Source organism: Janthinobacterium sp. SUN128, assembly GCF_030587275.1.
GTDB lineage: Bacteria > Pseudomonadota > Gammaproteobacteria > Burkholderiales > Burkholderiaceae_D > Janthinobacterium > Janthinobacterium lividum.
Genome location: NZ_JAPWHY010000006.1, coordinates 56,171 through 113,841, shown reverse-complemented (window position 1 = coordinate 113,841; position 57,671 = coordinate 56,171). Strand labels below are relative to the sequence as shown.

The 57,671-nt window shown below is 61.4% G+C and carries 44 protein-coding genes (2 of these 44 running past the window's edge); 26 read left to right on the top strand and 18 right to left on the bottom strand.

Annotation, left to right across the window (positions count from 1 at the left end; all coding sequences use genetic code 11):
• The 3 genes from O3297_RS26605 to O3297_RS26595 all read right to left on the bottom strand — a co-directional run.
• Window positions 1–1,111, bottom strand: partial view of an NAD+ synthase gene (locus tag O3297_RS26605; protein ID WP_305050913.1) — the 5' portion only. It extends 605 nt beyond the left edge of the window; the window shows 1,111 of its 1,716 coding nt (coding positions 1–1,111); its start codon is at window positions 1,109–1,111; its stop codon lies beyond the left edge, outside the window.
• A gap of 94 nt (window positions 1,112–1,205) precedes the next feature.
• Window positions 1,206–1,718, bottom strand: a complete 513-nt coding sequence (locus O3297_RS26600; protein WP_305050912.1) for a ClbS/DfsB family four-helix bundle protein — start codon at window positions 1,716–1,718, stop codon at window positions 1,206–1,208.
• A complete protein-coding gene (locus O3297_RS26595; protein ID WP_305050911.1) occupies window positions 1,718–2,362 on the bottom strand; it encodes a metalloregulator ArsR/SmtB family transcription factor in 645 nt (214 codons plus the stop codon). The genes O3297_RS26600 and O3297_RS26595 overlap by 1 nt, the downstream gene beginning before the upstream one ends.
• Before the next feature lie 59 nt (window positions 2,363–2,421).
• On the opposite strand from O3297_RS26595, the gene O3297_RS26590 reads away from it, so the two are divergent.
• Complete coding sequence (locus O3297_RS26590; protein ID WP_305050910.1) at window positions 2,422–2,910, top strand: DUF2938 domain-containing protein; 489 nt, start codon at window positions 2,422–2,424, stop codon at window positions 2,908–2,910.
• Here O3297_RS26590 and O3297_RS26585 read toward each other — a convergent pair.
• Window positions 2,907–5,336, bottom strand: a complete 2,430-nt coding sequence (locus O3297_RS26585; RefSeq protein ID WP_305050909.1) for a DUF3772 domain-containing protein — start codon at window positions 5,334–5,336, stop codon at window positions 2,907–2,909. The two genes, O3297_RS26590 and O3297_RS26585, sit on opposite strands and share 4 nt — an antisense overlap.
• Before the next feature lie 268 nt (window positions 5,337–5,604).
• On the opposite strand from O3297_RS26585, the gene O3297_RS26580 reads away from it, so the two are divergent.
• Together O3297_RS26580 and O3297_RS26575 are read left to right on the top strand one after the other, a co-directional pair.
• Window positions 5,605–7,284 (top strand): methyl-accepting chemotaxis protein, encoded by a 1,680-nt coding sequence (locus tag O3297_RS26580; RefSeq protein ID WP_305050908.1) that lies wholly within the window; start codon window positions 5,605–5,607, stop codon window positions 7,282–7,284.
• A 243-nt stretch (window positions 7,285–7,527) separates the two neighbouring features.
• Window positions 7,528–8,607, top strand: coding sequence for a hypothetical protein (locus tag O3297_RS26575; protein WP_305050907.1), 1,080 nt, complete (start codon window positions 7,528–7,530; stop codon window positions 8,605–8,607).
• 307 nt (window positions 8,608–8,914) lie between these two features.
• Here O3297_RS26575 and O3297_RS26570 read toward each other — a convergent pair whose 3' ends face one another.
• The 3 genes from O3297_RS26570 to msuE all read right to left on the bottom strand — a co-directional run bounded on the left by O3297_RS26570 (window position 8,915) and on the right by msuE (window position 11,591).
• Entirely contained in the window at window positions 8,915–9,940 is a 1,026-nt protein-coding gene (locus O3297_RS26570) for a methionine synthase (RefSeq protein WP_305050906.1), read from the bottom strand.
• A 25-nt stretch (window positions 9,941–9,965) separates the two neighbouring features.
• Window positions 9,966–10,943, bottom strand: coding sequence for a DUF1852 domain-containing protein (locus tag O3297_RS26565; protein WP_070283014.1), 978 nt, complete (start codon window positions 10,941–10,943; stop codon window positions 9,966–9,968).
• Between the two features lie 66 nt (window positions 10,944–11,009).
• Window positions 11,010–11,591: an FMN reductase gene (msuE, locus tag O3297_RS26560; RefSeq protein ID WP_099395539.1), complete on the bottom strand. Its 582-nt coding sequence runs from the start codon at window positions 11,589–11,591 to the stop codon at window positions 11,010–11,012.
• A 129-nt stretch (window positions 11,592–11,720) separates the two neighbouring features.
• Between msuE and O3297_RS26555 the strand changes: the two genes are divergently transcribed.
• Entirely contained in the window at window positions 11,721–12,620 is a 900-nt protein-coding gene (locus O3297_RS26555; protein WP_305050903.1) for a LysR family transcriptional regulator, read from the top strand.
• Between the two features lie 13 nt (window positions 12,621–12,633).
• The gene (locus tag O3297_RS26550) at window positions 12,634–13,515 is read left to right on the top strand and encodes a methylenetetrahydrofolate reductase (protein WP_305050902.1); all 882 of its coding nucleotides are present in this window, start codon (window positions 12,634–12,636) and stop codon (window positions 13,513–13,515) included.
• A gap of 66 nt (window positions 13,516–13,581) precedes the next feature.
• On the opposite strand, the gene glmS is transcribed toward O3297_RS26550, so the two are convergent.
• On the bottom strand, window positions 13,582–15,411 hold the full coding sequence (gene glmS, locus O3297_RS26545) for a glutamine--fructose-6-phosphate transaminase (isomerizing) (RefSeq protein WP_034782627.1): 1,830 nt from the start codon (window positions 15,409–15,411) through the stop codon (window positions 13,582–13,584).
• 161 nt (window positions 15,412–15,572) lie between these two features.
• Between glmS and O3297_RS26540 the strand changes: the two genes are divergently transcribed.
• Window positions 15,573–16,046 (top strand): Lrp/AsnC family transcriptional regulator, encoded by a 474-nt coding sequence (locus O3297_RS26540; RefSeq protein ID WP_092609646.1) that lies wholly within the window; start codon window positions 15,573–15,575, stop codon window positions 16,044–16,046.
• Window positions 16,047–16,360: 314 nt separating this feature from the next.
• On the opposite strand, the gene O3297_RS26535 is transcribed toward O3297_RS26540, so the two are convergent.
• On the bottom strand, window positions 16,361–17,062 hold the full coding sequence (locus O3297_RS26535) for a response regulator transcription factor (protein WP_099395537.1): 702 nt from the start codon (window positions 17,060–17,062) through the stop codon (window positions 16,361–16,363).
• Window positions 17,063–17,142: 80 nt separating this feature from the next.
• On the opposite strand from O3297_RS26535, the gene O3297_RS26530 reads away from it, so the two are divergent.
• From O3297_RS26530 to O3297_RS26520, 3 genes are all read left to right on the top strand, one after another.
• Complete coding sequence (locus O3297_RS26530) at window positions 17,143–19,149, top strand: sensor histidine kinase (protein WP_305050901.1); 2,007 nt, start codon at window positions 17,143–17,145, stop codon at window positions 19,147–19,149.
• Window positions 19,150–19,482: 333 nt separating this feature from the next.
• Window positions 19,483–25,458, top strand: a complete 5,976-nt coding sequence (locus tag O3297_RS26525; RefSeq protein ID WP_305050900.1) for a YDG domain-containing protein — start codon at window positions 19,483–19,485, stop codon at window positions 25,456–25,458.
• A 4-nt stretch (window positions 25,459–25,462) separates the two neighbouring features.
• Window positions 25,463–27,163, top strand: a complete 1,701-nt coding sequence (locus O3297_RS26520; protein WP_305050899.1) for a ShlB/FhaC/HecB family hemolysin secretion/activation protein — start codon at window positions 25,463–25,465, stop codon at window positions 27,161–27,163.
• 433 nt (window positions 27,164–27,596) lie between these two features.
• On the opposite strand, the gene glmU is transcribed toward O3297_RS26520, so the two are convergent.
• Window positions 27,597–28,973, bottom strand: coding sequence for a bifunctional UDP-N-acetylglucosamine diphosphorylase/glucosamine-1-phosphate N-acetyltransferase GlmU (glmU, locus tag O3297_RS26515; RefSeq protein ID WP_305050898.1), 1,377 nt, complete (start codon window positions 28,971–28,973; stop codon window positions 27,597–27,599).
• A 25-nt stretch (window positions 28,974–28,998) separates the two neighbouring features.
• Here glmU and O3297_RS26510 point away from each other — a divergent pair, with 25 nt between their 5' ends.
• From O3297_RS26510 to O3297_RS26490, 5 genes are all read left to right on the top strand, one after another.
• Window positions 28,999–29,904 carry a DUF6279 family lipoprotein gene (locus O3297_RS26510; protein WP_305050897.1) on the top strand — a complete coding sequence of 302 codons (906 nt, stop codon included), beginning with the start codon at window positions 28,999–29,001 and terminating at the stop codon, window positions 29,902–29,904.
• A gap of 197 nt (window positions 29,905–30,101) precedes the next feature.
• The gene (gene rsmD / locus O3297_RS26505) at window positions 30,102–30,761 is read left to right on the top strand and encodes a 16S rRNA (guanine(966)-N(2))-methyltransferase RsmD (protein WP_230522898.1); all 660 of its coding nucleotides are present in this window, start codon (window positions 30,102–30,104) and stop codon (window positions 30,759–30,761) included.
• A gap of 112 nt (window positions 30,762–30,873) precedes the next feature.
• The gene (gene coaD / locus O3297_RS26500; protein ID WP_034752633.1) at window positions 30,874–31,371 is read left to right on the top strand and encodes a pantetheine-phosphate adenylyltransferase; all 498 of its coding nucleotides are present in this window, start codon (window positions 30,874–30,876) and stop codon (window positions 31,369–31,371) included.
• 14 nt (window positions 31,372–31,385) lie between these two features.
• On the top strand, window positions 31,386–31,652 hold the full coding sequence (locus O3297_RS26495; protein WP_034752637.1) for a YfhL family 4Fe-4S dicluster ferredoxin: 267 nt from the start codon (window positions 31,386–31,388) through the stop codon (window positions 31,650–31,652).
• A gap of 112 nt (window positions 31,653–31,764) precedes the next feature.
• Window positions 31,765–32,361, top strand: a complete 597-nt coding sequence (locus O3297_RS26490; RefSeq protein ID WP_034783861.1) for a chalcone isomerase family protein — start codon at window positions 31,765–31,767, stop codon at window positions 32,359–32,361.
• A gap of 72 nt (window positions 32,362–32,433) precedes the next feature.
• On the opposite strand, the gene O3297_RS26485 is transcribed toward O3297_RS26490, so the two are convergent.
• Entirely contained in the window at window positions 32,434–32,739 is a 306-nt protein-coding gene (locus tag O3297_RS26485; RefSeq protein WP_034783860.1) for a hypothetical protein, read from the bottom strand.
• A gap of 192 nt (window positions 32,740–32,931) precedes the next feature.
• Here O3297_RS26485 and O3297_RS26480 point away from each other — a divergent pair, with 192 nt between their 5' ends.
• Window positions 32,932–33,912: a LysR family transcriptional regulator gene (locus tag O3297_RS26480; protein ID WP_034752642.1), complete on the top strand. Its 981-nt coding sequence runs from the start codon at window positions 32,932–32,934 to the stop codon at window positions 33,910–33,912.
• A 48-nt stretch (window positions 33,913–33,960) separates the two neighbouring features.
• On the opposite strand, the gene O3297_RS26475 is transcribed toward O3297_RS26480, so the two are convergent.
• Entirely contained in the window at window positions 33,961–35,520 is a 1,560-nt protein-coding gene (locus tag O3297_RS26475) for a methyl-accepting chemotaxis protein (RefSeq protein WP_092609623.1), read from the bottom strand.
• A gap of 204 nt (window positions 35,521–35,724) precedes the next feature.
• A complete protein-coding gene (locus O3297_RS26470) occupies window positions 35,725–36,180 on the bottom strand; it encodes an Lrp/AsnC ligand binding domain-containing protein (RefSeq protein WP_010393827.1) in 456 nt (151 codons plus the stop codon).
• 206 nt (window positions 36,181–36,386) lie between these two features.
• Here O3297_RS26470 and putA point away from each other — a divergent pair, with 206 nt between their 5' ends.
• Complete coding sequence (putA, locus tag O3297_RS26465) at window positions 36,387–40,040, top strand: trifunctional transcriptional regulator/proline dehydrogenase/L-glutamate gamma-semialdehyde dehydrogenase (RefSeq protein WP_305050889.1); 3,654 nt, start codon at window positions 36,387–36,389, stop codon at window positions 40,038–40,040.
• Between the two features lie 164 nt (window positions 40,041–40,204).
• Here putA and O3297_RS26460 read toward each other — a convergent pair whose 3' ends face one another.
• Complete coding sequence (locus tag O3297_RS26460; protein ID WP_170846417.1) at window positions 40,205–40,963, bottom strand: 5'-methylthioadenosine/adenosylhomocysteine nucleosidase; 759 nt, start codon at window positions 40,961–40,963, stop codon at window positions 40,205–40,207.
• Window positions 40,964–42,437: 1,474 nt separating this feature from the next.
• Here O3297_RS26460 and O3297_RS26455 point away from each other — a divergent pair.
• The 7 genes from O3297_RS26455 to O3297_RS26425 all read left to right on the top strand — a co-directional run bounded on the left by O3297_RS26455 (window position 42,438) and on the right by O3297_RS26425 (window position 51,191).
• The gene (locus tag O3297_RS26455) at window positions 42,438–44,063 is read left to right on the top strand and encodes a GMC family oxidoreductase (RefSeq protein WP_305050888.1); all 1,626 of its coding nucleotides are present in this window, start codon (window positions 42,438–42,440) and stop codon (window positions 44,061–44,063) included.
• Window positions 44,064–44,206: 143 nt separating this feature from the next.
• The gene (locus O3297_RS26450) at window positions 44,207–44,977 is read left to right on the top strand and encodes an ABC transporter ATP-binding protein (protein ID WP_034783853.1); all 771 of its coding nucleotides are present in this window, start codon (window positions 44,207–44,209) and stop codon (window positions 44,975–44,977) included.
• Window positions 44,977–45,705, top strand: coding sequence for an ABC transporter ATP-binding protein (locus tag O3297_RS26445; protein WP_034783852.1), 729 nt, complete (start codon window positions 44,977–44,979; stop codon window positions 45,703–45,705). The genes O3297_RS26450 and O3297_RS26445 overlap by 1 nt, the downstream gene beginning before the upstream one ends.
• Window positions 45,706–45,789: 84 nt before the next feature.
• The gene (locus O3297_RS26440) at window positions 45,790–46,998 is read left to right on the top strand and encodes an ABC transporter substrate-binding protein (RefSeq protein WP_092609614.1); all 1,209 of its coding nucleotides are present in this window, start codon (window positions 45,790–45,792) and stop codon (window positions 46,996–46,998) included.
• Window positions 46,999–47,157: 159 nt separating this feature from the next.
• Window positions 47,158–48,042, top strand: coding sequence for a branched-chain amino acid ABC transporter permease (locus O3297_RS26435; RefSeq protein WP_034783850.1), 885 nt, complete (start codon window positions 47,158–47,160; stop codon window positions 48,040–48,042).
• Between the two features lie 31 nt (window positions 48,043–48,073).
• A complete protein-coding gene (locus O3297_RS26430; protein WP_151091985.1) occupies window positions 48,074–49,054 on the top strand; it encodes a branched-chain amino acid ABC transporter permease in 981 nt (326 codons plus the stop codon).
• A 76-nt stretch (window positions 49,055–49,130) separates the two neighbouring features.
• Window positions 49,131–51,191, top strand: coding sequence for a 3-hydroxybutyrate oligomer hydrolase family protein (locus tag O3297_RS26425; protein ID WP_305050883.1), 2,061 nt, complete (start codon window positions 49,131–49,133; stop codon window positions 51,189–51,191).
• A gap of 46 nt (window positions 51,192–51,237) precedes the next feature.
• Here O3297_RS26425 and O3297_RS26420 read toward each other — a convergent pair whose 3' ends face one another.
• From O3297_RS26420 to sugE, 4 genes are all read right to left on the bottom strand, one after another.
• Entirely contained in the window at window positions 51,238–52,029 is a 792-nt protein-coding gene (locus tag O3297_RS26420) for an EAL domain-containing protein (protein WP_305050881.1), read from the bottom strand.
• Window positions 52,030–52,073: 44 nt separating this feature from the next.
• Complete coding sequence (locus O3297_RS26415; RefSeq protein WP_305050879.1) at window positions 52,074–53,231, bottom strand: iron-containing alcohol dehydrogenase; 1,158 nt, start codon at window positions 53,229–53,231, stop codon at window positions 52,074–52,076.
• Between the two features lie 85 nt (window positions 53,232–53,316).
• Window positions 53,317–53,676 (bottom strand): NADH-quinone oxidoreductase subunit A, encoded by a 360-nt coding sequence (locus O3297_RS26410; RefSeq protein WP_034783844.1) that lies wholly within the window; start codon window positions 53,674–53,676, stop codon window positions 53,317–53,319.
• A gap of 11 nt (window positions 53,677–53,687) precedes the next feature.
• Window positions 53,688–54,008, bottom strand: a complete 321-nt coding sequence (gene sugE, locus O3297_RS26405; RefSeq protein WP_305050877.1) for a quaternary ammonium compound efflux SMR transporter SugE — start codon at window positions 54,006–54,008, stop codon at window positions 53,688–53,690.
• Between the two features lie 317 nt (window positions 54,009–54,325).
• On the opposite strand from sugE, the gene mnmG reads away from it, so the two are divergent.
• The 3 genes from mnmG to O3297_RS26390 form a co-directional block, all read left to right on the top strand.
• Window positions 54,326–56,263, top strand: coding sequence for a tRNA uridine-5-carboxymethylaminomethyl(34) synthesis enzyme MnmG (gene mnmG, locus O3297_RS26400; RefSeq protein ID WP_099389712.1), 1,938 nt, complete (start codon window positions 54,326–54,328; stop codon window positions 56,261–56,263).
• Window positions 56,260–56,904 carry a 16S rRNA (guanine(527)-N(7))-methyltransferase RsmG gene (gene rsmG / locus O3297_RS26395; protein WP_070257826.1) on the top strand — a complete coding sequence of 215 codons (645 nt, stop codon included), beginning with the start codon at window positions 56,260–56,262 and terminating at the stop codon, window positions 56,902–56,904. The genes mnmG and rsmG overlap by 4 nt, the downstream gene beginning before the upstream one ends.
• Before the next feature lie 328 nt (window positions 56,905–57,232).
• Window positions 57,233–57,671: the 5' portion of a ParA family protein gene (locus O3297_RS26390; RefSeq protein WP_034752687.1), read on the top strand. Its footprint extends 332 nt past the window's final position; the window shows 439 of its 771 coding nt (coding positions 1–439); the start codon lies at window positions 57,233–57,235; its stop codon lies off the right edge, out of view.

The window sequence follows — 57,671 nt, the reverse complement described above, 5'->3', positions numbered from 1 at the left end:
AGCCGGCTTCGTATTGCGCCACGATGTCGCGTATCGGGTGCGTGTGCAGGACGATACCGAGGTTGGCGCACAGGGCGACGGAATCGGTGACGGAGCCGGCGCTGGAAAACACGGACGGCATGGTGATGCCCACGACGTTGTCGGCGCCCAGGGCTTCGACGGCCAGGGCCAGGGTCAGCGCCGAATCGATGCCGCCCGAACAGCCGACGACGACTTTCGTAAAGCGGCAGCGGCGCGCATAGTCGCGCAAACCGAGCACGATCTGGCGCCGCGCAAATTCCACGGCGGGGATGCCGTCCGGGTCCGGCACGGGAAACGCCGATCCATCGGGCCGCATAAAACGGCCATCGGCAAAGCGCAGCAAGGGAAAATCTTCGACGAAGCGGGCCGCCTCGAATTGCACGCCGTCGCTCGGCGACATGGCGAACGAGGCGCCGTCGAACACCAGTTGGTCCTGGCCGCCCACCTGGTTGACGAACAGCAAGGGCAGCTTGACGCGCGCGCAGGCGGCGCCAAACACGGCGTGGCGCTGCGCGCGCTTGCCGATGTCGGACGGGCTGGCGTTGATGCTGACGACGAGGTCGGGTCCCGCCGCGTGCAAGGCCTCGAACGGGTTGACGGCGTAGGCGCGGCCATCGTCGTTCCAGCCATCCTCGCAAATCATGAAGCCGACCTTGCGGCCGGCGATATCGAGGGTGCAGGCGCCGGGCGGGCCCGGCTCGAAATGCCGCCCCTCGTCGAAGATGCCGTAGGTGGGCAGCAGCTGCTTGTAGTATTCGGCGACGATGCGCCCGTCGCGCAGCGCCAGCAAGGCGTTGTACAGGGGCTTGCCGACGCCGGGATTGGGCCGCGCCGTGCCGATGACGGTAACCAGCGCCGGCCAGCGCGTGGATGACTGCAGCAGCGTATCGAGCGCCTGCTGCATGCCGCGCAGGAAGGCGGCATCCTCGAACAGGTCGCCCGGGTAATACGCACACAGCGACAGTTCCGGGCACACGAGCAGGTCGGCGCCATCGTCGCTGGCACGCTGCATGCGCGCGATGATGGCGCCGACATTGGCGTCGAAATCGCCCACGGTGGGATTCATCTGCGCGAGGGCGATGGTCAGCATGGTGATCCTTCATTGGTTACGCGTGAAACCACTATCCTGCCTGAAATTTTCCTGAGCGTACTGATGCAATCGTGCAAGCCTGCCGGTCGGCTTGCTACAAGGTCTTCAACCAGGCCCGCAAGCGCGTGCGCGCATTCGCATACGGCGACGCCGTGTTGAACTGGATCATGCGCCCCATCGTGTAATGCGTGTACCAGGGCTGGCCATACAATTGCGCGTCGTCGTGCGCCTCGACCAGCGCCAGCAGCTGGTTCTTCGCCTGTTCCAGGCGCTGCAGCAAGTCATCCATGCCCAGTTCAGCATAGTCCGCATAGAAGCGCTGCGCCAATTTTCCCAGAGCGTTCCACGTGAAACCTTCTGCCGGGAAGGCGATGTCCTCGATGCGTTTGCCGTCACGCAGCTGCGCGTGCCAGTGCAAGACCAGCTCGTTCCAACCCACCAGATAGGCGAGCAGGTCACACACGCTCATGCGCGTGCCCGCCACTTGTCCTTCCAGCACGGGCTCCCGCGCCAGCGCGGGCGGCACGCGTGCCAGCTCCTGCATCAATTTTGCATACGTGCTGTTGATGGCCTCGATGAGTTCCTGCTTGCTGTCGGGGATCGCCATCACGCCGCCCGGCTCACCGGCAAACCAGCCGCCTGCCAGTCATCGTAGCCGCTGCCGAGACGGCGCGCATGCAAGCCGTGCTGGCGCAGGGCCGCCACGGCCTGCACGGACAGCACGCAATACGGGCCGCGGCAATACGCGGCGATCTCTGCGTTCGCGGGCAATTCGCCAAGGCGGCGCTGCAAGTCATCAAAAGGAATATTGATCGCACCGGGCAAGTGGCCGGCAGCGAATTCCTGCGCGGGCCGCACGTCGAGCACGGTGATGCTGGCTTCGTGCATGCGTTCCAGCAACTCGTCACCCGTGAGCGCTTCCACGTGGTCGCCCCGGCTCAGCGCCTGCAGTTCGCTGCGCTGATGCTGCGCGTACACGTCCAGCGCGGCCAGCAGCTGCACGATGGGACCGCTGCCGAGCCGGTACAGCACGCGCTTGCCGTCGCGCCGCGCCTGCACGAAACCGGCGCGCCGCAACTGCTGCAAATGCTGGGACGTATTCGCCACGGACAAGCCCGTCAACTCCACCAGCTGCTCCACCGCATATTCGCCATGTGCGATCTGCTCGAGCAGGCGCAATCGCGGCGCGCTGCCTAAAATATGGGCAAACCCGGCGGAACCGGTGAGAAATTCGATATCGGCATTTTTCATTGACACGATGCTAGCACCCTTATAACATTCAAGCAATTAATTGAATGTTAGGAGCGGCAATGCAAATACTCTGGCTCGATGCGCTGGCCATCGGCGTGGGCGCGACGGCGGTGATGGATGTGTGGGCGGTGGCGTTAAAACGCTACTGGTGCATTCCTTCGCTGAACTTTGCGATGGTGGGGCGCTGGCTGGGCCATCTGCCGCGCGGCACGATCACGCACACCAACATCGCCCAGGCGGCGCCCGTGCCCGATGAAGCCATCCTGGGCTGGACGTTTCATTATGTGATCGGCGTGCTGTTTGCGGCCGTGCTGCTGGCGCTGGTGGGAGAGGAATGGGTGCAAGGGCCGACGTTCGCGCCGGCCCTGCTGGCGGGTGTGCTGAGCGTGGCCGCGCCGTTTTGCATCTTGCAGCCGGGCATGGGCGCCGGCCTGGCCGCCAGCAAGACGCCGCATCCGACGGCCGCCCGCCTGCGCAGCCTGATGGCCCACACGGTGTTCGGCATCGGTCTGTACCTGACGGCGCTGCTGTGGTCGACGGTCCGCTAGGAGGTCAGCGGCGGCACGGGAGCCGGTGCCGGTGCGGCTGCCACCGCCGACATGGCCGGTGCCTCCGGCTGGGCCGGCACCGTGCTCAGCACCATCGTGCTGGGCTTGGCGATCGCGATATGCGCCTCGTCCAGGCGCTTGAGCAGTTCGAACAGCAGCGCGCTGCGGATGCCCGACGTCAAGCGCGGCGACGAGGCAAAGCCGGTGGCGTTGAACAGCAACAGGCCATTGTCGATGCCATCGAGCTGCACGCTGGGCGCCGGCGTGTCGAGCACGTCGGGATTGTCGACAAAGACGGACAGGATCAGCGCGCGCGCCGCCTGCGCATCCGTGCCCAGCGGCAGCGGCAGCTTGACCTGCACCAGGCCCAGCGGATTGGCCAGGGTCACGTTGCGCACCGTCTTGGTAATGAATTCCGAGTTCGGCACGATCACCGTGGAACGGTCGCCCAGTTGAATTTCCGTGGCGCGCACGTTGATGCGGCGAATGTCGCCCTCCACGCCACCCAGCGACACCCAGTCGCCCACTTTCACAGGACGTTCGGCCAATAAAATCAGGCCGGAAACGAAGTTCTGCACCACCGCCTGCAAGCCAAAACCGATACCCACCGACAAGGCTGACGCCACCCACGCGATGCGTTCCAGGCCGATGCCGGCCGCCGACAGGGCCAGCGCCACGGCCAGCACGCCGCCGATATAGCCGAACAAGGTGATGAACGACACTTGCATGCCCGTATCGAGATTAGTGGTCGGCAAATAACTGTTTTGCAGCCAGCGCTTGAACAGCCCCAGCGCAACAAAACCAACGAGCAGCACCAGCAGGGCCTGGATCAGCGCGGCAGGGCGGATCGCCACCTCGCCGATGGCCAGGCCATCCTGCAGCTTGCCGACCCGCTGGAACAGCTCGCCCGGACCTTCACCGAACGGCGCCAGCAGCAGCATCAGGGCCAGCAGCACGACGATGGCGCGGCCGATACCCGACAGCAGCACGGCCGCCTGGTCGCGCGCCTTGGGCGTGGCCAGTACAGGATGGGCCGCGTCCGGCGGCGGTGGCGTGGAGGCCAGCAGCATGCAGATATCGTCCACCAGTACCATCAGCAGATAGGTGCTGCACACCACCACGATGACCCAGGCGATTTGCTTGGCGACAAAGCTGCCGAACGCCACATAGCCGATCAACAAGCTGATGACGCTTGACGCCAGCGCCAGCCACAACAGCACCGTGACGCAGCGCAGCCACAGGGGCGTGACCAGGGTAGCGGGATCGGCCTCGCGCAACTGGCGCCAGCAGCGCTCGGCGCGCATCAAGCCATAGGCGATGGTCGTGCTCATCACTAGGGCGACGATGCAGTTGACGGCCACAGCCGTCGACAGGCCCGCATTGATGACGATGGTGACCCGTTCCGTCGCCCACACGAGCACGACGATGAAGGAAAACATCGACGGGAAGTTGCGCATGCGGTGCGCCAGCGCATCGGGCAGGGGCAGCAGACGCCACGACACGCGGCGCGGCGACAGCAGCGCGTGGCCGAGTCCCGCCGTAAAACCGGCAAAGCAGATGATGCCGATCAAGCTGCTGAGGAAAGTCGAGGTTTTTTCGGACAGGCCGCCCTCCCAGCGCAGCCCCATGGCCAGCAATTCCGCCACCAGGCCCGGCGTGGCCAGCGCCAGCACCAGCACGGCCAGCGCATGCAGGGAACGGCGCAAGCGGCCGTGCGGCACGCGCGTGGACGTCACCACCAGCAAGTAGCGCGAAGCCCAGACGCTGGCGCCGATCACGGCCACGATGGCAGCCAGCAAGCCGCCCCAGGCCGACCACGGCGTGGCGCCTGCCGCATTCGCCAATTCCAGCTCCAGCGCACGCAAGCGCTGCAGGTTCTGCGGCAATTCCGCATGCAACTGTTTCCAGAACGAACCGGCGAGTATCGAAGCCGTGCGCTCGCCCAGGCGCGCCTGCAACTGGGCGCGGCGCACCGTCGACACCTGTTCCGAGGCCTGCGTCGCTTCCACGGCCAGCAGGCGCGCCAGTTTGACTTGCGCATCGAGCGCGCTGCTGGTGCGGTCCAGCTGGCTGCGCTGCGCCGCCACGTCGGGCGCATCTTTCGTACCCGCCGCCGGCTTGCCCAGCTCGGCCAGCCGCGCCTGCACGCTGGAGAGCGTGGGCGCGAGCGCATCGGCCACCTTGTCCGCCTCGGCGCTGGCCGCCAGCGCATCAGCCCGCATCTGCGACAGGGTCGCATCATCGAGCTCAGCCTCGCCATCGAGCGCCTTCTGGATACCGGTGATCTGCTTGCGCAAGCCATCGAGACGCTGGTCGGCCGTGGCGGCGTCATCGACAGGCTGCGACCAGGCGGGCGGCGGGGCCAGCGAGCACGCCAGCAGCAAGGCCAACAGGAAGGGGAAGAAACGGAGACGGAAAGAAGTCATGCGGACCTATGGCTGGAAATGAGAAAAACGGCCGGATTGGCAGCAGCGCCAGTCATGGCGTGCTGCCCGGCAGGTGCCTGCCAATATAGCTGAAAACGCGGGCAAGCCGCAGGACAGGCGGAACTGGCGTGTGCCCCGGGGAGAAACTAGGCATATTGCCCTATGGAAATATCATTCAAAAAGGTCTAGGATCGTCGTCCGCTTGGCGGCGCGGCAGCCATCTGCACGCCGCCGACCTTTTCACCACTCCCTCCGTATTGAGACAGCCATGAAGTTTTTATCCCACCTGACCATCGGCACACGCCTCGCCACAGGCTTTGGCACCATCGGCGCCATGCTGATCATCATCTCTTGCCTGGGCATCGCCATGCTGGGCAAGATCAACGAGGGCACCGGCCATATCGTGCATGACAGCATGCCCAAGATCGAGCTCGCCAACAGCGTGTCGGCCAACATCAACGATATCGCCATTGCGCTGCGCAACATGATGCTCAGCGCCGATCCGGCCGACCAGCGCAAACAAACGGACGCCATCCTGGCTGCGCGCCAGGCGGCGGCCGGCAATCTCGGCAAGCTCGCGAACATGCTCGATTCCGACCGAGAGCGCGCGTTGCTGGCCAAGATGAACGACGCCAACACCCGCTACGCGCAGGGGCAGGAAGCCTTGCTTGAACTGATCCGTAGCGGCACGCCGGACGACAGCAGCGCCTACCTGTACGGCCAGCTGCGTCCCGTATTGCTCGTCTATAAACAGTTGATTGCTGAACAGATCAGCTTGCAAAATACCCTGGCCAACACGGCGGGCGACAACGCCAATGCCACTTATGCCAATACGCGCACCTTGCTGATCGGCATGTCGCTGGCGGCACTGGCCATCGCCGCGGCGTTGGCGTATGGCATCACGCGCTCGATCACCGGCCCCGTCACCACGGCGCTGCAGGTGGCCAACACGGTGGCCGCAGGCGATTTGCGCAGCCAGATCACCGTGCATTCGCGCGATGAAATGGGACAACTGTTGCAGGCACTCAAGCGCATGAACGACAACCTGGCGCAAACGGTGGGCACGGTGCGCGCCGGCACGGAAACGATCGCCTCGGCCTCGTCCGAAGTGGCGGCGGGCAGCCTGGACCTGTCTGCGCGCACGGAGCAGCAAGCCAGTTCGCTGGAAGAGACAGCGTCATCGATGGAAGAGCTGACCTCGACCGTCAAGCAGAATGCCGACAATGCGCGCCAGGCGCACGTGCTGGCCGACACGGCTTCCGGCGTGGCGCAGCGCGGCGGCGCCGTCATCGCGCAAGTGGTGGCGACCATGCGGCAAATCGATGCTTCGTCGAACAAGATTGCCGACATCATCGGCGTCATCGATGGCATCGCCTTCCAGACCAACATTCTGGCCTTGAACGCGGCCGTGGAAGCGGCGCGCGCGGGCGAGCAGGGCCGCGGCTTTGCCGTCGTGGCCACGGAAGTGCGCAGCCTGGCGCACCGCTCCGCTGCCGCGGCCAAGGAAATCAAGACCCTGATCGACGACTCGACCCAGACCGTGGCGGCGGGCAGCGAGCTCGTGCATCAAGCCGGCAACACCATGAGCGACCTGGTCGACAGCGTGCGCCGCGTTACCGACATCATGGAAGAAATCACCTCGGCCAGCGCGGAACAGACGGCCGGCATCGAGCAAATCAACCAGGCCATCAGCGAGATGGACAACGTCACCCAGCAAAACGCGGCCCTGGTGGAAGAATCGGCGGCCGCCGCCGCTGCCATGCAGGAGCAGGCGGCTACGTTGGCGCAGGTGGTGAGCGCCTTCAAGCTGGAAGCCGGCGCACCGGCAAGCAAGCCGGCAATCGCCGCGACAACCGTACCGCGCCAGCAAGCCGTCGCCCTGCGCGTGCCGGCCGCCAGGAAAGCTGCCCGCGTTGATCCTGCGCCGTCGGACTGGGAAGAATTCTGACCAGGAGAGTCACGCGAGATTGCTAACCAGCTCCGCCGCAAAATGCCAGTCTGACCTAGGCTAAGGCGCGGTGGACATGCCAGGAAAAATCTGAACTGCGTCACTCGCCAAATTCACGCCCTAGGTACTGCGCCACCGGACAAGACACACAGCTGAGGCACAAAACTTTTTGTGAGATTCGGTGAGGTTTAAACGTGCGCTGAACTGAGAAAATGCTTCTTTCCCATACTGGAGTGACTCGCTTTGAAGATATTGAATAATTGGCTGACTACTCCCCGTAGCCGCTTGCTGTTTCTTGTTGCAATCATGATCGGTATCCTCATAGCCTTGAAGCTTGCGCAAGGAACTGTCTGGCAAGCGCGCATTGCTGGCCTGCTTGTAGGTGCTATCAGTGCTTACTTGTTTTGGAGGTTCTGGGGCCATTGGAAGACGTTAAGGTTCCAATTAATGCGTAAGGAGATGCATGTCATCAAAGCGTGGCGCAAATTTTTTCATATTAGTCCCATCGTAAAGGCTTTCCATTTACTCGCGTTCGCGTTCTGTTTCCTGAGTGTCGCGGTGGGCATTGTCATAGGCATCAATGAGTCCAAGCCTGTTCTGTGGGTCGTCGGGTTCATTTTAGCGTTGGCCGGCATCTGCGAGATGACGACGCAGGCCACAAGACTGCTGAAGAAAGCGTGGAGCCCTATCCTCGGCAAAGTGCTGGCGATCTCCGTTGGCGTGGCGATTACCGTCATCGCCCTTTCACGAGCAAAACAGCTTATGCACTCCTTGTCACCAATTGACGCAAAGTACATGGTCGAATTTGCAACATTAGTCACTGCCTTTTACTTGCCCATGGTGTTTATCACAGCCGTGGGTGTTGGGATGGCAATATATGCTTCATGCCAATTGCTAGTCTTGACGATTTTTACTGTTTATAGCAATCTGATGATGCAATCAAGCGCAGTGTTAGGTGAAAATTTTATTAAAAGACAGCAAATGTTTTGGTACAGAATAAAGGAGGGAAAACGCCCACCTGGAAAGATACTTCCACCCCGAAAATTCTTATCCCAGCTTGAGATTTCGATGCTGATGTCACCGCTGTCAAAGATCGTCCTCGCATGGATGCTAGTGCAAGGTGTTGATGCTTCCACTACATCGTTTCCCTCGATGGCATCATGGTTGAAGACCCAAATAGTGGCTATTGAGTATCGATCGGGCAGTGCTTGCAAGAATATCGATAAGGGGCTAGGAGTCGTCTACATGGATGACGGAAATGTTTCTGTTGCTCGACCTGGTAAGGATGGATACACCTTTAATGTCGAAGCGTGTCAGTTTTGATCGAAAGTGGAAAGCCGATGGCGTAAGGCTGGCGGCGACGCTGGCAGCCAGCCTATCAATGGATGAGTCTTTTAAAGAAAAGGACTCCAACTCATGTGAAAGTTTAAGTCCCCCTACGCCCGCCTACCTTGCAGTAGGCTGGATTCAGAGGAAGTTCTCCCCTTGAGCATAACGCGATCAATGCACAGCAATAAAACGCCTCTGTTTGCAGCCTGCACGGCACATCTGTCAATAAACAATACAGTGGCACACAATGCCGCTCAATACGGCAAGGCAAACCTCGGCTGTTCGGTATTTCCCCCGCCGCCTAGGAGATTTCTCTGCGGATGATGTCTGCGCCTGCACTGAGCGCATTGAGTTTGCCTCTGGCTACGTGACGAGACAAGGGCGCCATGCCGCAGTTGGTGCTCGGGTAGAGTTTGTCGGCATCGACAAAGCGCAGCGCCTTGCGCAGGGTGTTGGCCACTTCCTCCGGCGTTTCAATGGTGTTACTTGCCACGTCGATGGCCCCGACCATCACTTTTTTGCCGCGTATGAGTTCAATCAGGTCGATGGGAACACGCGAGTTGTGGCATTCCAGCGAGATGATGTCGATATTCGATTTCTGCAGCTTGGGGAAAGATTCCTCGTATTGACGCCATTCGGACCCCAGCGTATTTTTCCAGTCCGTATTGGCCTTGATGCCGTAACCATAGCAAATATGCACGGCCGTTTCGCACTTGAGCCCTTCGATCGCCCGCTCCAGGGTGGCAATCCCCCAGTCATTCACCTCATCAAAAAAGACGTTGAACGCGGGTTCGTCAAACTGGATGATGTCGACGCCGGCCGCCTCCAATTCCCGGGCTTCCTGGTTGAGGATCTTGGCAAATTCCCAGGCCAGCTTTTCGCGGCTCTTGTAGTGACTGTCATACAGCGTATCGATCATCGTCATCGGACCTGGCAGGGCCCATTTGATCGGCTGCGTGGTTTGCTGGCGTAAAAACTTGGCGTCTTCAACAAACACCGGCTGCGGGCGGCTTACCGCGCCAACGACGGTCGGCACACTCGCATCATAGCGGTCGCGGATTCTGACGGTCTCGCGTTTGTCAAAATCGACGCCGCTCAGATGCTCGATGAACGTGGTGACAAAATGCTGACGGGTCTGCTCGCCATCGCTGACAATATCGATCCCTGCCTGCTGCTGTTCCTGCAGTGACAAACGCAAGGCATCCTGTTTGCCCTCGATTAATTCCTCGTCCTGCAATTTCCACGGCGACCAGAGTTTTTCAGGTTGGGCAAGCCAGGAAGGTTTCGGCAAGCTGCCGGCGGTCGAGGTAGGCAATAATTTTTTCATGGTGGTGATTTCGTGTGTTGGTTGGTCAGAGAGCGTAGCTGGCAGTCCACTGTTCAAGGACATTTTTGTATGGCTTGATGAAATGCTCTTCCGTATATTTGCCCTGCTTGACTGCCAGCTGGCTGCGCTCTTCCCGGTCATAGACAATCTGCGTCAATGAATAGTCCTGGTTCTTCAGGCTCGGCTGATACGACTTGCCTGCCGCCGAATTGGCGTTGTAAATCTCGGGGCGGTAAATCTTCTGGAACGTCTCCATCGTGCTGATGGTGGCGATCAGCTCAAGATTGGTGTAGTCGCCAAGCAGGTCGCCGATGAAATAAAACGCCAAGGGGGCGGCGCTATCTGGCGGCATGAAGTAGCGAACCTGCATGCCCATTTTTTCAAAATATTGATCCGTCGAGGAAAATTCATTTTGTTGATACTCGACGCCCAATACGGGATGCTGATTCCCCGTCCGGTGATAGACCTTGCTGCTCGAGGCGCTGATGCAAATGACAGGCGGCTTGCTGAAGCGCTCTTTGTACGTATGTGATTTGACAAAGTGCCGGAACAGCTTGCCATGAAAATCGCCGAAATCGTCGGGAGCGGTGAAGGTGGATTGATTGTTGTTATGCTCAGGCAGCAGCACGCTGAAGTCGTAATCGCGCACGTAGGAGGAGAAATTATTCCCCGCGATCCCATCGATGCGCTCACCGGTTTTTTTGTCGATAACGGTCGGTTTCAATATCTCGATCAACGGGATATTACTGCCTTCGACATCAATATTCAGCTCCACCGAGATGATTTCAAGCTCTACCGAATAGCGGTCGCCATTCGGGTTGTCCCAATGCGCCAGGTTGTTGAAGCGGTTGTCTATCATCCTCAGGGTATTGCGCAGGTTTTCCTGGCGACTGTTTCCCCGGGCCAGATTGGCAAAATTGGTCGTCAGGCGCGTATTGTCCGATGGATGATAGTTTTCATCGAAAACAATGCTCTTGATACTGAATATAAAATCTTTGCTCATGGTGATCTGGTGTCCTGATTTTTTGCGAATAATGTATGTGTTGATGGCTGAGCGTCGTGATGCGTATCAGGCTGCGACCAGCTCTTCAGCAGTGGCAGATCTCGCATGGCGCGTCAAGTCGAGCAACGGCAATGCCCGTTGCACCGCCAGTGTGGCCCGCTGGATCAGGGCTTCGTCCTGCAGGCGGTAGTCGAGGAAATCCTTGTCGGTCGCATACACACCCAGCGGTAATGTGCGTGCCTGGAAAAAGCTGAACAGCGGCCGCAACTGGTGGTCGATCATCAGGGCATGGCGCTCGCTGCCGCCGGTGGCCGCCAGCAGGACCGGCTTGTCGATCAAGGCGTCCTGGTCAATGAAATCGAAGAAGTGCTTGAACAGTCCCGTGTACGCGCCACGGTAGACCGGTGTTGCCACCACCAGGATGTCGGCTTGCTCGACCGCTGCAAGTTCCCGCTCCACAGTCTCGGGCAGGTGGGAGCGCCAGACCGCACCGGCAAGCTGCGGTGCGAGCTGGCCCAGTTCGACCAGGCGTTGTTCGCACAGCACTTCATCGGCGATCAGGTCCATCAGGTGCTCGGCCAGGGCTGCTGCCTTGGAAGGGCGTTGCAGCCCGCCGGAAACCGCGACTAAACGAAGTGGACGTGTCATGTTTGCTTTCATGTAGATGGATGCGCCAGGGCCGTAAAAGTGCAGGCAACAAGGGAATCGATGATAGCGGCGGGAATCGATGAAGTATAATGGTCTTATTTCATACATCCATGAACATGGCTCATCTCAATGCTTGAACGCATCCACCTCAGCATCGTCCAGCAGGTCGAGAAACAAGGGTCGCTGACGGCCGCCGCAGGCGTGCTGCACCTGACCCAGTCGGCCCTGAGCCACAGCATGAAGAAACTGGAACAGCAACTGGGCACCGACGTCTGGCTGCGCGAAGGGCGCAATCTGCGCCTGACGCAGGCCGGCCAGTATCTGCTGGCGGTGGCGAACCGGGTGCTGCCGCAACTGGACCTGGCCGAAGAGCGCCTGGGCCAGTTCGCGCAGGGCGAGCGCGGTGCGCTGCGCATCGGCATGGAATGCCACCCTTGCTACCAGTGGCTGCTGAAGGTGGTGTCGCCGTATCTGGCCGCATGGCCCGACGTGGATGTGGACGTCAAGCAAAAGTTCCAGTTCGGCGGGATCGGCGCGCTGTTCGGCTACGAAATCGACCTGCTGGTCACGCCCGATCCGCTATACAAGCCTGGGCTGACATTCGAGCCCGTGTTCGACTACGAGCAGGTGCTCGTCGTGGCCAAGGGCCATGCCCTGGCGTCGGCGGCCTATGTGCAGCCCCAGCAGCTGACCCGGGAAGTGCTCATCAGCTACCCCGTGGACATCGAGCGCCTGGACATCTATAACCAGTTCCTGCTGCCGGCCGGTGTCACGCCCAAGCGCCACAAAGCCATCGAAACCACCGACATCATGCTGCAGATGGTGGCCAGCGGCCGCGGCGTGGCCGCCCTGCCGCGCTGGCTGGTCGAGGAATACGCGGCCAAGATGGACGTGGTGCCTGTGCGGCTGGGTGTGCACGGCATCGCCAAGCAGATTTTCCTGGGGGCACGCGAGACGGACACCGCCATCGACTACGTGCGGGCCTTCATCGCACTGGCGCGCCAGCCTGCCAGCACCAGTGCGCAGTGACCGCAGCGACGCCATGGGTCATCTCTTGATGCATCCCGCTCAGCTCAGGGCCGCTGGCAACATCACGCACGCGTATTCCCTGGAAGTCAGTGCAAAGGACATGCCTGCATTGAACGCGGCGGCGCCGCGGATAGCGCCCGCGTCCACCATTGCCATTCCCTACCTGCCGCGCGAGGATAACGACGCGCGGCTGGCCGCGGCGCGGACCGTGCGCAGCCTCGGCTTTGAACCCATGCTGCACTTGTCTGCGCGCCGGATTGCCTCGCTTGCCGAGTTTGAGTCGTTCATCCAGCGCGCGGTCGCCGAAGCGGGCGTCGAGCGCTGCTTCGTGATCGCTGGCGATCCATCCACCGCGATGGGGCCGTTTTCCGACAGTGCCGCACTGATCGACACAGGCATTTTCGAGCGCTCGGGCATGCAGGTGATCGGCGTGGGTGGCCACCCGGAAGGCCATCCGGTCATGAGCACGGCCGAACAGTGGGAGGTGCTTGAACGCAAGTGCGACAGCATCGGCAAGCGGGGCATGGCGCCCTTGATCGTCACGCAGTTTGCGTTTGATGCCGACATCGTGTTGACGTGGCTGAAAGCGCTGCGCGAGCGTGGCATTGACCATCCCGTGCGCGTGGGCGTCCCGGGCCCCGCGAGCATCGCGGTGCTGGCCCGTTATGCCGCCATGTGCGGCGTCAGCGCCTGCGCATCGATGTGGTCCAAGTACGGCGTGTCCATCGGCAAGCTGTTCGGCACGGCAGGACCGGATCTGTTTGTCGATCGCCTGGCCAATGGCCTGACCGAAGCACATGGCGAGGTCAGCCTGCATTTCTTTCCCTTTGGCGGCATCGCACAATCCGTGAAGTGGATAGAGCAGTACCGTGCTCGCACCGGCCCAGGCCTTTGAGCATCCGGTGTGACGAGCGCCTCTCTGGCGGCACCACGCTGCCAGAGAAAGGCGCAATCCGCCTGCTTACTCCACCGTCACCGATTTGGCCAGATTGCGTGGCTTATCCACATCCGTGCCGCGTGCCAGCGCCGTGTGATACGCGAGCAATTGCAGCGCGACCACGTGCAGGATCGGCGACAGGTCGCCGTAGTGCTCGGGCAGGCGGATCACGTGCAAGCCTTCGCCGGAGCTGATGCGCGAATCGACGTCGGCGAAGACGTACAGCTGGCCGCCGCGGGCGCGCACTTCCTGCATGTTCGACTTCAGCTTTTCGATCAGGGCGTCGTTCGGCGCGATGGTGACGACGGGCATTTCATTCGTCACCAGGGCCAGCGGGCCATGCTTCAGTTCGCCGGCCGGATACGCTTCGGCGTGAATATACGAGATTTCCTTCAGCTTCAGCGCGCCTTCCAGGGCGATCGGGTAATGCATGCCGCGGCCCAGGAAGAGGGCGTTTTCCTTGCGGGCGAACTCTTCGGACCAGGCGATGATCTGCGGTTCCAGCGCCAGCACGGAAGCGATGGCGACGGGCAGGTGGCGCATGGCTTTCAGGTGCGCCGCTTCCTGTTCTTCGCTCAAGTGACCATTGACTTGCGCCAGGCACAGGGTCAGCAGGAACAGGCCGGCCAGCTGCGTGGTAAACGCTTTGGTGGAGGCCACGCCCACTTCCACGCCGGCGCGCGTGATGTAGGCCAGGGCGCATTCGCGCACCATGGCGCTGGTGGCCACGTTGCAGATAGTCAAGGTGTGCTGCATGCCCAGGCTGCGCGCATGTTTCAGGGCGGCCAGGGTGTCGGCCGTTTCGCCGCTTTGCGAAATGGTGACGACCAGCGTGTTCGGGTGCGGCACGCTGTCGCGGTAGCGGTATTCGCTGGCCACTTCCACGCTGACGGGCACTTTGGCGATCGATTCGATCCAGTACTTGGCCGTCATGCCCGCATACGAACTGGTGCCGCAGGCGAGGATCAGCACGCGGTCGATCTGCTTGAAGATTTTATAGGCGTCGTCGCCGAACAGTTCCGGCATGATGCCCGTCACGCCTTCGAGCGTGTCGCCGATGGCGCGCGGCTGTTCAAAAATTTCCTTCTGCATGTAATGGCGGTACGGGCCCAGCTCTGCCGCGCCCGTGTGCGCATGCACGGTTTTCACTTCGCGCTCGACGGGCTTGCCATCGACGTCGACGATCCAGCAGCGCGACAGTTGCAGGTCGACCACGTCGCCTTCTTCCAGGTAGATGATCTGGTCCGTGGTGCCGGCCAGCGCCATGGCATCCGACGCGACAAAGTTTTCACCATTGCCCAGGCCGACGATCAGGGGCGAGCCCTGGCGCGCGGCGACCACGCGGTGCGGTTCGTCGCGGCAGAAGACGGCAATCGCATACGCACCGTCGAGGCGTTTCACGGCCTGTTGCACGGTTTCAAATAAATCGCCGTTGTACATGTGCTCGACCAGATGGGCGATCACTTCCGTGTCCGTCTGGCTCTGGAAGACGTAACCGAGGGCCGTCAGTTCGGCGCGCAGTTCGTCGTGGTTTTCGATGATACCGTTATGCACCAGCGCCACGCGGGCGTTCTCTTCCGTTGGGGAAAAGTGCGGGTGGGCATTGAACGAGACAGGGGCGCCATGCGTGGCCCAGCGCGTGTGGGCGATGCCCGTAAAACCGCTCAAGCCTTCTTCAGCGATCTGCTTTTCCAGCTCGGCCACGCGCGAGGTGGAGCGCGAACGCTGCAGACGGCCATCCGCATGCAGGGCGATGCCGCAGGAATCGTAGCCGCGGTATTCCAGGCGCTTCAAGCCTTCGACCAGGATGGGAGTGATATTACGTTGCGCTACCGCGCCGACGATGCCGCACATGGAAACCTCTGTCTAAAATTTAATCAATGCACGCATGCTAATGCAGAGTGAATGAAATATGCTTTCTAAATCCGTGTATTTTTGACTGAATATTTCACACTCATTTTGCGATGAAATATTATTTCATTTAGAATCGATTTATTTTCCAATTCATCACAATCATGAACGATAGCAACATTACCCTCGACGAGATCGATCGTCGCATCCTGAACGCCCTGCAAATTGATGCGTCGCAAACCAACAGCGAGCTGGCCCAGGCGGTGCACGTTTCGGCGCCCACCTGTTTGCGGCGGGTCAAGCATTTGCGGGAAAGCGGCGTCATCGAGCGGCAAGTGGCCATCGTCGCGCCGCAGCTGGTGGGCGCGCGCCTGACGGCCATCGTGGAAATCACGCTCGACGTGCAGGCGGCGGAACGCATGGCGGAATTCGAACAATTGGTAGCGCAGGAACCGGCTGTGCTGCAATGCTACCGCGTCTCGCCCGGGCCCGATTTCGTGCTGATGGTGCAGGTGGCCGACATGCCCGCCTATCACGCGCTGGCGCACCGCCTGTTCGCCGCGCACGCGAATGTGCGCAACGTGAAGAGTTATTTTTCCACGTTCCGCAGCAAATTCGAGACGCGCATCGCCGTGTGATTCATCGATTGTATTTGTCCACTGCTTGCCCACCGCTTGCCCACAGATTTATACGGTGCTTTTCCACCGCTTATGCCGCACTTGCCCACAGGCTTATACACAGGGGTGACGAGGGCTGGCGATGGCAGGCGGGCAGGGGGAGTGAGGCAGGCGCCACCGTCACCTGGCCCGCGCGTTGCCGCAGCAGCATGAAAAGCATGTAAAGATGTGGCAAGGCAAACTTGTGCACCGGCTACACACAGCTTGCCAACAAGTTGCGAGCCTACTTATCGACAGGCTTATCCACAGCTCTTTCGCGGCGGCAGGCGGGAAACTCAGGGGCGCACTTCGGCGTCCGCATAGAAGCGGTAGCCGGCATTGCGGGCGGTATTGATGGGCAAGGCCAGGCCCGCCGCCTGTTCCGCCTTGCGGCGCAAACGGCTGATCTGGGTATCCAGGCGGCGCTGGTCGTAGCTGAGAAAATCCTCGCCCAGCGATTGCACGATTTGCTGGCGGCTGACGATGCGTTCCGGCTCGGCCATCAGCACGTGCAGCACGGTAACGTCCTGTTGCGACAGCGCAATAGCGCCACAGCCGGGCGGCAAGAGGCGGCGCGGTCCCAGTTCCAGCACCCACGCCGTGGCGGGCGGCGGCACGGCGGCGGGCAGGGGCGCGCCGAGGCGCCGTGCCAGCGCGCCCAGGGTGGCGGCCAGTTCGTCCAGGTCGGCGCTCTTGGGCAGGTAGTAATCGGCACCACCGCCCAGTCCGTTGACCTTGTCCTGCGTCGCCCCGCGCGCCGTAAACACGACGATGCCGATGGGCAGTCCCTGCTCGCGCAAGGCGCGCACCAGCACCATGCCTTCGCCATCGGGCAAGCCGAGGTCGATGATGGCAATGCGGTGCAGGGCCGGCGTGTAGCAGGCATGGAAGGCGGCCAGGTCGGCCACGGCGCTGACGCGGTAACCGCAATCGCCGAGAAACTCGGTCAGCTCGTGGCGCAGCACGGCTTCGTCTTCAAGCAGGATGAGGTTCAACATGGCGCAAGGATAACCGATCGCCGTGGGGCCGGGAAGTTGTCTTTCTGACTGCCCCGATGGCCGTGGTAAGCTGCCTCGCCATGAAAATCCTGCTCGCCATTTGCCTGTTGTTCGCCACCCTGTTCCCCCACACTGCAGCAGCAGTGACCGTGCCTGCGCCGCTGCTGCTGCCGGCCAGCGGGCAACCCGTGTCCGCCAGCGGCCACCTGCAGATGCTGCGCGATGCCACGGGCAGGCTGGGCCCCGATGCGGCACTGGCGGCGCCCGGCTGGCGCACCTTGCCCGGCGCCGTCAGCGCCGGCTACACGCAGGACGCGGTCTGGCTGCGCCTGGACGTGACACGCGCGGCGGCCGCCCCCGATGAATGGGTCCTGCGTTTCAGCAACGCAGTGCTCGACGATGTACGGTTATACCGCTGGGATGCGGCGGGCCACTGGATCTTGCAGCAGGCGGGCGCCGACGTGGCGCGCAGCAACTGGCCCATCGATGCGCGCCAGGTGGTGTTTCCGCTGCGCCTGCAAGCCGATACGCCACAGCGCTGGCTGGTGCGCCTGCACAGCAAAAAGGCCATGTCCACCGAACTGACCTTGTTGCCCGGCACAACGTTCGACGACGTTTCGCGCCGCGAATACCTGTACTACGGCTTGCAGTTCGGCACTTATTTGCTCTTGATCCTGTTCCATATCTTTTTCTGGCGCATGACGCGCGAAGCCCACAGCGGCTGGTATCTGCTGTACGTGCTGACGAATGCCACGACGGAAGCCTTGACGATCGCCATTCCCCAGCAAATCTTCAACATGCCGAACTGGCTGTCCGATCCCATGCTGGGCGTGTCGATGGCGATGTCCATCGCCGTTGGTGCGCGTTTTTCCACCTTGCAACTGGAACTGCCCGCCCTGTCTCCCCGCTTCAGCCGCGTCGTGGTTGGCTTGACGGCCGCTGCCGCGCTGTGCGGTGCGCTGCTGGTGCTGCATGGCGACTATGCCGCTGGCGTGCTCGTCGTGCAAATGACGGCCTTGCCATTGATCGTGCTGTTCATCGCCCTGGCCAGCTGGCTGGCGCTGCGCGGGCATCGTCCGGCGCATGCCTTCCTGTTTATCTTCGGCATCTTTTACGCGGGAGTAGTGATCAGTTTCCTGCGCAATATGGCCATCGTGCCACCGAACTTCTGGACCAACCACGCGGCCACCCTGGGTGCCTTCGTGCACATGATGCTGATGAGCCTGCGCCTCAACCGCCGCTACGCCGAATTGCGCCGCGCCAAGGACCGGGCGCAAGCGGAGGCGGTCAGCGCCGTGCGCGCCCTGAATGAACGCCTGGAAGAGCAGGTGGCGCTGCGCACCGTGGCGCTGCGGCAGGAAATCGGCCGGCGCGCCGCGCTCGAGGGCGAATTGCGCGCCGCGCTGGAAGTGGAAACCCGCACCCGCGAAGAACAACAGGATTTCGTTGCCATGGTGTCGCATGAATTCCACACGCCATTGGCCATCATCAATACCACGGCCCAGCAAATTGCCCGCAACGCGGACGCGCCACGGGAAAAAACCTTGCAGCGCTGCCAGAACTTGCGCGAAGCCAGCGGCCGCATGACGGCGCTGGTGGATGAATACCTGAGCGCCGACCGCATGGAAACGAGCGCGGCAACCTTCCGGCCCCTGCCGTGCGACTTGCCCGCCCTGCTGACGGCCGTGCTGGCCGAGTGGCCGCCGGGCCGCATCGAGGCCAGTGTGCAGGCGCTGCCCGCCAGCGCCGTAGTCGATGCCAGCCTGCTGCGCGTGGCCCTGCGCAACCTGCTCAGCAATGCCGACCGGCACGCGCCGCAAGCCCTGGCGATCCGCGTACAGGCCGGCACGCTCGAGGACGGCCACGTGCAGATTGCCGTCAGCAACGACGGCGAGCCGCTGCCTGCCGATGAAATCCCGCGCCTGTTCCAGAAATATTTCCGTGGCCGCATCGCCCAGCACAAGCCCGGCGCCGGGCTGGGCCTGTATCTGGTGCAACGCATCGCCGCATTGCACGGCGGCCAGGTCACGCTGGCCAGCGCCGGCAACGACGGCACCATCAGTTTCGTTCTGCGCCTGCCCGTCTGACTCTCTCCTGCATTCCCGACTAAATCAGTCGGGAATCGCTCAGGTTTGCTCAATTTTAAATTTCTCCGTTCTGATATCTTTCCGCTCAGAAATTTTTGTAGCTTTTTATAACGATCGTATCTAAAAAAGCAACAAATACAGCCGCTAACGGACGCCGTCCACGCACAGCACAGGGAAAACATGTATCACAACCAACTCGCCAGCCACCGCACCGGCCACTCCTTGTTCGCGCCGCGTTCCTGACCCGTTCTTTCCCCACTTCCCGTTTGCGCCAGCCCGGCCATGCCCGCTGACGCGCGGGCGTTTCCCCATTCATCTCAACAAGGACATCGCATGCACCGTCACGGATCGTTGAATCACATCTACCGCCTCGTCTGGAGCCACGTCTTGAACGCCTGGGTCGCCGTCGCGGAAACCTCGCGCGGACGCGGCAAGGGCAGCCGCCGCAAACTGGCCGCGGCAGCGGCCGCCATGACGGCGCTGGCGCTGGGAGGGCCGGCGCAGGCCGCGCCCACGGGTGGGCAAGTCATGGCAGGCACGGCCAGTATCAGCCAGCAGGGCAACAGCACCACGATCAGGCAATCGAGCCAGCAGGCAGCGCTGAACTGGAACAGTTTTAACGTGGGCGCGAATGAAACCGTCAACTTCGTCCAGCCCTCGGCTGGCGCGCTGGCCGTCAACCGCATCTTCGACAGCAATGGCACGCAAATTCTCGGCAGGGTCAACGCGAATGGCCAGGTGTACCTGATCAATCCGAACGGCGTGCTGTTCGGCCGCGGCGCGCAAGTCAATGTGGGCGGCCTGGTGGCCTCGACGCTCGACGTCGACAACGCCAGCCTGGGCGGCGCTAAGCATGCGTTTAGCGGCAATGGCACTGGCCAGGTCGTCAATGAAGGCACGCTGCGCGCGGCCGACGGCGGCTATGTCGCCCTGCTGGGCCGGCAAGTGAGCAACCACGGCAGCATTGCGGCCCGCCTCGGCACGGTCGCCCTGGGCGCCGGCAGCGCCGCCACCCTGAGCTTTGACGGTGCGCGCCTGCTGCAGTTGCAGATCGACCAAAGCACCCTGAACAACCTGGCCGAGAACGGCGGCCTGATCCGCGCCGATGGCGGCCAGGTGCTGATGAGCGCAGGTGCCCGTGATTCGCTGCTGGCCAGCGTCGTCAACAACACGGGCGTCATCGAAGCGCGCGGCGTGGAACAGCGCGACGGCAGCATCATCCTGCTCGGCGGCATGAGCGCCGGCATCACCCATGTGGCCGGCACCCTGGACGCCAGCGCCGCCGCTGGCGGCAATGGCGGCTTCATCGAAACGAGTGCCGCCCACGTGAAGATCGGCAACGACGCCCGCATCAGCACGGCAGCACCGTCGGGCCGCGCCGGCACTTGGCTGATCGACCCGGTCGACTTCACCATCGCCGCCAGCGGCGGCGACATCAGCGGCGCCGCCCTGACGAACAATCTGCGCAACGGCAATGTGGTCATCCAGAGCACGCAAGGCAGCCGCGGCACGGCGGGCGACGTGCACGTCAACGACCAGGTCAGCTGGTCGGCCAACCAGCTGACCCTGAACGCGCAGCGCAACATCAATATCAATGCCAACCTGAACGGTTCCGGCACGGCCAGCCTGGCGCTGGAATACGGCCAGGGCGCTGCTGCCGCCGGCAACACGGCCGTGTATCAGCTGGGCAGCGGCGCGCAGGTGAGTTTGCCCTCCGGGCAAAACTTCAGCACCAAACTGGGCGCGGACGGCGTGCGCACCAACTACACGGTGATTACCACCCTGGGAGCAGCCGGCAGCGTCACTGGCACCGACTTGCAAGGCATTAATGGCAAGCTGGATGGCAATTATGTGCTGGGCGCAAATATCGACGCCTCCGCCGCAGCCAGCTGGCAGGCCGGCTGGAGCGTTGGCTTCGCACCACTCGGCGGCGACACGGGTTTTAGCGGCGTGTTCGATGGGCTCGGCCACTCGATCAATCAACTCAGCATGCGAGCCTCGCGCAACCAGGGCAGCGGCCTGTTTTCCATCACCACCAAGGATGCCCTGATCCAGAATGTGGGCTTGAATGGCGGCAGTATCTGGGCCACGTATGTAGCGGGCGGCCTGGTCGGCACAAACGCAGGCACCATCCGCAACAGCTATGCTGCGCTCGACGTCGACAGCTACTCCGTCAGCGGCGGTCTGGTGGCGCGCAACAATGGCAGCATCGATAATAGCTACGCCACCGGCACCGTCAGGAGCCAGGCTCAGACAGGTGGCCTGGTCGGCAGCAATAACGGCAGCATCAGCAACAGCTATGCCGCGGGAAGCGTGGCGGGCCAGACTTATATTGGCGGCCTGATTGGCATCAACTGGGGCAGTGTCGACACCAGCTTCGCCACGGGCCGCCTGGTCCTCACCAGTGGCGGCAACGGCGTCGGCGGCCTGATTGGCAGTAATGCCTATTCCAACAAGGTCAGCAACAGTTTCTGGTCCATCAGCGGCACTGGCCAGGCCAGCTCGAGTGGCGGCACCGGCCTGACGGATGCGCAAATGCGCACGGCCAGCAGTTTTACGGGATTCAATTTCACCACCACGCCTGGCGCAACGGGCAACAACTGGGTGCTGGTCAACGTGGACGGCGGTCTGAACAATGCCGGTGGCGCGGCCGGCGCCACATATCCGATGCTGGCATCCGAGTACTCGACCACCATCCAGAATGCCCACCAACTGCAATTGATGGCCATGGCTCCAGGCGCCGCGTATGTGCTGGGTAGCAACATCGACGCCAGCGGCACGGCGAACGGCAAGGATGTCTGGGGCGGCACCGGCTTCGTTCCCGTCGGCACGCGCCATAACGCGTTCACAGGAAGCCTGGATGGCCAGGGCCATACCATCAGCGGCCTGTATATCAACCGCCCCAGCGACGACTATGCGGGCCTGATCGGCTATACAGACAGGACTTCGCTCATCAGCAATATCGGCCTGCTCGGTGGCAGCGTCAACGGCACCTTCGCCGTCGGCAGCCTGGTCGGTTCGAATGCAGGTTTGGTCAGCAATAGCTACGCAACGACGACCGTCAACGGGGAAAGCAGTGTCGGTGGCCTGGTAGGCGAGAATTTCGACGGCACCATCAGCGCCAGCCATGCCAGCGGCACCGTCAGCGGCAGCAGTGGCAAAGTGGGGGGCTTGGCCGGGCAGAATAGCGGCAGCATCATCGACAGCTATGCCAGCGGCAATGCCAGCGGCTTGCGCAATATCGGCGGCCTGGTAGGGGATAATCGCGGCTATGATGGTGCTGTCGCCACCGTGCGCGGCAGCTATGCCAACGGCAATGTCACGGCCACCGAAGACAATGCGGGCGGCCTGGTCGGCTACAACAAGAGCGGTACGATCGCCGACAGTTACGCCAGCGGCGCGGTGAGCGGTGACCGCGATGTGGGCGGCTTGCTCGGTTACAATTCCCGCTCGACCGATAGCGTCAGCAACAGCTACGCGACGGGCGAGGTGCACGGCAATGCCAGCACGGGCGCCCTGGTCGGCTACAACGCGGGCGTGGTACGCGACAGTTTCTGGCGCGGCGAGTCCCTGGCAGCCGGCATCGCCGAGAACGAAGGCACGCTGAGCAATGTGCGCGGCCTGAGCGCTGCGCAGATGCGTTCGCAAGCCAGCTTCGACGGCTGGGACATGGCGTCCACCGCCGGCAGCCATGCCATCTGGCGCATCTATGAAGGCCAGACAGCGCCGCTGCTGCGCAGCTTCTTGACCGCCCTGACCGTCACCTCGGATGCTGTCAGCAAGACTTACGATGGAAAAAGTTATGCGGGCGGCCTGTCCAATGCCCGTTATTCGGTCGCTGGCGCTGCCGGTTCCGGGCAAATCTTTTCCTCAAACAATAGCCTGTACGGCGCCATCCGCGATGCCGGTCTCTACAACGCCGTCGGCACCTACCTGTATTCCGGCCAACAAGGGTATGACATCGATCTGCAGGCGGGCGCCCTGACGATCAACCGGGCCGTCATCAGTCTGAACGGCACGCGCACCTATGACGGCAGCGCCAGCATGGCGGCCGGTCTGCTGACACTGAACGGCCTGGTGCAAGGCGAGAACCTGCTGCTGTCGGGTAGCGGTATCCTCGACAACAAAAACGCGGGTGGAAAAAAGGCCATGGCCAACGGCACGCTGGCGCTGGCGGACGGCAGCACGGGCCAGGCCAGCAACTACACCTTGGAGGGCGGCAAGCATAGCGCCACCATCAACCGCGCCACGCTGTATGTGCAGGGCGTGGGAGCGGCCAATAAAGTCTATGACGCTGGCACGGGCGCCACCCTGACGGGCAAGGCCGGCGTGCTAGCGCTGGGCGATGACCAGCTCAGCGTAACCGGAGGCACCGCCCATTTTGCCGACAAGAACGCCGGCATGGGCAAGACTGTCACCCTGAGCGGCTTTACCTTGCAGGGCGCGGATGCGGCCAACTATGTGCTGGTGCAGCCGAACAACGTCACGGCCGACATCGGCAAGGCCAGCGTGGTGATCACTGGCGTGGCCGCGGCGAATAAAGTCTATGACGCCACCACCGGCGCCACCTTGACGGGCAAGGCCAGCGTACAAGCGCTGGGCGGCGACCAGTTGAGCGTGGCCGGCGGCGTGGCCCGCTTTGCCGACAAGAACGCAGGCCAGGGCAAGAACGTCATCATTGATGGCTACAGCCTGCAGGGTGCGGATGCGTCCAACTATGTGTTGGTGCAACCGAACAACGTCACGGCCGACATCGGCAAGGCTAGCGTCACCGTCGCTGGCGTGGCTGCCGCAAACAAAGTGTATGACGCCACCACGACCGCCACACTGACAGGCAAGGCTAGCGTGCTGGCGCTGGGCGACGATGAACTGCGCGTCGCCGGCGGCAGCGCATCTTTTGCCGACAAGAACGCCGGCAGCGCCAAGACTGTTACCCTCGACGGCTTTATCTTGCAGGGTGCGGACGCGGGCAACTATGTGCTGGTGCAGCCGGGCAAGGTCACGGCCGACATCGGCAAAGCCAGCGTGGTCATCACTGGTGTGGGAGCGGCGAATAAAGTCTATGACGCTACCACCGGCGCCACCCTGACGGGCACGGCCAAAGTAACGGCGCTGGGCGACGACCAGCTTGACGTGACGGGCGGCAATGCCCGCTTTGCCGACAAGAACGCCGGCAGCGCCAAGACTGTTACCCTCGACGGCTTTGCCTTGCAGGGCGCGGACGCCGGCAACTATGACCTGACGCAACCGGGCAAGGTTACGGCCGATATCGGCAAGGCCAGCGTGGTCATCACTGGCGTGGCTGCGGCGAATAAAGTCTATGACGCCACCACCGGCGCCAACCTGACGGGCACGGCCAAAGTAACGGCGCTGGGCGATGACCAGCTTGGTGTGACGGGCGGCAATGCCCGCTTTGCCGACAAGAACGCCGGAACAGGCAAAACCGTCACCGTCGACGGCTTTGTCTTGCAAGGCGCGGATGCGGCCAACTATGTGCTGGTGCAACCGAACAACGTCACGGCCGACATCGGCAAAGCCAGCGTGGTCATCACTGGCGTGGCTGCGGCGAATAAAGTCTATGACGCCACCACCGGCGCCACCCTGACGGGCACGGCCAAAGTGACGGCGCTGGGCGGCGACGAATTGCGCGTGACGGGCGGTACGGCATTCTTTGCCGACAAGCATGCCGGCAGCGCCAAGACCGTCATCATCGATGGCTACATCTTGCAAGGCGCGGACGCGGCTAACTACACCATCGTGCAGCCGGGTAACATCACGGCCGATATCGCCAAGGCCAGCTTGCTGTACACGGCCACGGCTACCAGCCTGACGGGTGGCCGCACGCCCGATGGCTTGAGCGGCAAGGTCAGCGGCTTGCTGGGCGGCGATACACTGGCCGATGCCACCAGCGGCACCCCGGCCTGGACCAGCCCGGCCACGGCCAGCAGTCCGGCTGGCAATTACGCCATCACCGGCAGCGGCCTGGCTTCCAACGACTATGCCTTCGTACAAGCCGAGGGCAATGCCGGCGCCCTGACCCTGACGTCGGCCAGTCTGCCGCCGCCGGCCCAGGCAGCCGTGGCGCAACTGCAGGCGCAAGTGCTGGGCAGCTTTGCCGATACGCGTCCCGGCACGCTGGCGGCCGCGCCCACCATCACCGTCACGCAGACGGATGGCCCGGCCGGCACGGCTGCCGCCAGCAATGCCTCGCCAAACACCACCATGCAGATCGGCAGCCGCGGCCCGGCCCTGCAAGTCGTCCTGGGCGGCGTCAAGCTGCCCGCCAACATGCTCAACGTAAATCAATAACACCATGACACATTCATCGACTCCGCGACACCTGCTGCAACAACCGTTGCTGTCCCTGCTGCTGCTGGCCTTCGCGCCATGCGCCGCCGCCCAGACCACCCCGGTCGTGCCCGACGCGGGCGCCATCCTGCGCCAGTTGCAACCGGCCACGCCCGCCAACGCGCCCCCCGGCGCGCCGGCGCTGCGCATCGAACAGAAAGAGGGCGCGCCGCTGCCCGCCAGCGTGCCATTTCTCGTCACGCAGATCGACATCAGCGGCAATAGCGCGTTCGACACGGCCACCTTGCAGGCGCTCATCGCCAGCGCCCACGGCACGACCCTGTCCCTGGAGCAACTGGGCGAACTGGCGGCCCGCATCACCGGCTACTACCGCGCCCATGGCTATCCGCTGGCGCGCGCCATCGTGCCTGCCCAGACCATCCGCCAGGGCATCGTGCGCATCGAGGTCCTCGAAGCGCGCTATGGCCAGGTGGGCATCGCCAACCAGAGCGACGTCAGCGACGCCTTGCTGAATGCCACGCTGGCGCCGCTGCAAGCGGGCCAGACCATCAGCCAGGCGGAAATCGACCGCAGCTTGCTGTTGCTGTCCGACATACCGAACGTGGCCATCACGGCCACGCTCAAGCCCGGCACCGAGGTCGGCAGCTCCGACCTGCTGGTCGATGCCTGGTCCGGTCCGCGCATGGCTGGCGCTGCCTTCCTCGACAACAATGGCAACCGTTACACGGGCCGCGCCCGCCTTGGCGCCACCGTGTACCTGTACAACCCGCTGCACCAGGGCGACGTGGCCAGCGCCAGCGTGCTCAGCTCGGGCAAGGGCATGTCGTATGCGCGTCTCGGCTATGACCTGCTGCTGAACGGCGCCGGCACGCGCGCCGGGGTGGCCATGTCCGCCTTGCGCTACCGCCTGCAAGGCGCCATGCGCCCGCTGGAGGCGCATGGCACGGCCCAGGTCGCCAGTGGCTGGCTGCGCCATCCGCTGCTGCGCAGCCGCGATGCGAACATGTCCATCCAGCTGCAATATGATCAGGTGCACTTGCGCGACCGTATCGACGCCAGCGCCATGCACAGCGACCGCCGCCTGGACAACTTGAGCGCGACCCTCGGCGGCGACGTGCGCGATGCTGCCCTGGCCGGCGCCATCACCAGCTGGAGCGTGGCCGCGACAGCCGGCAAGCTCGACATCACCGACCCGCTGGCGCGCCTGAACGACGCGTTCAGCGCACGCAGCCATGGCAATTACGCGAAATGGAACGTCAACCTGTCGCGCCTGCAAAACCTGGACCAGCGCAATGCCGTGTATCTGACCGTCGCCGGGCAGTGGGCGGACGGCAACCTCGACTCGTCCGAAAAGATGAGCGTGGGCGGGCCGTACACGGTGCGCGCCTATGACGTGGGCGCGGCAGCTGGCGACCTCGGCTATTTTGGCAGCGCGGAATGGCGGCATGAACTCAGCGCCAGCGAAGCGGGACAATGGCAAGCCGTGGCCTTCGTCGACAGCGCGCGCGTGACGGTCAACCAGCAGCGCTGGACGCCAGGCCCGAACAGCGCGCGCCTGCACGGCGCCGGACTGGGCGTGAACTGGGCGGGCGGGCAGCAGTGGAATGCCCGCGCATACGTCGCCAAGCCCATCGGCGGCACGCCAGTCCTGCTGGCGGCGCGCAGTTCGGCCCGCCTGTGGGTCGAACTGAATCGCCGCTTCTGATGCGGCAGCAACAGCCGCAAGCCGGGCTTGCGGCTGTTGCTTGATCCAACGCACGACTTACCCACCAACTATTCACCGTCTGTGCACGGTTTTTCCACAGGTTTACCCACAGCAATACCCGGGGAGCGAGGGGTGAAAATGCAGTTATCCCCACTTGTACCCACGCTATCCAGCGCTTATCCGCAGACTTACCCACAGAGTTATCCACAATACGCCGAAAAAGGCGATTGTATCGCTGGCAAGCCGCTGGAATCAGCGGAAAAGGCAGCGATAAGCGCATGGCAGGCCAGATTGAAAAACTTGCCAACAGCTTATGCGCAGGCTTGCGCACAGGTTTATGCGCCACTTGTGCAGTGGCTTGCCCACAGAGTTATCCACATACAAAAAAGGCAGGCCGGGCGGCCTGCCTGTGTGCAAGGGCTGACTGCGCCGCTTACTTCTTGATTTTCACGGGACGCGTCCAGCCGTCGATGGTCACTTGCCGCGCGCGCGAAACGGTCAGCTTGCCGGCCGGCGCATCTTTCGACAAGGTCGTGCCGGCGCCCAGGGTGGCGCCCTTGCCGACGGTGACGGGCGCGATCAGCTGGCTGTCGCTGCCAATGAAGGCATCGTCTTCAATCACCGTGCGGAACTTGTTTACGCCATCGTAGTTGCAGGTGATCGTGCCGGCGCCGATGTTGACCTTCGAGCCAATGGTGGCGTCGCCGATGTAGGCCAGGTGATTGGCCTTGCTGTGCGCGGCGATCTGGCTGTTTTTCACTTCGACGAAGTTACCGATGTGCACGTCTTCCGCCAGGACCGTGCCCGGGCGCAGGCGCGCGTACGGGCCGATGATGGAAGCGGCGCCGACGACGGCATCCTCGATATGGCAGAAGGGCTTGATGTGCGCGCCAGCGGCCACCGTGGCATTGATGAAGACGTTGTTGGCGCCCACGCGCACGCCATCGCCCAGTTCGACTCTGCCTTCGAACACGCAGCCGACATCGATGGTGACATCGCGGCCGCAAATCAGTTCGCCGCGCACGTCGATGCGGGCCGGATCGAGCAGGGTCACGCCCCGCTCGAGCAGCGCTTGCGCGATATTGTTCTGGTGGATGCGTTCGAGCTGGGCCAGCTGCACCTTGCTGTTGACGCCCGCCACCTCCCACACGGCGGCCGGGTGGGCCGACGTGACGGCCACGCCATCGGCGACAGCCTGGGCAACGATATCGGTCAGATAGTATTCCCCTTGGGCATTGTCGTTCGACAAGGCCGACAGCCATTGTTTCAGTTGTACGGTGGGCGCGACCATGATGCCGCTGTTGATTTCCTTGATGGCGCGCTCTTCTGGCGTGGCATCCTTTTCCTCGACGATGCGCACGATGGCGCCGTGCTCGCGCACGATGCGGCCCAGGCCAAAGGGATCGTCCTGTTCCACGGTCAGAATGGCCAGCTTGTCCTGGCCGGCCGCCTGCACCAGCTGCTGCAGGGAAACGGCGCTGGTCAGCGGTACGTCGCCGTACAGGATCAGGGTCGGCACGCTGTCATCGAGCAAAGGCAGCGCTTGTTGCACGGCATGACCGGTACCCAGTTGCTGCGCCTGCTCGGCGGCGTCGATCTGCACGGCATGGTTCACCTTGTAGCCCTCGAGCAACTTCAGCACCGCTGCGCCCCCATGCCCGTAAATCACGCATAATCGGGACGGCGCCAGGCCACGCGCCGTGTCGATGACGTGCGACAACAGCGGCTTGCCCGCCAACGGGTGCAATACCTTGGGCAGTGCCGACTGCATGCGTTTGCCCATACCGGCAGCGAGAATGACAACGTTCATAGACCGTCTTTTATAAGTTAAGAATATGAAAAAGTTTAACACGCAGGCCCCGTTTTCCACGCCTTCCAGCCACTTTATGTATGCCATGCTGGCCATCGTGCTCGTCGTCATGGCCGGCTGCAGCGGCTTGCGTCTGGCCTACAACAATGGCGATACCGTACTGTACTGGTGGCTGAACGCGTATGTCGACCTGGACCGCGACCAGAAGGGCTGGGTGCGCGACGATATCGACAAGCTGTTCGACTGGCACCGCAAGACGCAATTGAAGGATTACGTGGAAATCCTGCGCACGGGCCAGAAGCAGCTGCAAGGCAATACCACGCAGGCAGACCTGATGGCGGACTACAGCGAGATCAAGCAGCGCACCCAAGCGCTGCTGCTGAAAGCTGCGCCCGAGCTGGCCGACCTGGCGCGCTCGCTCAAGCCCGAGCAGATCGCGCAGATGGAAAAGAAGTTCAAGTCGAACAATGATGATTACCGCAAGAAATACCTGAGCGGTGACCAGGAAAAGCGCCAGAAACTGCGCTACAAGAAAGCCATGGAGCAATTCGAACTGTGGTTCGGCAGCTTTAGCAGCGAACAGGAAGCCATCATCCGCAAGGCATCCGACGCGCGTCCGCTGAACAATGAGATCTGGCTCGACGAACGCATGCGGCGCCAGCAGAATGTGTTGAACCTGGTCAAGAAAGTTCACCAGGAAAAACTCGGCAAGGAAGCCAGTGCAGCCCTGATCACGACCCTGATCAAGGACAGTTTCGAGCGACTCGAACATTCGGAGCGCAAGGCCTTCTTCGATGCCTACGAAAGCAGCACGGCGCAGATGGTCTTGACGGTGATCAAGATCGCCACGCCGGCGCAAAAGGCCCACGCCGTCAAGCGCATACAGGGCTGGATCGACGATTTCAATTCCCTGGCCACGCAACCCAAATAGAGCGGCAGCGCCAGCAGCGGGGAGGGGGCCATATGCTATAGTGGCCGCCATCAAATTGAAGAAATGAAACGCCTAACAAAACCGTAGCGAGCGGCAGTGAGTTGTGGCTAAGAAGCGCAGCTGTGCGAATGCACAGTGAGCATCGCAGGCCGCAAATCGCGACGCGCAGTAGGTTTTGTTAGGTGTTTTAAATGCCCATGCAAAAGAAAATTAAAAAACCCGCCAAAGTCCCCGTCCACCACGCGCCGCCACCGAACCAGGTACGCATCATCGGCGGCCAGTGGAAGCGTTCCGTGCTGCCTGTTTTGCAGGCACTGGGCTTGCGCCCGACGCCGGACCGCGTGCGCGAAACCGTGTTCAACTGGATCAATCACTTGCGCGACGGCGACTGGGCCAACGCCCAGGTGCTGGACCTGTTCGCCGGCAGCGGCGCGCTGGGTTTTGAAGCGGCCAGCCGCGGCGCCGCCGCCGTCACCATGGTCGATACGCATACGCCCGTGATCCGCCAGCTGGAAGAGAACAAGGTGAAATTGCGCGCCGACAACGTGCAACTGCTGCGCGGCGACGCCCTGCTGACGGCGCAAGGCCTGGCATCGCGCGGCCAGCGTTTCGACCTGATCTTCCTCGATCCGCCGTACCAGCAGGATTTCCTGGCGAAAGTGTTGCCACTGTGCGCCAACCTGCTCACGGAAGGCGGCATGGTGTACGCGGAATCGGGCTTGCCGCTGGTCTTCGATGAAGCCAGCGCACTGGAAAAACCGGAGTGGATGGCGCCGTGGGAAGTCATCCGCGCCGACAAGGCGGGCACCGTTTATTATCATTTGCTAACTTACAACAAAGTGCCGGCAACTGCCTGAATCTGCCTATAAATGAGGCAAAAAGGCTCCCTGCCCCGAGGCGCAGCACCAAGGTGGTCACCAATTTCAGGCATAATGCGCGTCTATATTGGTGCATCGTCAGGGAGCCGCAATGGTTGTAGCCGTTTATCCAGGAACATTCGATCCGCTCACGCGCGGTCATGAAGATTTGGTGCGCCGCGCATCGGGTCTGTTTGACAAGCTGATCGTCGGTGTGGCCGACAGCAAGAACAAGCAGCCGTTTTTCTCGCTCGACGAACGCCTGGAAATCGCCAACGAAGTGCTCGGCCATTACCCAAATGTGCAAGTGGAAAGCTTTTCCGGCCTGCTCAAGGATTTCGTGCGCAAGCATGAAGCGCGAGTCATCGTGCGCGGCTTGCGCGCCGTCTCCGACTTCGAATACGAATTCCAGATGGCGGGCATGAACCGCTACCTGCTGCCCGACGTCGAAACCATGTTCCTGACGCCATCCGACCAGTACCAATTCATTTCGGGCACCATCGTGCGCGAAATCGCGGCGCTGGGCGGCGACGTCTCCAAGTTTGTCTTCCCCTCGGTGAACCGCTGGCTGCAAAACAAGATTGCCGCCAACGCTGCCTCATCGCAATAAGTAAGAGTGAAATCATGGCATTACTGATCACCGACGAATGCATCAATTGCGACATTTGCGAGCCCGAGTGCCCGAATGACGCGATCTACATGGGCGCGGAAATCTACGAAATCGATCCCAACAAGTGCACCGAATGCGTGGGCCACTTTGACGAGCCGCAATGCCAGCAAGTGTGCCCCGTCAGCTGCATCCCCTTCAATCCCGCCTGGCGCGAAAGCCCGGAGCAATTGATGGCCAAGTACGAACGCCTGCAGGCGGAACTTCCCGCCGCAAAAACCTGAGCATTTCTCCCGCGCCACTTCTGGCCCACTTCTGCGTGGCGCCAGCTTCTGCCAACTGTTCTACACTGTGTGCTGACTTATCCACAGCCCATGGTTTCCACGGAGGTAGAAGATGCAAATATGCACATCGCGTTTGGGCCGCTCCCTCGCTGCCATCGGCCTGTGCGCCGCCCTGGCACAAGCAGCGCTGGCCGTCGAGATCGGCGGCGTCAAGCTGGACGACACGGTACAGCTGGCCAGCCGCGAGTTGAAACTCAACGGCGCCGGCGTGCGCTACAAGGTCATCTTCAAGGTCTACACGATTGCGCTGTACCTGCCGGAAAAGAAAACCCAGCTGGCCGACATCCTGGCGCTGCCCGGGCCGCGCCGCCTGGAAATCGTCATGCTGCGCGACATCACCTCGGACGAGCTGGGACAAGCCTTCATGCAGGGCTTGAAGCGCAGCTCCGACCAGGCCGACCGCACGCGCCTGCTGAGCCAGACGATGCAGTTCGGCGCCATGTTCGAAATGGTGCCCGGCCTGAAAAAGGGCGACATTCTCACCGTTGACTGGCTGCCGGAAGAGGGCACGTTGTGCAAGCTGAACGGCAAGCAGGTGGGCGACATGGTACCGGACCTGGCCTTCTATAATGCGCTGCTGAAAATCTGGATCGGCGCCCACCCGGCCGACACCTTGTTGCGCGCGCATTTGCTGGGCGACATGGCCTGAAGCGGCCTGAACGAAAACGCGGGCGTAAAAAAGCCGGCTCGCGCCGGCTTGTCATCTGCAACAGTTGATCGCTCAGGCGCGCGTCGACAGGGCACGCAGCTCGGCGGCATTGCTTGGCGATACGCCATCCATCTTGCCCAGGGTGCGCTTCAAGGCTTGCGCTTCGCGCATCTGCTGGCGCGCCAGGCGCTCTTCGCGGCTCAGCTTGGGACGCACCAGCAGCACCATGGCGCGGGCGATCCCCACCAGCAAAGGCTTGAACAGCAGGGCGAAGGCGCCCACGGCCACGATCACCAGCACGAGTTGCAGGGCATTCAGCAGGGAAATCTCCAGCACGGGTGCGGATACTGCGTACAGGGCGGAGGCGAAGGTAGACATAGTGTTCCAGTGCATTATAGAATTTGCCAGTACTATAGTGCAGTGCAACATATAAATCTAATTCCATTTCTTGATACCAATTATATGAATCATGAATGGAAAACTGTAATATTTTTTTACGAGTGAAAATATTCGTGCCCGGCGCGGTTTACACTCTTAAGTAATCAATTCAACTTTTATCTTGGGCTTTCCATGAGTTTTCTGACGCTGGATCTGAACTTGCTGCGTGTTTTCGACGCCGTCATGACGGAACAAAACCTGACGCGCGCAGCCGGCCACCTGGCGATGACGCAGCCGGCGGTATCGAACGCCATCAAACGCCTGCGCGAGAGCCTCGGTGACGAATTGCTGATCCGCACGGCGTACGGCGTGAAACCCACGCCCCGCGCCGAAGCGCTGTGGCCATCCGTGCGCTCGGCCCTGGCCAGCCTGGAAGCGGCCGTCACGCCGGAAACCTTCGACGTGTCAAAAACCCACGCCACCTTCCGCATGGCCATGGCAGATGCGACGGCCGCGTTCTGGCTGCCTTCGCTGATGCGCTCGATCGAACGGGAAGCGCCCGGCGTCAACGTGCGCATGATGCCGCTGACCACGCGCGAACCGCGCCCGATGCTGCTGCGCGGCGACATCGACCTGGCCGTGGGCTTCTTTCCCGGCGTGGCGGCGCAACTGTCGAGCGAAACGGGTTCGCCCATCCGCCATGAACGCCTGTATTCCGGCAAGTATGTGTGCGTGATGCGGCGCGGCCATCCGCTGGCCGACAAGGAATTGACCCTGGATAACTACTGCGCGGCCAACCATTTATTGGTGAGCTTTTCCGGCCGCGCGCATGGCTTGATCGACGAGGCGCTGTCGCAGATCCACCGCGAACGGCGCATCCTGTTGACGGTCAACCAGTTCTTTACCGCTGGGCGGGTCGTCGCCAATTCCGACCTGATCACGGTCTTGCCGCGCCACCTGATCGCCTCGACAGGCATGACGGAATCGCTGCTGTACAAGGATTTGCCATTGACCCTGCCAGCCGTCCACCTGGACATGCTGTGGCACGAGCGCGACGCCCGCAGCCCCGCCCACAAATGGCTGCGCAACCACCTGGAAAGCATGAACACACCCACCCTGCGCACGGCCACGGCAGCCGGCGGGGGCGTGGCGCCGAAGCCGCATATTGAATAAGTGTTCTACCGGCACAAAAAAACGCCTGATGAAACATCAGGCGTTTTTTTATGCGTGACTGCTGGAGCGGTAACCAATTCTGAAACCGCCCCAGTGCTTGCCATCGACGTGGATGGGCACGGATAAATCGTGCATGACTTCGCCCGTGTCGCGTTTATAGGTCTGCAACAGGAACGCCCGGGTGTTGCTGCCGCAGCGCTTGCCCGTGCGGTCGCTGAAGATGCGTTTGGTGCGGTTATTCACGATATCGGTGGCGTAGTCGCCCGTCAGCGGCTGGGAAAACTTCTTGTTGTGCGTCGGGAAATATCCATTGTTGTCAACGGCACCCGCGTAGGCCAGGTGCGGCAGGGCGGCCAGCACGCCTTCCTGCACATCCGGCAGCACTTTGTCCGTAAACGCGTCGAATTTCGTGTTGTGCTTGGGCGGATTGGTATTCGGGATGGGGCGGTAGTGGCGGTCGAACAGGGCTTCGCGCGTGATGCGCCCCGACGCGATGGCTTGCTCGAAGAGTTTGCCCACGTCGCGCGCGGCGCGCTGGGCCGCCTCGCGGATCTCGTCGTGCGGCGTGGCCACGCTCGATTCGCCGAGGGCGCCGGCGATCACTTCGGCCCGCTCGGCCAGGGCCATGGCCGACTGTGTGGCGCGCGGCAATTCGGCGTTCGTCGACAGCATGCTGTCGCGGATTTGCAGGATGGCATCGGCGATCACTTGCGTCGTGTCGACGTGTTCGCGCGAGGCGCGGGCGATTTGCCCGATCTCGTCTTCCGACACGCCCGACGATTCCTCGATATGGCTGAGCGATGCATGCACGCTTTCCACATTGCGCGCCGCTTCCGTGACGCCGGCCGCCAGCGAACTCATGCCACGCGCAGCTTTTTCCGACTGTTCATTGATTTCGCGCACCATCACGCTGATTTCATCGGAGGCTTCCTTGGTGCGCTGCGCCAGTTGCCGCACTTCCCCGGCCACCACGGCAAAACCGCGTCCATGTTCGCCGGCACGCGCCGCCTCGATGGCGGCGTTCAGCGCCAGCAAGTTGGTGCGCGCGGAAATATCGGAAATGGCTTCCGTGAAACCCGTGATGCGTTTGGATTTTTCCTGCAAGCTCAGCATGGTACTGGAAGCGCCTTGCGCTTCTTCGCGTGCCTTATTGATGCGCTGCAAGCCCTGGTCCACTTCGGCGCGCGCCGCCACGCTTTCCACGCGCACGCCGGCGGCCACCTTGGCGGCCCGCTCCGCATTGGCGGCGATCTTTTCCGTCATGGCGGCATTTTGTACGGAACTGTCGGCGATGTCGCTGGCCGTGCGCACATCGAGTTCCACCTTCTGTTTGACGGAATCAACAAAATACGAGGTTTCCGCCGCGCCGATCATGATGGCATCGATGGCGTTGCCCACCGTGTCGGCGAACTGATGCAAGCCTGGCTCGCCGCGCGCACGGCCGGCAAACGCCAGCAGCGCGGCGCCGATGGCGGCGGCCACGCAGGCGATCAGATACGGATGGTCGCCGCCCGAGAGCAGCAGCAGATAGGCCAGGCAACAGGCCACGGCCATGGCCAGGATCGTGAATACAAAGAAACGCACCAGCTGATGCTGCAACTGCTTCATTTGTCCCCCGCTGCGCGAACCCGTCACGTCCCGTTGAGGGGACGTGCCGTAACCGTATGCGGGTGGGCACGATTGCCCACCTTGCACCCTGAACGTAACGTCTGCGCGGCGTTTCAGGCGGCTACCGGGTAGCAGAATTGTAGTTCTACCCTACAACATTTGTTCCGATAGCTCAATCAGAAAAGTAGGGCGGCTACACCAAGGTCACTTAATTGGCAATTTGGTGGTGTTTTTGACCTCTTCCATGACGGCATAAGTGTGGGTTTCCCGCACACCTTTCTGCAACAGCGTCTTGCCCAGGAATTCGCGGTAGGCGGCCATATCCTTGACGCGCGCCTTAACCAGGTAATCGAAACCGCCGGCCACCATATGACATTCCAGTACCTCTGGAATGATTTGTACGCTATGCTTGAAGGCATCGAACACTTCCGGTGTCGTGCGATCAAGCACGACTTCGATGAACACCAGCAGCGATACGTCGAGCAGCTGCGGGTTCAACTGGGCCGTATAGCCCATGATGTAACCGGATTCGTGCAACTTGCGCACGCGCTCCAGGCAGGCCGCCGGCGACAGGTTCACGCGCGCGGCCAGCTCCACATTGCTGATGCGTCCATCGCTCTGCAATTCCATCAAGATTTTCTTACTGATCTTGTCCAGCATTCCTATCACCCCCAAATTAATATTATTTGGTTAAATTGTCGCATCAAAAACTATCTATTGCTAGTCCCCTGTATTACCAGAATTAATCCATAAGAATCCCCTTTACAATCGAATCATCTTAACGTCCGACTTTCTGTATTTTTTTGCACCAAAAAAGAGCAAGAATTACGTCAGTTTTCGTCCCTTTTTCCTTGTAAAGAGCACTTATGCACCCTGCAGGCCCCTCGGCTTTTACCCCGATTCCTTTTGCTGCGTTCCAGGCAGAAATCCTGCCCGAAGCGACACCACAACGCGCCGCCATCACCTCCGCCTATAGGCGCGATGAGGTTTCCGCCGTGCAGTGGCTGTTGCAACAAGTGCGCCCCAGCAGCACCGAAACGACAGCCGAAGGACAAGCGCTGGCGCACCGCCTGGTCTCGAACGTGCGCCAAAAACGCACACGCGCATCGGGCGTCGATGCACTGATGCACGAGTTCTCGCTATCGTCGGAAGAAGGTGTTGCATTGATGTGTCTGGCTGAAGCGCTGTTGCGTATACCCGACAGTCAAACGGCCGATCGCCTGATCGCCGACAAAATCAGCAAGGGCGACTGGAAGAAGCACCTGGGTGAATCGCCATCGCTGTTCGTCAATGCCGCCACCTGGGGCTTGCTGATTACGGGAAAACTGGTCAGCACCAGCAGCGAATCGGGCCTCGGTTCGGCCATGACCAAGCTCATCGCCAAGGGCGGCGAGCCGCTGATCCGCAAGGGCGTCGACCTGGCCATGCGCATGCTGGGCAACCAGTTCGTGACGGGCCAGACCATCGAAGAAGCGTTGAAGAACAGCCGCGAGAATGAAACGCGCGGCTACCGTTACTCGTACGACATGCTGGGCGAGGCGGCCCTGACGCAGCAGGACGCGGCCAGCTACTACGCCTCGTACGAAACGGCGATCCATGCCATCGGCAAGGCGTCGAACGGGCGCGGCATCAAGAACGGCCCCGGCATTTCCGTGAAACTGTCGGCCCTGCACGCGCGCTACAGCCGCGCCCAGCGCGCCCGCGTCATGGAAGAATTGCTGCCGAAAGTCAAAGCGTTGCTGTTGCTGGCAAAACAGTACAACATCGGCTTCAACATCGATGCGGAAGAAACGGACCGCCTGGAACTGTCGCTCGACCTGATGGAAGCACTGGCGTTCGATGCGGATCTGGCCGGCTTCGACGGCATCGGCTACGTGGTGCAGGCGTATCAGAAGCGCTGCCCGTTTGCCATCGATTACCTGATCGACCTGGCGCACCGCAGCGGCCGCAAGTTCATGGTGCGCCTGGTGAAGGGTGCGTATTGGGATGCGGAAATCAAACGCGCGCAGGTCGATGGCCAGGAAGGCTATCCCGTCTACACGCGCAAGGTCTACACGGACGTCTCTTACCTCGTGTGTGCGCAAAAACTGCTGGCCGCCAGCAGCCTGATCTATCCACAATTTGCCACCCACAACGCGCAAACCCTGTCGACCATCTACACCTGGGCGAAACGCGACGGCATTACCGACTACGAATTCCAGTGCCTGCACGGCATGGGCGAAACCCTGTACGACCAGGTCGTCGGCCCCGACAACCTCGACAAGCCGTGCCGCATCTACGCCCCTGTCGGCTCGCATGAAACCCTGCTGGCCTACCTGGTGCGCCGCCTGCTGGAAAACGGCGCCAACTCGTCCTTCGTCAACCAGATCGTCGACGAAAGCGTGGCCATCGATAGCCTGATCCGCGATCCGCTGGAACAGGCACGCCTGCAGGGCGGCTTGCCGCACCCGTCGATTCCGCTGCCGCTGGACATGTTTGGCAGCGAACGCAGGAACTCGGCCGGCCTGGACCTGTCGAATGAAGACACTTTGCGCACCCTGGCCACGGGCTTGGCGCAGCAGCAGACGTGGCAGGCGGCGCCGCTGATCGATGGCGCCGTCAGCCTGAACGGCCCCACGCACATGCTGCACAACCCGGCCCAGCACGACGACGTCGTGGGCAAGGTCATGGAAGCCGGTCAAGCCGACGTGGAAACGGCCCTGGCCAGCGCCAGCGCGTATGCCATGGATTGGCAAACGACAGAGCCGTCGATCCGCGCGCAAGCTTTGCAGCGCGCGGCCGACCTGTTCGAAGAGCACCACATCGAGCTGATGGCCCTGGCCGTGCGCGAAGCGGGCAAGTCCCTGCCGAATGCGATCGCGGAAATCCGCGAAGCCGTCGACTTCCTGCGCTACTACGCGACGCAGGTGGAACACGCGCCGAATACCCTGGCGCTCGGTCCCGTCACCTGCATCAGTCCGTGGAACTTCCCGCTGGCCATCTTTACTGGCCAGCTGGCCGCCGCCCTGGCCGCAGGCAACGTGGTGCTGGCCAAGCCGGCCGAGCAGACGCCGCTGATCGCCCACCGCGCCGTGCAATTGCTGCATGCGGCGGGCGTCCCACGGGGCGCGCTGCAATTCTTGCCCGGCAGCGGCGAAGTCGTTGGTGCCGGCCTGTGCAATGACGCGCGCGTGAAAGGCGTGATTTTCACGGGTTCGACGGAAGTGGCGCAATTGATCAACCGCAACCTGGCCACCCGCGCCGTGGCCGAAGGCATCGACATCCCCCTGATCGCCGAAACGGGTGGCCAGAACGCCCTGATCGTCGATTCGTCCGCCTTGCCGGAGCAAGTGGTGCAGGACGTGATGTCGTCCGCTTTCGACAGCGCCGGCCAGCGCTGCTCGGCCTTGCGCGTGCTGTTCCTGCAAACGGAAATCGCCGACAAGACCATCCATATGCTCAAGGGCGCCATGCAGGAATTGCGCGTTGGCAATCCTGACCGCCTGGCGACCGATATCGGTCCCGTCATCGATGCGGAAGCGCAAGGCAATCTGCTGGCGCACATCAACAAGATGAAAACCATGGCCATCGACCACTATTCGCTCGATTTGCCGACCGTCAAAGGCACGTTTGTCGCCCCGACCGTGCTGGAAATCAAGTCGCTGGCGCAATTGACGCAGGAAGTCTTCGGCCCCGTGCTGCATGTGATCCGCTACAAGCGGGCCGACTTGCCGCAACTGGTGCAATCGATCAACGACAGCGGTTACGGTTTGACCCTGGGCATCCATACGCGCATCGATGAAACCATCGATTTCATCACCAAGCGCGCACATGTGGGCAATATTTATGTGAACCGCAATATCGTCGGCGCCGTCGTCGGCGTGCAACCGTTCGGCGGCGAAGGCAAATCGGGCACGGGACCGAAAGCCGGTGGCCCCCTGTACCTGAAACGCCTGCAGCGCAATGCACCGGCCGGCGCGCAACACCAGCGCCAGGCGCCACCGGCCCTGGATGCGCTGACCGTGTGGGCGAAGATGCATGGCCACGACAAGGTCGAGCAACTGGCACAGGACTATGCGCGCACCACCTTGCTGGGCAGCACCACCGTCTTGCCAGGCCCGACCGGCGAGCGCAATACGCTGAGCTTTGCCGCGCGGGGCACGATCTTGTGTGCGGCGGCCACGTCCGGCACCTTGATGAACCAGCTGGCCGCCGTCCTGGCCACCGGTAACCAGGCCCTGGTGCTGGCGCAAGCGCCGGATCTGATTCCCGGCGACTTGCCGGCCGCGCTGAAGGATCGCATCCAGGTCGTCAGCAGCCTGGAGTCCGTCAAGCATGATTTCCAGATCGCCATGATCGAGCCTAGCCTCGATGGCCAGCTCAAACCGCTGCTGGCGGCACGGGAAGGGGCCCTGGTGGCCACCATCGCCACCACGCAGGAGGGTGTCATCCCCCTGTGGCGCCTGGTCGCTGAGCGGGCGCTGTGCGTGAATACGACGGCGGCCGGTGGAAATGCCAGCCTGATGATGCTCAGCGTCTAAAGGAACCCGAGAAAAAGTCCATGGCGTTGTTGCCTTGCCTGGCCGTACATTCGTACTGCCTGCGGCAAGGCGCCTAGCCCTGAACATTTTTCAGGCTCCTTTATTGAAATAAGAAGGGCAGAACCAGTGGTTCTGCCCTTTTTTTATGCACGCTAGCTGAAAAATCAGCCAGCCAGACGCTGGCACAATTGCTGGATCACCGTCAACGCATACGGCGAGGCGACGGTCTGCACAAAACGCATGAAGTCGACTGCCGCCTCTTCGTTGGCATTGTCGGAAATGGTTCGCATGACGGTAAACGGCACGCCCAGTTCAAAACACACTTGCGCCACGGCGGCGCCTTCCATTTCGACGGCCAGCAGGTCGGGGATATCTTCTTTCAGCTGGTTCACATGCGCGGCGCTGCTGATGAACTGGTCACCGCTGGCGATCAGGCCGCGGTGGACCTGTGCGTGCTGCAAGCCAAATTCCACGATATGCGCTGCCTTGAGCACGCTGGAGACATCGTCACGCAAGAAATCTTCGGCTGCACCAGCCAGTTGCGTGCTCAATTCCAGGTCCGTGGCAAAACGCTGCAAGCCTGTCAGCGGCACTTCGAAGCGGGGAAACAGGGGGCGGGCGTCCATATCGTGCTGCAACAGCGCTTCGGCCACCACGATATCGCCGACTTTCACGCGTTTATCCCCGCTGCCGGCCACGCCGGTGAAGACGATGTGGGTAACTCCGTACTTTTCCACAAGGATAGAAGCTGTCATGGCAGCGGCAACCTTGCCCAGACGCGACAGGACGCACACAGCGTCGATATTCCACAGGGTTCCCAGGGTGTAGTCGCGCATGCCGTGTGAACGCCTCTGGGGGCCTTGCATGGCTTCTACGAGCCCCTGCTGTTCTTCGTGCAAGGCACTGATGATGCCTAAACGCATTTTTTTGTGTGAATTCATGCTGTTTTTACAGGTTTTTGGGGATTGCAAAACGGTTTACACGGTGAAAACAGCCGTTTCGGCAACTTTTCCACCGTTCGCGTTTGTCTCTGTGCTTTAAATAAAGATGTATACATAAAAATAGTAGTGATAGTAAACGGCCATTTTTTTGTGGATAAGTCGGTATACCGTATAAGAATCATCGGCTTGGCGCTCAAAAAAGTAGGCGCACAAGCATTGTATCCAGCAAGGACTTGTTTGGGATAAAAATCGGGCTGTGGACAAAGATCGACTTTTCCCACATCTCATCCTGTGGATATGCAGGCACTTATCCACAGCAGCAAGCAAAAATCATGGTTTTTCTTGCTGTAGTGGCATGGTTGACGTGCTTCGTCTGCCTTGATCCTTGCCTGGCAATCCAGGTTGAGCAACCACGAACGTTGTTCTTTCACGGACCTTCGCATCCAGGTGATTCCTGGAAGACGGTTTTGCAGTGGGTCGCGATGTCGCCGTTGGCTTTTTTTTTGACGTTTTTTGCATGCTTTTGGGAAATATCCCCGGACTTCCGCTTTTTTTATCGGTTTACAATAGATCTATATATAAAAATAGTAGTAATAGTAAACGCGTTTTTTTCTGTGGATAAGTCGCTTTTTTTCAACAGGATCAATCGTTTACGCGCAAAATAAAGCGTGCATAATCGCTGTATCACGCGAGGAGCAAAATTGTATAAAATGCGGGCCTGCGCATAACTTCGTGTTTACTCACAAGTCATCCTGTGGATATCAAGTGACTTATCCACAATCGTCTCAAATTCCCCCTCTTTTTCATATCGAACCGCTTGCTGGCACTGTGCCCGCTCAAGCCTGTTGACGTTCCCATTTTGCAAAACGGTTTGGCAGTGCTGTGCGCGTGATGTTGGCCACACCGGTTTTCGTCGCGCAGTTGTTGGCTCGAATTTTTTTGTCAGCAAAGCCGCTCGTCGGCTTTTTTTTTGAAGACAAGCTTGCGAACCCTTTCAAAGACGAAGGGCAGGCAAAGTGCGCGTTGTCGGGTTTACCTTAACAAGTTCGTATACAAGAATAGTAATAGTAGTTAACGGGCACATCTTCTGTGGATAAGTCCCGATTTATCCTTGTAAACAATCGCTTGGCGTGCGGATAAACGCTGAGTAAGGGGTGTATCTGCCTGGGATGGTTTTGGGATAAAAAAAGGCGTCCAAAAAAATTTTCGTTTACGCACATATCGTACCTGTGGATATCCATACGGTTATCCACAGCTTGATGACCCTGTTTTTGAGCTTGCCGTGACGCTCGCTCATATCGCTGGCCACGATTAATGTCGCCCTGGCCCGGCACTGGTGGTAATCTCAAGGCGGCTCAGCAGCCATGCATGCATGAACGAATACAGACTCTGGTAGCGGATCGCGGTGGGGAGACACGCCGCGCGACAGCTTGATGGCATACCGAAAGGAGCTTCATTGGAATCGGCAGGCGAATACGACTACATCATCGTGGGCGGCGGCACGGCAGGTTGCGTGCTGGCCAACCGGCTCACACGCGACAAGGATGCCAACGTTTTACTCGTGGAAGCGGGCGGCAAGGACGATTACGTGTGGATCCACATCCCCGTTGGCTATCTGCATTGCATCGGCAATCCCCGCACGGACTGGCTGTATTCCACGCAGGCGGACGCTGGCCTGGGCGGGCGCAGCCTGATCTATCCACGCGGCAAGGTGCTGGGCGGCAGCTCTTCCATCAACGGCATGATCTATATGCGCGGCCAGGCCGGCGATTACGACCACTGGGCCGACTTGACGGACGACGCTTCCTGGCGCTGGGACAAGGTCTTGCCGCTCTTTAAACAAAGCGAGGATTACTACGGCGGCGCGTCGGAAAACCATGGCGTCGGCGGCGAGTGGCGCGTGGAAAAACAGCGCTTGTCGTGGGATATCCTGAACGCGTTCCGCGATGCGGCGCAGCAGGTCGGCATCCCGAAAACCAGCGATTTCAATGGCGGCGACAATAGCGGCAGCGCATATTTCGACGTCAACCAGCGCCGCGGCATCCGCTGGAATACCTCGAAAGCGTTCCTGAAACCGGCATCGCGCCGCCCGAACCTGACCATCATGACGGGCTGCCACGTGGAACGATTGCTGCTGGAAACGACGGAGTCGGGGCCGCGCTGCACGGGCATTGTATTTACGGGCGGCGGCACGCAGTGGCAGGCGACAGCCCGGCGGGAAACCTTGCTGACGGCGGGCGCCATCGGTTCGCCGCAATTGCTGCAATTGTCCGGCATCGGCCCGGCCAGCTTGCTGCAGCAGCATGGCATTGCGCCCGTGCTGGACTCGCCTGGCGTGGGCGGCAACCTGCAAGACCATTTGCAGCTGCGCATGGTATTCAAAGTCCAGGGCGTGAAAACCCTGAACATCATGGCGGGCAATATGCTGGGCAAGATGCAGATCGGTTTGCAGTATGCGCTGTTCCAGAGCGGGCCCATGTCGATGGCGCCGTCGCAGCTGGGCGCATTCGCCAAGTCCGATCCGCAGCAAGCCACGCCGAACCTGCAATACCACGTGCAGCCGCTCTCCCTGGACAAATTCGGCGAGCCCTTGCATGCGTTTCCCGCGTTTACGGCCAGCGTCTGCAATTTGCGGCCCACTTCGCGCGGCCATGTGCAGATCGCCTCGGCCGACAGCTATGCGGCGCCGAAAATCGTGCCCAATTACCTGAGTACCGAGCAGGACCGCACAGTGGCGGCCGACGCCTTGCGGCTGACGCGGGCCATCGTTGCCGCGCCGGCGTTAAGTAAGTTTGCGCCGCAGGAATACAAGCCCGGCGTGCAATTCCAGAGCCAGGAAGAGCTGGCGCAGGCGGCCAGCCAGATCGGTACCACCATCTTCCACCCGGTGGGTACTTGCCGCATGGGCCTGGCCAGCGATGGATCCAGCGTGGTCGACAGCCAGTTGCGCGTGATCGGCGTGGCTGGCTTGCGCGTTGTCGATGCATCGATCATGCCGTACATTACTTCTGGTAACACGAACTCGCCCACCGTGATGATCGGGGAAAAAGCGGCGCAAATGATACACGCGGCCTGGAAATAGCAGGAAATAGCTGGGTAAAGGCGCGAGTTTGCGCCATTCGGGCTGGCGCAAAATCCCCGTAGTTATACTGTATTGTGCGTTAAATTTAAGTTGTGTATTATAAAAATGACTAAGTAGTACAAAAAGTACAACTAGGAGACACGATGTCAAACGTAATCTTGGAAACAAGAAATTTGACCAAGGAATTCAAGGGTTTCACCGCTGTGAGCGAGGTGAACCTGAAGGTAGAGCGGGGCCATATCCACGCCTTGATCGGTCCGAACGGCGCCGGCAAGACCACGTGTTTTAACTTGCTCACCAAATTCCTGGTCCCCACTTCAGGACAGATCCTGTTCAATGGGAAAGATATCACTGCCGCCAAACCGGCCCAGATCGCACGCATGGGCGTGATCCGTTCCTTCCAGATTTCCGCCGTCTTCCCGCATTTGTCGGTGTTGCAAAATGTGCGCATCGGCTTGCAGCGCCAGCTGGGCACGTCGTTCCACTTCTGGCAAAGCGAACGTTCCCTGAATCAGCTCAACGACCGCGCCATGGCCTTGCTGGCCGAGGTCGACCTGACGGAATTTGCCGACACCATCACGGTCGACATGCCGTACGGGCGTAAGCGGGCGCTGGAAATTGCCACCACCCTGGCGATGGAGCCGGAAATGATGCTGCTCGACGAACCGACGCAAGGCATGGGCCACGAAGACGTGCATCGCGTGACGGAACTGATCAAAAAGGTGTCGGCTGGCCGCACGATTCTGATGGTGGAACACAATATGAGCGTGGTCTCGGGCATCTGCGACAAGATTTCCGTCCTGCAGCGCGGCGCCATGCTGGCCGAAGGCAGTTACGCGGAAGTGTCGCGCAATCCGCAAGTGATGGAAGCGTACATGGGCACCACCCACGCGGAACTGGAAGGGGCGCATTGATGGCGACACAAGCGAATCGCGGCGCACCCGCGCTGGAAATTGCACAGCTGCACACCTGGTATGGCGAATCGCACATCCTGCATGACGTGAACTTGAAAGTGGAGCAGGGTGAAGTGGTGACTTTGCTGGGCCGCAACGGCGCCGGCCGCACCACCACCTTGCGCGCCATCATGGGGCTGACGGGGGCGCGCACGGGCTCAATCAAGGTCAACGGTGTCGAAGCGATAGGTTTGGCCACGCACAAAATCGCCCACCTGGGCATCGGGTATTGTCCCGAAGAGCGCGGCATTTTTTCCTCGCTGTCGACGGAGGAAAACCTGCTGCTGCCGCCGACCTTGGCCAGCGGCGAGAAGGGCATGTCGGTGGAAGAAATCTACGCCATGTTCCCGAACTTGCAGGAACGCCGCCACAGCCAGGGCACGCGCCTGTCGGGCGGGGAACAGCAGATGCTGGCCGTGGCGCGCATCCTGCGCACGGGCGCGCGCCTGCTGCTGCTCGATGAAATTTCCGAAGGCCTGGCGCCCGTCATCGTGCAAGGGCTGGCGCGCATGATCACCACCCTGAAAGCGAAGGGCTACACCATTGTCATGGTGGAACAGAATTTCCGGTTTGCCGCGCCACTGGCGGACCGGTTTTATGTGATGGAGCACGGTCAGATCGTCGAGACTTTTGCTGCATCCGAACTGGAGGCCAAGATGCCGGTATTGACCGAGCTGCTTGGCGTGTAGTCCCCATGTAGTACGCGTACATCTGGTACGCGTTATCGTCCAGCAATCGACTGAATAGCAAACAATAATCCCAACGGAGACACTATGAAACGTAACGCTATCGCCATTGCCACCGCCACTCTTTGCGCCTTGGGCTTTTCCGCCGCCGCGCACGCCCAGGTATCGGGCGACACGATCAAGATCGGTTTTATTTCCGACATGTCGGGCGTGTATTCCGACGTCGACGGCCTCGGCGGCGCGGAAGCCATCAAGATGGCGATCGCCGATGCCGGCGTCGTGCTGGCCGGCAAAAAGGTGGAATTCATTTCTGCCGACCATCAAAACAAGGCCGACATCGCCGCCTCGAAGGCGCGCGAATGGTTCGACCAGCAGGGCGTCGACATGCTGATCGGCGGCACAAATTCCGGCGCCAGCCTGGCCATGGCCAAGGTCGCGGCGGAAAAGAAAAAAATCTTCATTGCCATCGGCGCCGGTTCCTCGCGCCTGACGAATGAAGAGTGCACGCCTTACACCGTGCACTACGCCTACGACACGGTGGCGCTGGCGCGCGGTACGGGCGGCACCATCGTCAAGCAGGGCGGCAAGAACTGGTACTTCATGACGGCCGACTACGCGTTTGGCCATTCGCTGGAAAAAGACACGGCCGAGGTCGTCAAGGCGGCCGGCGGCAAGGTGCTGGGCAGCGTCAAGCATCCGCTGGGCGCCTCGGATTTCTCTTCCTTCCTGCTGCAGGCGCAATCGTCCAAGCCGCAAATCCTCGGTCTGGCCAATGCGGGCGGCGACGCCATCAACAGCATCAAGGCGGCCAACGAGTTCGGCCTGACGAAATCGATGAAACTGGCCGGCTTGCTGATCTTCATCAATGACATCCATTCGCTGGGCCTGAACCTGACGCAAGGCATGTACCTGACGGATGGCTGGTACTGGGACTTGAATGCGGACACGCGCGCCTGGTCGAAACGCTATTTCGCCAAGATGAAGAAAGAGCCGTCGATGTTGCAGGCGGCCGACTATTCGGCCGCGGCGAACTACCTGAAAGCCGTCAAGGCGCTGGGGACGGATGACACCGAGAAAGTCATGGCTTACCTGAAAAAGACCAAGATCAACGACATGTTTACCCAGAATGGCGAAGTGCGTCCCGATGGCCGCATGGTGCACGATATGTATTTGATGGAAGTCAAGAAGCCATCCGAGTCGAAGTATCCATGGGATTACTACAAGGTGGTCGCCACCGTGCCCGGTGCGCAAGCGTATGTGACCAAGGCCGAGTCGAAGTGTTCGTTGTGGAAATAACGCTGTAGCAACCTCCACAGAGTACCCGCCGCTGCGCGGGCGCTCTGTCCTGCACGCTTCGCCCGCAGGGTACGCCTTGCGCCGCCGCACCCGTTTACGGCGGCGTGTTTCCCTTGATACCACACCGTCGTCCGGCGGTGCTTTTTATACTGTGATGCCATGGAAATTTTCGGCGTTCCAATACAAGCGATGATGAGCCAGCTGCTGCTGGGTCTTGTCAACGGCTCGTTCTATGCCATGTTGTCCCTCGGTCTGGCCGTTATCTTCGGCTTGCTTAATGTGATTAATTTCTCGCACGGCGCCATGTACATGATGGGCGCCTTCCTGGCCTGGATGGGCCTCAGCTATTTCGACATCAGTTACTGGGCCATGCTGGTCATCGCCCCGATCCTCGTCGGCCTGGTCGGCATCCTGATCGAAAAGACCATGCTGCGCTGGCTGTATAAACTCGACCACCTGTATGGCTTGTTGCTGACCTTTGGCATCACCCTGATCATGGAAGGCGTGTTCCGCTCCTTCTATGGCGTCTCGGGCCAGCCGTATGCCGTGCCTGAAGCGCTGGCCGGCGCGACGGACCTGGGTTTCATGATCCTGCCGAACTACCGCGCCTGGGTGGTGATCGCCTCGCTCACCGTGTGCCTGGCTACCTGGTTCGTCATCGAAAAAACCAAGCTCGGTGCCTACCTGCGGGCCGGCACGGAAAACCCGAAACTGGTGGAAGCGTTCGGCATCAACGTGCCGCTGATGGTAACCCTGACGTTCGGCTTCGGCGTGGCGCTGGCCGGTTTCGCCGGCGTGCTGGCGGCGCCGATCATCCAGGTCTCGCCGCTGATGGGCTCGAACCTGATCATCGTCGTGTTTGCCGTGGTGGTGATTGGCGGCATGGGTTCCATCATGGGTTCCATCCTGACGGGCCTGGGCCTGGGCGTGATCGAGGGCCTGACCCGCGTGTTCTACCCGGAAGGCTCTGCCACCGTGGTGTTCGTCGTGATGGTCATCGTGCTGCTGCTGCGTCCCGCCGGCCTGTTCGGCAAAGAAAAGTAATCCTCATCAGTCATGTATTGGAGCTACCACGATGAATAAGAATGTAGGCTACGCCATTGCCTTGCTGCTGGCGTTGGCGGCCCCGTTTTACGGCTATCCCGTCTTCCTGATGAAGTTGCTGTGCTTTGCCCTGTTTGCCTGCGCTTTCAACTTGCTGATCGGCTACACCGGCTTGCTGTCGTTCGGCCATGCGGCCTTCTTCGGCGGCGCCGGCTATGTCACCGGCTACGCGCTGCGTACCTGGGGCTGGCCAACGGAACTGGGCTTGCTGGCCGGCGTCGCCACGGGCGCCTTGCTGGGCCTGGTGATCGGCGGCCTGGCGATCCGCCGCCAGGGCATCTACTTTACGATGATCACCCTGGCGCTGGCGCAGATGGTGTACTTCCTGGCCTTGCGTCTGCCCTTTACGGGGGGCGAGGATGGTTTGCAGGGTGTTCCACGTGGAACCTTGCTGGGCACGATAAACCTGGGCAATGACACCGTCTTGTACTACGTCGTGCTGGCCATTTTTGTCGCCGGCTTCGCCCTGATCGTGCGCACCATCCACTCGCCATTCGGTCAGGTCCTCAAGGCGATCAAGGAAAACGAACCGCGCGCCATCTCGCTGGGCTACGACGTCAACAAGTACAAGCTGATGGCCATCGTGCTGTCCGCTTCGCTGGCCGCGCTGGCCGGCGCCACCAAGACCCTGGTGCTGGGCTTTGAAACCCTGACCGACGTGTACTGGGGCATGTCGGGCCTGGTCGTGCTGATGACCTTGGTAGGCGGCATGGGCACCTTGTCCGGTCCCATCCTCGGCGCCGTCTTGATCATCGCGCTGGAAAACAAGCTGGGCGATGTTGGTACCTATCTGGCCACGCACACGGGCATCGAGTGGTTCGGCACCCTGGGCGAATCGGTAGGCATGGTCACCGGCGTGATCTTCGTCATCTGCGTACTGATGTTCCGGCGCGGCATTGTCGGCGAAGCCATCGCGCGCTTCGGCGGCAGGGCTGCCAAGGCCGCGGTCTGATTTTCAAGCAACGCCGGACGGATCGTCCGGCGTTTTTCATTGTGCGTCCACTGTTACTTCAACGGAGAGAACCACCATGCAAACGACGATCACGCGCGCGGGGAGCAGCCTGTGCACCTTGCTGGCGTTGGCAGCCTGCGGCAGCAACCATGCGCCGGAAGAATTGAACCAGATGCCCGCTTACCTGGGCACCATCACGCGGGCCGACTACGATGGCAAGAGCAATGATCTGCTGACGGCTGGCCTCGGCAAGACGGGGCTGGCGGGAGCAACGCCCGCGTATGCGAACGTGGAACAACCGACGCCGCTCGAACTGCGCCGCAATGCCATCTACGCCAATTACCGCGCCGTACTCGACATTGCCGCCAACAGCGGCTACGGCACCCTGTACGGACCGAACGTGGATGCGTCCGGGAACGTGGGCACGGGCGAGGGCCTGGTCGCGGGCAGTGAATACATCGCCTATGCCGACGATGGCTCGGGCAAGAAGAATGTCACCTTGATGGTGCAGGTGCCGGCCAGCTTCGATCCCGACCATGCCTGCATCGTCACGGGCACGTCCAGCGGCTCGCGCGGCATTTACGGCGCCATCGGCAGCTCGGGTGAATGGGGCTTGAAAAAGGGCTGCGCCGTGGCGTATGCCGACAAGGGCTCCGGCACGGGCCTGTACGTGTTCGAGGACGACAGCGTCAACCTGCAAAACGGCGTGCGCGCGGGCAGGGTGGTCGCCGGCAAGAATGCGCTCTTCGCGCCCGACTTGAGCGACGCCGACCGCCTGGCCTGGGCCAGCGCGAACCCGAACCGCATCGCCTTCAAGCATGCGCACTCGCAGCAGAATCCCGAGAAGGATTGGGGCAAGGTCACCTTGCAGGCGGTCGAGATGGCGTATTACGTCTTGAACGAGCGCTACGGCGTGCTGGCCCGCGACGGCAGTGCGCGCATCGTGCGGCTGACGCCGAAGAACACCATCACGATTGCCTCGAGTATTTCCAACGGCGCCGGCTCGGCCTTGCTGGCGGCGGAACAGGATACCAAGGGCTTGATCAGCGGCGTGGCGGCCAGCGAGCCGCAGATCCAGCCGGCGGCGTCAAGCGCCTACAGCGTACGCCAGGGCGGGGCGGTAGTCGCCAATCCCGGCCGTGCGCTGTTCGACTACGCCACCTATGCGGCCCTGTATCAGCCGTGCATCGCTTCCGTGGCCGGCAATGCGGGACGCTGCACGGCGCTGGTCAGCAAGGGTTTATTGAACGGTGCCGACCTGGCCGCGCAGCAGGCGGACGCGAAGCAGCGCTTGCGCGCGTATGGCTGGCTGCTGGATTCCGATCCGCTGCAGGCGGCACACGCGGGCACGAATATCCTCGTGGCCGTCACGTATGCGTATGCCTACGGCAAATTCTCCGTCACGGACAAGGTGTGCGGTTTCACGTTTGCGCAGACGGATCTCAGCGGCAATCCGGTCGCATTCACGTCGGCGCAGAAGGCGGCCAGCTTTGCCGCGCAAAACGGCATCCTCGGCAACGTCGTGTACGAGAACAGCGTGGGCGGTGCCAGGGTGTACACGGCCGGCGTGTCGTCTTCCAGCGGCCTGGCGGACCAGTCACTCGACGGCTTCCTGTGCCTGCGCAGCCTGGCGACGGGGCGCGATACCGTCAGCGGCGCCAATTTGCAAGGTACGCTGGCCGGGCAAAGCGTGCGCGTGCGTGCTGGCATGGCGGAGGTCGCGGCCAGCGGAAAATTGAATGGCAAGCCGGCCATCATCGTACATGGCCGCAGCGATACCCTGATTCCTGCCAATCACGCTTCGCGCGCCTATCTTGGCCTGAACGCAGCCGGGGAAGGGAGCAATAGCCGCCTGCGCTATATCGAGGTGACGAACGCCAACCATTTCGATTCCTTCAGCAGCGCTTTGCCGACCTTGATCGTGCCGCTGCACGTGTACCTGAACCGGGCGCTCGATGCCATGTATGTGCACTTGAATGCCAAGCAAGCCTTGCCGCCATCGCAGGTGGTGCGCACGGTGACGCGCGCCGATGCGACAACCCTGATCACGAATGTCAACGTGCCAGCGATCGCCACGGAGCCTGCACCCGGCAATGTCATCAGCGTGACGGGGACAGTCGTCGACATTCCCAACTAGGCGGTATCGCTTGTGGAACTTGCGGCCACGTTTCACGTGGCCGTTTTTATTCCCAGGCCGTATCGGGGATGTGGCCCAGTCCCTGGAAGACAGGCTTGGAAAACCAGTAGCCCTGCATCAGGGAAATGCCGCAGCTGGCCAAGAAATCGCGCTCCGCGCGTGTCTCGATACCTTCGGCCAGTACGCGGATACCGAGCTCGCGGCACAGGCTGGCGATGGCCCGCACGATCGCCTGGCGTGGCGCTTGCATATCGATCCCGCGCACCAGGTCCATGTCGATCTTGATGATGTCGGGTTGGTATTCGGCCAGCAGGTTCAAGCCCGCATAGCCGGCACCGAAATCATCGATGGCCGTCTGGAAACCGAAGCGCCGATAGGCGCGGAAGATCTCGACCAGATGGGGACGGTCCTGCACCCGTTCGCCTTCCGTCACTTCAAAGATGATTTTATCGGTGGGGAAGCGGTGCAAGGTGGCCGCTTCCAGGGTGCTGCGGATGCACACTTCGGGACGGTAGACGGCGTTGGGCAAGAAGTTGATCGACAGAAAGCCCGGCATATCCAGCTTGGCTGCGCCGGCCACGGCCTTGACGCGGCAAGCCTGGTCGAAGCGGTAGCGGTTGGCGTCGTTGACTTGCGCCAGCACGCTGGCCGCGCTTTCGCCGTTGGGCCCGCGCACCAGCGCCTCGTGCGCATAGATACTGCGCGTGGCCAGGTCGACGATGGGTTGATAGGCATACTCGAAGGCAAACGGCAGCGGCGCGCTGTCGTGGCAGCCTGCACAGGCACCGTGTGGAAAGCTGGTGGCGTCAGGATGAATCGGGATGTCGGGAGGTGTCATGGTGCTAGTGTAGGCGGACGGGTTGGCTGATTCCGTCTGCTGTCTCACAGTGCGGCAGCATAGATGGCGCGCGCATCGCTGTGCGTGACGGGCCGGGGATTGTTGCCCAGCAAGCGCGTCTGCAGCATGGCTTCATCGGCCAGCCGGTCCAGGTCGCTGGCCGCGATGCCCACTTCGCGCAGGGTGCGCGCGATGCCCGTCGCCAGGGCAATCTCCTGCAGGGCGTCGATCAGGGCCATGGCCCGCGCTTCCTCGCTGCCCGTGATGCCAGGTTGCAGGACGGCTGCCAGTTGCGCATACAGGGGCGCCGCATGGGATAGATTGAAACGCAGCACGTGCGGCAGCACCAGCGCATTCGACAAGCCATGTGGCACGTGGAACAGTCCTCCGATGGGATAGGCGAGCGCATGCACGGCGGCCACGGGCGCATTGGCAAACGCCTGGCCGGCCAGCATGGCGCCCAGCAGCATGGCCTGGCGCGCCGGCAAGTTGCTGCCATCGCGGCAGGCAGTGACCAGGTTGCTGGAGAGCAGTGACAAGGCTTGCGTGGCCAGCATGTCGGACAATGGGTTTTTCAACAGCCGGCTGGTGTACGCTTCGATCGCATGCACCATGGCATCGATGCCGGTGGCGGCCGTCACGGCGGGCGGCAAGCCCAGGGTCAGGCTGGCGTCGAGAATGGCCAGGTCCGCATACAGCTGCGGCGCGACCACGCCCATCTTGCTGGTGGCGCCCGTGGTGACGATGGCGATGTGCGTCACTTCCGAGCCCGTGCCGGCCGTGGTCGGCAATTGCACCAGGGGCAGGCGCTGGCCGTGGACATTGCCGATGCCATACAGTTGGGCCAGTTCCTGGTGGCCCGGTGCCAGCACGGCGATGAGCTTGGCCACGTCCAGCGAGCTGCCGCCACCGAGGCCGATAATCAGTTCCACGTGAAACATCCGGGCCTGGGCCACGCCTGCCAATACGATGGCTTCCGGCGGATCGGCTTGCACTTCGGAAAAGACGTGGACCTCGATGCCGGCCGCCTGCAGGTTGTGCAAGGAAGCATCGGCCAGACCCGTGCGCAAAAAGCCTGCATCGGTGACGAGCAGGGCGCGGCGCACGGTGGGGAAGTGATGGGCGATATGCGCACCCAGCTGGGCGGCGGCGCCCGGTTCAACGATCAGGTGCGGCACAGTGCGGAACTGGAAGGCGGACATGCAGTCTCCTGACAATGATGGCAGAAGCCCAGCTTACTCCGCTTTCCCGCCCCGCGCCTGTTTCACGTGGAACAAAAAGCGGGGACTACTCCCACTCCAGCGCGCCGCGTTTCCATTCATAGGCCAGGCCGATGGCCAGTATGCTCAAGAAACCCATGACGGCCCAGAAACCGGGCAAGCCGAGTTCATTCACGTTGGCCGCCCACGGCATCAGGAAGATCACCTCGATATCGAACAGGATGAAGAGAATGGCGACCAGGTAGAAGCGGATGTCGAACTTCATGCGCGCGTCGCCGAACGCTTCGAAGCCGCATTCGTACGGCGACAGTTTTTGCGGGTCCGGCTTGTGCGGTCCCAGCGTGCGGCCCAGCAGCATGGGCACGATACCGACCAGGATGCCGATCAGAATGAACAGGAGGACGGGGAAATAGTTTTCGAGAAGCATGGGGATTCCTCTCAGTGGCTGGACGACAGTTTTATCAGCACGATGCCGCACACGATGAGGACGGCGGCGCATACGCGCATGGTATTGAGCTGCTCGCCCAGAAATACGATGCCGACGATAAAGGCGCCGACGGCGCCGATGCCGGTCCAGATCGTATAAGCCGTACCAAGGGGCAGGGTGCGCATGGCAAGCGACAGCAAGCCGAAGCTGGCGATCATCATGACGATGGTGACAACGGAGGGGGTGAGTTTGGTGAAACCCTCGGAGAGTTTCATCGAGTATGCCCACACGACTTCAAACATGCCGGCAATAAGTAAAAGTATCCAGGCCATGGCGGCTCCTTATACAGAGCGGGCCGTCCCGGTGTGTTCCCATGATGGGGGAGGCCGTCCTCCTGGATGATCGTCCCGCTGGCCACTGGCGTGGTCACGTTGGCGGACGATGCGGCAATTGTAGCAAACATTTCACGCTACCGCAGCCCTCTGCCTGACCGCGCTGCGTGTTCCACGTGAAACATAAATCGTCGTTGACTTGCCCCTGCTGAGTAAAAATTAAGCAAAAAATGCGCTGCGCAAGGTTGCGCTTGCAAAAAGACTCTATAATCGGAGCTCTCATCCCGCATTTTTACTTGCACTGTTACCTATTTATCATGTTATTTCCTACAGAATTCGACGTCATCGTTGTCGGTGGTGGTCACGCCGGTACCGAGGCGGCCCTCGCTTCCGCCCGCATGGGGCAGAAGACGCTATTGCTCACGCATAATATTGAGACACTGGGCCAGATGTCGTGCAACCCTTCCATCGGTGGCATCGGCAAGGGCCACCTGGTCAAGGAAGTCGATGCCATGGGCGGCGCGATGGCGATTGCCACCGACGAATCCGGCATCCAGTTCCGCATCCTGAACTCCTCGAAAGGCCCGGCAGTCCGCGCCACGCGCGCCCAGGCCGACCGTATTTTGTACAAGGCCGCCATCCGCACGCGCCTGGAAAACCAGGCTAACCTGTGGCTGTTCCAGCAAGCCGTCGATGATCTGATCGTCGAAGGCGACCGTGTCGTCGGCGCCGTGACGCAGATCGGCTTGAAGTTTCTCGCGCGCGCCGTGGTGCTGACGGCTGGCACTTTCCTCGACGGCAAGATCCACGTGGGCTTGAATAACTACTCGGCCGGCCGCGCCGGCGACCCGCCCGCCATCTCGCTGTCGGCCCGCCTGAAAGAGCTGAAACTGCCGCAGGGCCGCCTGAAAACGGGTACGCCGCCGCGCATCGATGGCCGCACGATCGACTTTTCCGTGATGCAAGAACAGCCAGGCGATCTCGATCCCGTGCCCGTGTTTTCCGTGATGGGCAACACGTCCATGCATCCGCGCCAGGTACCGTGCTGGGTCACGCACACGAATAGCCAGACGCACGACATCATCCGCGCCGGCCTCGACCGCAGCCCCATGTACACGGGCGTGATCGAGGGCGTGGGCCCCCGTTATTGCCCCTCGATCGAAGACAAGATCCACCGTTTCTCGGGCAAGGAATCGCACCAGATCTTCCTCGAGCCGGAAGGCTTGACGACGCACGAGTTCTATCCGAACGGCATTTCCACCAGCCTGCCGTTCGACGTGCAGATCGCCCTCGTGCAATCGATGAAGGGCATGGAAAATGCACATATCCTGCGCCCCGGCTACGCCATCGAATACGATTATTTCGACCCGCGCGGCTTGAAGGCCTCGTTGGAAACGAAGGCCGTCGCCGGCCTGTTCTTTGCCGGCCAGATCAACGGCACCACGGGCTACGAGGAAGCGGCCGCGCAAGGCATGCTGGCGGGCCTGAATGCGGCCTTGCTGACGCAGGACAAGGAAGCCTGGGTACCGGGCCGCTCCGAGGCCTATCTGGGCGTGCTGGTCGACGATCTGATCACCCAGGGCGTGCAGGAACCGTACCGCATGTTTACCAGCCGCGCCGAGTACCGTTTGAGCCTGCGCGAAGACAATGCCGACATGCGCCTGACGGAAATCGGCCGTGCCCTGGGTTGCGTGGGCGACGCCCAATGGCAAGCGTTTGAAACGAAGCGCGAAGCGGTGGCGCTGGAGCTCGAGCGTCTGCGTTCCACGTGGGTCAACCCGCGCATCCTGGCGGCCGCCGAATCGGAACGCATCGTTGGGCAGGCTATCGAACGCGAGTATTCGCTGGCGGACTTGCTGCGCCGCCCGAACGTGGCCTACGACACCCTGATGAGCATGACGGGCATGGAAGGCCAGGCCCTGGCGGGCCCCGGCGTGGAAGACCCCGCCGTGCGCGAGCAGGTGGAAATCCAGCTCAAATATGCGGGCTACATCGAGCGCCAGAGCAAGGAAATCGAGCGCCACGAACACTATGAAAACCTGGCCTTGCCGGAAGGTTTCAATTATCTGGATATCGGCGCGCTGTCCGTCGAAGTGCGGCAAAAACTCGACAAGCAGCGCCCTGAAACCCTGGGTCAGGCATCGCGCATTTCGGGTGTGACGCCGGCGGCGATTTCGCTGCTGCTGGTGCACCTGAAAAAGCGCGGTTTTGGTGCCGCGCAGACCACCACTTTAAAGGACGAGGTTGTTGAATGAAGCAGTTTGACCGGGCCGCACTGGCCCAGATTTTGAATGAAGGCATCGCCGCGCTGGGGCTCGACCTGAGCGCGGATCAGACGGAAAAACTGCTCGATTACCTGGCCTTGCTGGCCAAATGGAACAGCGTGTACAACCTGACGTCGGTGCGCGATCCCATGCAGATGCTGACCCTGCACGTACTCGATTCGCTGGCCGCCGTGCCGGCGTTCGCGGATGCAAAGAATGTGCTCGACGTGGGCGCCGGCGGCGGCTTGCCGGGCATGGTCCTGGCCATCGCGCGGCCCGATGTGAAGGTGTCGATGATCGACACGGTGCATAAGAAGACGGCATTCTTGACGCAAGTGAAAGCGGAACTGGGCCTCGCCAACGTGACCGTGTACACGAAACGGGTGGAACAGCTGGAAGTGCAGCAGAAATTCGACGTGATCACCTCGCGCGCCTTTGCCGACCTGTCCGACTTCGTCAACTGGTCGAACCATGTGCTGGCCGAGGGCGGGCAATTCATCGCCTTGAAAGGGGTGGCACCGCCAGACGAGCGCGAGCGACTGCCAGCGGAATGGCAAGTAACCGAGCTACGCGCAATCGCGGTGCCAGGGCTAAATGCAGAGCGTCATCTGGTCTTTATAGCAAGAATTTAAACGCCAGAAAATTAAACGATATAAATCATATAAATGGTTTATACGGTATAAATAATATAAACCGTATAAACGATTTATATCGTATAAATGAAATAAACAGTATAAATCGTTTCGGCTAAGTAGGTCGTGGGAAATTATTGTGAAATTATGACGAACAGAGCCGGATGCGCTGCAAGGCGCCCGTTGCGACGCAGTGCGGGCACTGCTAGCAGCGGGCAACGCCGCAGGGCGCCGGTTATGGAAGTCAGAAATCACAATAATTTATTGCGACCTACTTAGATGCCGGGGCGCACGATGAAGTTTGCATCTCTTTACAACTAGAAGATACATGGCCAAAATTTTTTGTGTAGCAAATCAAAAGGGTGGTGTTGGTAAAACCACAACAAGCGTCAACCTCTCCGCCGGTCTGGCCAAGTTGAACCAGCGCGTGCTGCTGGTCGATCTCGACCCGCAGGGCAATGCGACCATGGGCGCCGGCATCAACAAGGCCGGCCTGAAGGCGTCGACCTATGAAGTGATGCTGGGCGAATCCGATGTCAAGACGGCACGCCAGCGTTCGGAAGCGGGGCGCTTCGATGTCTTGCCGTCGAACCGCGAACTGGCCGGCGCGGAAGTGGAGATGGTCGAACTGGACAACCGCGAACGCCGCCTGAAGGATGCGCTGGCCGAAGTGGACGGCGAATACGACTTCATATTAGTAGATTGCCCACCGGCATTATCGATGCTGACCCTGAACGGCCTGTGCGCCGCGCATGGCGTGATCATCC

Excerpts from the sequence above, each read along its gene's own strand:
- O3297_RS26600 (WP_305050912.1), bottom strand. The coding sequence starts at position 1,718 with ATGGCGATCCCCGACAGCAAGCAGGAACTCATCGAGGCCATCAACAGC.
- O3297_RS26595 (WP_305050911.1), bottom strand. The coding sequence starts at position 2,362 with ATGAAAAATGCCGATATCGAATTTCTCACCGGTTCCGCCGGGTTTGCC.
- O3297_RS26590 (WP_305050910.1), top strand. The coding sequence starts at position 2,422 with ATGCAAATACTCTGGCTCGATGCGCTGGCCATCGGCGTGGGCGCGACG.
- O3297_RS26585 (WP_305050909.1), bottom strand. The coding sequence starts at position 5,336 with ATGACTTCTTTCCGTCTCCGTTTCTTCCCCTTCCTGTTGGCCTTGCTG.
- O3297_RS26580 (WP_305050908.1), top strand. The coding sequence starts at position 5,605 with ATGAAGTTTTTATCCCACCTGACCATCGGCACACGCCTCGCCACAGGC.
- O3297_RS26570 (WP_305050906.1), bottom strand. The coding sequence starts at position 9,940 with ATGAAAAAATTATTGCCTACCTCGACCGCCGGCAGCTTGCCGAAACCT.
- O3297_RS26565 (WP_070283014.1), bottom strand. The coding sequence starts at position 10,943 with ATGAGCAAAGATTTTATATTCAGTATCAAGAGCATTGTTTTCGATGAA.
- msuE (WP_099395539.1), bottom strand. The coding sequence starts at position 11,591 with ATGACACGTCCACTTCGTTTAGTCGCGGTTTCCGGCGGGCTGCAACGC.
- O3297_RS26555 (WP_305050903.1), top strand. The coding sequence starts at position 11,721 with ATGCTTGAACGCATCCACCTCAGCATCGTCCAGCAGGTCGAGAAACAA.
- O3297_RS26550 (WP_305050902.1), top strand. The coding sequence starts at position 12,634 with ATGGGTCATCTCTTGATGCATCCCGCTCAGCTCAGGGCCGCTGGCAAC.
- glmS (WP_034782627.1), bottom strand. The coding sequence starts at position 15,411 with ATGTGCGGCATCGTCGGCGCGGTAGCGCAACGTAATATCACTCCCATC.
- O3297_RS26540 (WP_092609646.1), top strand. The coding sequence starts at position 15,573 with ATGAACGATAGCAACATTACCCTCGACGAGATCGATCGTCGCATCCTG.
- O3297_RS26535 (WP_099395537.1), bottom strand. The coding sequence starts at position 17,062 with ATGTTGAACCTCATCCTGCTTGAAGACGAAGCCGTGCTGCGCCACGAG.
- O3297_RS26530 (WP_305050901.1), top strand. The coding sequence starts at position 17,143 with ATGAAAATCCTGCTCGCCATTTGCCTGTTGTTCGCCACCCTGTTCCCC.
- O3297_RS26525 (WP_305050900.1), top strand. The coding sequence starts at position 19,483 with ATGCACCGTCACGGATCGTTGAATCACATCTACCGCCTCGTCTGGAGC.
- O3297_RS26520 (WP_305050899.1), top strand. The coding sequence starts at position 25,463 with ATGACACATTCATCGACTCCGCGACACCTGCTGCAACAACCGTTGCTG.
- glmU (WP_305050898.1), bottom strand. The coding sequence starts at position 28,973 with ATGAACGTTGTCATTCTCGCTGCCGGTATGGGCAAACGCATGCAGTCG.
- O3297_RS26510 (WP_305050897.1), top strand. The coding sequence starts at position 28,999 with ATGAAAAAGTTTAACACGCAGGCCCCGTTTTCCACGCCTTCCAGCCAC.
- rsmD (WP_230522898.1), top strand. The coding sequence starts at position 30,102 with ATGCAAAAGAAAATTAAAAAACCCGCCAAAGTCCCCGTCCACCACGCG.
- coaD (WP_034752633.1), top strand. The coding sequence starts at position 30,874 with ATGGTTGTAGCCGTTTATCCAGGAACATTCGATCCGCTCACGCGCGGT.
- O3297_RS26495 (WP_034752637.1), top strand. The coding sequence starts at position 31,386 with ATGGCATTACTGATCACCGACGAATGCATCAATTGCGACATTTGCGAG.
- O3297_RS26490 (WP_034783861.1), top strand. The coding sequence starts at position 31,765 with ATGCAAATATGCACATCGCGTTTGGGCCGCTCCCTCGCTGCCATCGGC.
- O3297_RS26485 (WP_034783860.1), bottom strand. The coding sequence starts at position 32,739 with ATGTCTACCTTCGCCTCCGCCCTGTACGCAGTATCCGCACCCGTGCTG.
- O3297_RS26480 (WP_034752642.1), top strand. The coding sequence starts at position 32,932 with ATGAGTTTTCTGACGCTGGATCTGAACTTGCTGCGTGTTTTCGACGCC.
- O3297_RS26475 (WP_092609623.1), bottom strand. The coding sequence starts at position 35,520 with ATGAAGCAGTTGCAGCATCAGCTGGTGCGTTTCTTTGTATTCACGATC.
- O3297_RS26470 (WP_010393827.1), bottom strand. The coding sequence starts at position 36,180 with ATGCTGGACAAGATCAGTAAGAAAATCTTGATGGAATTGCAGAGCGAT.
- putA (WP_305050889.1), top strand. The coding sequence starts at position 36,387 with ATGCACCCTGCAGGCCCCTCGGCTTTTACCCCGATTCCTTTTGCTGCG.
- O3297_RS26460 (WP_170846417.1), bottom strand. The coding sequence starts at position 40,963 with ATGCGTTTAGGCATCATCAGTGCCTTGCACGAAGAACAGCAGGGGCTC.
- O3297_RS26450 (WP_034783853.1), top strand. The coding sequence starts at position 44,207 with ATGTCAAACGTAATCTTGGAAACAAGAAATTTGACCAAGGAATTCAAG.
- O3297_RS26445 (WP_034783852.1), top strand. The coding sequence starts at position 44,977 with ATGGCGACACAAGCGAATCGCGGCGCACCCGCGCTGGAAATTGCACAG.
- O3297_RS26440 (WP_092609614.1), top strand. The coding sequence starts at position 45,790 with ATGAAACGTAACGCTATCGCCATTGCCACCGCCACTCTTTGCGCCTTG.
- O3297_RS26435 (WP_034783850.1), top strand. The coding sequence starts at position 47,158 with ATGGAAATTTTCGGCGTTCCAATACAAGCGATGATGAGCCAGCTGCTG.
- O3297_RS26430 (WP_151091985.1), top strand. The coding sequence starts at position 48,074 with ATGAATAAGAATGTAGGCTACGCCATTGCCTTGCTGCTGGCGTTGGCG.
- O3297_RS26425 (WP_305050883.1), top strand. The coding sequence starts at position 49,131 with ATGCAAACGACGATCACGCGCGCGGGGAGCAGCCTGTGCACCTTGCTG.
- O3297_RS26420 (WP_305050881.1), bottom strand. The coding sequence starts at position 52,029 with ATGACACCTCCCGACATCCCGATTCATCCTGACGCCACCAGCTTTCCA.
- O3297_RS26415 (WP_305050879.1), bottom strand. The coding sequence starts at position 53,231 with ATGTCCGCCTTCCAGTTCCGCACTGTGCCGCACCTGATCGTTGAACCG.
- O3297_RS26410 (WP_034783844.1), bottom strand. The coding sequence starts at position 53,676 with ATGCTTCTCGAAAACTATTTCCCCGTCCTCCTGTTCATTCTGATCGGC.
- sugE (WP_305050877.1), bottom strand. The coding sequence starts at position 54,008 with ATGGCCTGGATACTTTTACTTATTGCCGGCATGTTTGAAGTCGTGTGG.
- mnmG (WP_099389712.1), top strand. The coding sequence starts at position 54,326 with ATGTTATTTCCTACAGAATTCGACGTCATCGTTGTCGGTGGTGGTCAC.
- rsmG (WP_070257826.1), top strand. The coding sequence starts at position 56,260 with ATGAAGCAGTTTGACCGGGCCGCACTGGCCCAGATTTTGAATGAAGGC.